56 protein-coding genes (1 of these 56 only partly in view) are annotated in these 54,431 nt (G+C 49.7%); 25 read left to right on the forward strand and 31 right to left on the reverse strand.

Annotation, left to right across the window (positions count from 1 at the left end):
• Nucleotides 1–649: the final stretch of a hypothetical protein gene (locus OCL06_RS15875; protein ID WP_373318507.1), read on the forward strand. The gene continues 908 nt to the left of window position 1, outside the view; the window shows 649 of its 1,557 coding nt (coding positions 909–1,557); its start codon lies off the left edge, out of view; its stop codon occupies nt 647–649.
• A gap of 110 nt (nt 650–759) precedes the next feature.
• Here the strand turns inward: OCL06_RS15875 and OCL06_RS15880 are convergent, their stop codons facing one another.
• Together OCL06_RS15880 and OCL06_RS15885 are read right to left on the reverse strand one after the other, a co-directional pair.
• Complete coding sequence (locus OCL06_RS15880) at nt 760–2,271, reverse strand: Hsp70 family protein (RefSeq protein WP_262996364.1); 1,512 nt, start codon at nt 2,269–2,271, stop codon at nt 760–762.
• Between the two features lie 139 nt (nt 2,272–2,410).
• The gene (locus tag OCL06_RS15885) at nt 2,411–3,406 is read right to left on the reverse strand and encodes an FAD:protein FMN transferase (protein WP_262996366.1); all 996 of its coding nucleotides are present in this window, start codon (nt 3,404–3,406) and stop codon (nt 2,411–2,413) included.
• A 200-nt stretch (nt 3,407–3,606) separates the two neighbouring features.
• On the opposite strand from OCL06_RS15885, the gene OCL06_RS15890 reads away from it, so the two are divergent.
• Both OCL06_RS15890 and OCL06_RS15895 read left to right on the forward strand, forming a co-directional pair.
• On the forward strand, nt 3,607–4,494 hold the full coding sequence (locus OCL06_RS15890; protein WP_262996368.1) for a PhzF family phenazine biosynthesis protein: 888 nt from the start codon (nt 3,607–3,609) through the stop codon (nt 4,492–4,494).
• Between the two features lie 494 nt (nt 4,495–4,988).
• Nucleotides 4,989–5,819 (forward strand): phospholipase D-like domain-containing protein, encoded by an 831-nt coding sequence (locus tag OCL06_RS15895; RefSeq protein WP_262996370.1) that lies wholly within the window; start codon nt 4,989–4,991, stop codon nt 5,817–5,819.
• 413 nt (nt 5,820–6,232) lie between these two features.
• Here the strand turns inward: OCL06_RS15895 and OCL06_RS15900 are convergent, their stop codons facing one another.
• Both OCL06_RS15900 and OCL06_RS15905 read right to left on the reverse strand, forming a co-directional pair.
• Nucleotides 6,233–6,373 (reverse strand): hypothetical protein, encoded by a 141-nt coding sequence (locus OCL06_RS15900; protein WP_262996372.1) that lies wholly within the window; start codon nt 6,371–6,373, stop codon nt 6,233–6,235.
• The gene (locus OCL06_RS15905; protein WP_262996374.1) at nt 6,370–6,510 is read right to left on the reverse strand and encodes a hypothetical protein; all 141 of its coding nucleotides are present in this window, start codon (nt 6,508–6,510) and stop codon (nt 6,370–6,372) included. Before OCL06_RS15905 ends, OCL06_RS15900 begins: the two co-directional genes overlap by 4 nt.
• A 71-nt stretch (nt 6,511–6,581) precedes the next feature.
• Between OCL06_RS15905 and OCL06_RS15910 the strand changes: the two genes are divergently transcribed.
• Nucleotides 6,582–7,706: a hypothetical protein gene (locus tag OCL06_RS15910; protein WP_262996375.1), complete on the forward strand. Its 1,125-nt coding sequence runs from the start codon at nt 6,582–6,584 to the stop codon at nt 7,704–7,706.
• A 382-nt stretch (nt 7,707–8,088) separates the two neighbouring features.
• Here OCL06_RS15910 and OCL06_RS15915 read toward each other — a convergent pair whose 3' ends face one another.
• Both OCL06_RS15915 and OCL06_RS15920 read right to left on the reverse strand, forming a co-directional pair.
• On the reverse strand, nt 8,089–8,781 hold the full coding sequence (locus tag OCL06_RS15915; RefSeq protein ID WP_262996376.1) for a nucleotidyl transferase AbiEii/AbiGii toxin family protein: 693 nt from the start codon (nt 8,779–8,781) through the stop codon (nt 8,089–8,091).
• A gap of 8 nt (nt 8,782–8,789) precedes the next feature.
• Nucleotides 8,790–8,990, reverse strand: coding sequence for a hypothetical protein (locus OCL06_RS15920; RefSeq protein ID WP_262996377.1), 201 nt, complete (start codon nt 8,988–8,990; stop codon nt 8,790–8,792).
• Nucleotides 8,991–9,277: 287 nt separating this feature from the next.
• On the opposite strand from OCL06_RS15920, the gene OCL06_RS15925 reads away from it, so the two are divergent.
• The 3 genes from OCL06_RS15925 to OCL06_RS15935 all read left to right on the forward strand — a co-directional run bounded on the left by OCL06_RS15925 (nt 9,278) and on the right by OCL06_RS15935 (nt 11,776).
• Nucleotides 9,278–9,667, forward strand: a complete 390-nt coding sequence (locus OCL06_RS15925; RefSeq protein ID WP_262996378.1) for an MbcA/ParS/Xre antitoxin family protein — start codon at nt 9,278–9,280, stop codon at nt 9,665–9,667.
• Nucleotides 9,661–10,362 (forward strand): RES family NAD+ phosphorylase, encoded by a 702-nt coding sequence (locus OCL06_RS15930; protein WP_262996379.1) that lies wholly within the window; start codon nt 9,661–9,663, stop codon nt 10,360–10,362. Before OCL06_RS15925 ends, OCL06_RS15930 begins: the two co-directional genes overlap by 7 nt.
• 190 nt (nt 10,363–10,552) lie before the next feature.
• Nucleotides 10,553–11,776 (forward strand): lipid A deacylase LpxR family protein, encoded by a 1,224-nt coding sequence (locus tag OCL06_RS15935; protein WP_262996380.1) that lies wholly within the window; start codon nt 10,553–10,555, stop codon nt 11,774–11,776.
• Between the two features lie 51 nt (nt 11,777–11,827).
• Here the strand turns inward: OCL06_RS15935 and OCL06_RS15940 are convergent, their stop codons facing one another.
• The 3 genes from OCL06_RS15940 to OCL06_RS15950 all read right to left on the reverse strand — a co-directional run bounded on the left by OCL06_RS15940 (nt 11,828) and on the right by OCL06_RS15950 (nt 13,689).
• The gene (locus OCL06_RS15940; protein WP_262996381.1) at nt 11,828–12,115 is read right to left on the reverse strand and encodes a hypothetical protein; all 288 of its coding nucleotides are present in this window, start codon (nt 12,113–12,115) and stop codon (nt 11,828–11,830) included.
• Between the two features lie 100 nt (nt 12,116–12,215).
• Nucleotides 12,216–13,214: a hypothetical protein gene (locus OCL06_RS15945; RefSeq protein WP_262996382.1), complete on the reverse strand. Its 999-nt coding sequence runs from the start codon at nt 13,212–13,214 to the stop codon at nt 12,216–12,218.
• A 67-nt stretch (nt 13,215–13,281) separates the two neighbouring features.
• Complete coding sequence (locus OCL06_RS15950; RefSeq protein WP_262996383.1) at nt 13,282–13,689, reverse strand: hypothetical protein; 408 nt, start codon at nt 13,687–13,689, stop codon at nt 13,282–13,284.
• Nucleotides 13,690–14,351: 662 nt separating this feature from the next.
• On the opposite strand from OCL06_RS15950, the gene OCL06_RS15955 reads away from it, so the two are divergent.
• The gene (locus tag OCL06_RS15955) at nt 14,352–14,681 is read left to right on the forward strand and encodes a hypothetical protein (RefSeq protein WP_262996385.1); all 330 of its coding nucleotides are present in this window, start codon (nt 14,352–14,354) and stop codon (nt 14,679–14,681) included.
• A 150-nt stretch (nt 14,682–14,831) separates the two neighbouring features.
• Here OCL06_RS15955 and OCL06_RS15960 read toward each other — a convergent pair whose 3' ends face one another.
• From OCL06_RS15960 to OCL06_RS15985, 6 genes are all read right to left on the reverse strand, one after another.
• A complete protein-coding gene (locus OCL06_RS15960) occupies nt 14,832–15,599 on the reverse strand; it encodes a hypothetical protein (RefSeq protein WP_262996387.1) in 768 nt (255 codons plus the stop codon).
• Nucleotides 15,600–15,760: 161 nt separating this feature from the next.
• Nucleotides 15,761–15,886, reverse strand: a complete 126-nt coding sequence (locus OCL06_RS15965) for a hypothetical protein (protein ID WP_262996389.1) — start codon at nt 15,884–15,886, stop codon at nt 15,761–15,763.
• A gap of 106 nt (nt 15,887–15,992) precedes the next feature.
• Nucleotides 15,993–17,003: a hypothetical protein gene (locus tag OCL06_RS15970; protein ID WP_262996391.1), complete on the reverse strand. Its 1,011-nt coding sequence runs from the start codon at nt 17,001–17,003 to the stop codon at nt 15,993–15,995.
• Between the two features lie 62 nt (nt 17,004–17,065).
• The gene (locus OCL06_RS15975) at nt 17,066–17,689 is read right to left on the reverse strand and encodes a hypothetical protein (protein WP_262996393.1); all 624 of its coding nucleotides are present in this window, start codon (nt 17,687–17,689) and stop codon (nt 17,066–17,068) included.
• A gap of 64 nt (nt 17,690–17,753) precedes the next feature.
• The gene (locus OCL06_RS15980) at nt 17,754–18,308 is read right to left on the reverse strand and encodes a hypothetical protein (protein ID WP_262996395.1); all 555 of its coding nucleotides are present in this window, start codon (nt 18,306–18,308) and stop codon (nt 17,754–17,756) included.
• A 40-nt stretch (nt 18,309–18,348) separates the two neighbouring features.
• Nucleotides 18,349–19,305: a hypothetical protein gene (locus tag OCL06_RS15985; RefSeq protein WP_262996397.1), complete on the reverse strand. Its 957-nt coding sequence runs from the start codon at nt 19,303–19,305 to the stop codon at nt 18,349–18,351.
• A 343-nt stretch (nt 19,306–19,648) separates the two neighbouring features.
• Between OCL06_RS15985 and OCL06_RS15990 the strand changes: the two genes are divergently transcribed.
• Complete coding sequence (locus OCL06_RS15990; protein ID WP_262996399.1) at nt 19,649–20,617, forward strand: hypothetical protein; 969 nt, start codon at nt 19,649–19,651, stop codon at nt 20,615–20,617.
• A 28-nt stretch (nt 20,618–20,645) separates the two neighbouring features.
• Here OCL06_RS15990 and OCL06_RS15995 read toward each other — a convergent pair whose 3' ends face one another.
• The 3 genes from OCL06_RS15995 to OCL06_RS16235 form a co-directional block, all read right to left on the reverse strand.
• The gene (locus OCL06_RS15995) at nt 20,646–20,843 is read right to left on the reverse strand and encodes a hypothetical protein (protein ID WP_262996401.1); all 198 of its coding nucleotides are present in this window, start codon (nt 20,841–20,843) and stop codon (nt 20,646–20,648) included.
• Nucleotides 20,844–21,140: 297 nt separating this feature from the next.
• Nucleotides 21,141–22,352, reverse strand: a complete 1,212-nt coding sequence (locus OCL06_RS16000) for a type II toxin-antitoxin system HipA family toxin (protein WP_262996403.1) — start codon at nt 22,350–22,352, stop codon at nt 21,141–21,143.
• Nucleotides 22,342–22,590 carry a helix-turn-helix transcriptional regulator gene (locus OCL06_RS16235; protein WP_373318506.1) on the reverse strand — a complete coding sequence of 83 codons (249 nt, stop codon included), beginning with the start codon at nt 22,588–22,590 and terminating at the stop codon, nt 22,342–22,344. Before OCL06_RS16235 ends, OCL06_RS16000 begins: the two co-directional genes overlap by 11 nt.
• A gap of 343 nt (nt 22,591–22,933) precedes the next feature.
• On the opposite strand from OCL06_RS16235, the gene OCL06_RS16005 reads away from it, so the two are divergent.
• Together OCL06_RS16005 and OCL06_RS16010 are read left to right on the forward strand one after the other, a co-directional pair.
• A complete protein-coding gene (locus OCL06_RS16005) occupies nt 22,934–23,383 on the forward strand; it encodes a DUF4262 domain-containing protein (RefSeq protein WP_262996405.1) in 450 nt (149 codons plus the stop codon).
• A gap of 186 nt (nt 23,384–23,569) precedes the next feature.
• On the forward strand, nt 23,570–23,971 hold the full coding sequence (locus tag OCL06_RS16010; RefSeq protein WP_262996407.1) for a hypothetical protein: 402 nt from the start codon (nt 23,570–23,572) through the stop codon (nt 23,969–23,971).
• 45 nt (nt 23,972–24,016) lie between these two features.
• On the opposite strand, the gene OCL06_RS16015 is transcribed toward OCL06_RS16010, so the two are convergent.
• Nucleotides 24,017–24,427: a DNA methyltransferase family protein gene (locus OCL06_RS16015; RefSeq protein ID WP_262996409.1), complete on the reverse strand. Its 411-nt coding sequence runs from the start codon at nt 24,425–24,427 to the stop codon at nt 24,017–24,019.
• A gap of 504 nt (nt 24,428–24,931) precedes the next feature.
• On the opposite strand from OCL06_RS16015, the gene OCL06_RS16020 reads away from it, so the two are divergent.
• The 11 genes from OCL06_RS16020 (at nt 24,932) to OCL06_RS16070 (ending at nt 36,729) form a co-directional block, all read left to right on the forward strand.
• Entirely contained in the window at nt 24,932–25,087 is a 156-nt protein-coding gene (locus OCL06_RS16020; protein WP_262996411.1) for a hypothetical protein, read from the forward strand.
• A 409-nt stretch (nt 25,088–25,496) separates the two neighbouring features.
• Entirely contained in the window at nt 25,497–26,306 is an 810-nt protein-coding gene (locus OCL06_RS16025) for a DUF6884 domain-containing protein (protein WP_262996413.1), read from the forward strand.
• 88 nt (nt 26,307–26,394) lie between these two features.
• The gene (locus OCL06_RS16030; protein ID WP_262996415.1) at nt 26,395–27,021 is read left to right on the forward strand and encodes an NUDIX hydrolase; all 627 of its coding nucleotides are present in this window, start codon (nt 26,395–26,397) and stop codon (nt 27,019–27,021) included.
• Between the two features lie 111 nt (nt 27,022–27,132).
• Entirely contained in the window at nt 27,133–27,405 is a 273-nt protein-coding gene (locus OCL06_RS16035; RefSeq protein ID WP_262996417.1) for a hypothetical protein, read from the forward strand.
• Between the two features lie 33 nt (nt 27,406–27,438).
• Nucleotides 27,439–28,092: an SNIPE associated domain-containing protein gene (locus OCL06_RS16040; protein ID WP_262996419.1), complete on the forward strand. Its 654-nt coding sequence runs from the start codon at nt 27,439–27,441 to the stop codon at nt 28,090–28,092.
• Nucleotides 28,093–28,356: 264 nt separating this feature from the next.
• Nucleotides 28,357–29,517 carry a PIN domain-containing protein gene (locus OCL06_RS16045; protein WP_262996421.1) on the forward strand — a complete coding sequence of 387 codons (1,161 nt, stop codon included), beginning with the start codon at nt 28,357–28,359 and terminating at the stop codon, nt 29,515–29,517.
• 366 nt (nt 29,518–29,883) lie between these two features.
• Nucleotides 29,884–31,164, forward strand: a complete 1,281-nt coding sequence (locus OCL06_RS16050) for a hypothetical protein (RefSeq protein ID WP_262996423.1) — start codon at nt 29,884–29,886, stop codon at nt 31,162–31,164.
• Nucleotides 31,165–31,816: 652 nt separating this feature from the next.
• Nucleotides 31,817–32,452: a PAQR family membrane homeostasis protein TrhA gene (gene trhA, locus OCL06_RS16055; RefSeq protein WP_262996425.1), complete on the forward strand. Its 636-nt coding sequence runs from the start codon at nt 31,817–31,819 to the stop codon at nt 32,450–32,452.
• Nucleotides 32,449–32,958 carry a hypothetical protein gene (locus OCL06_RS16060; protein ID WP_262996427.1) on the forward strand — a complete coding sequence of 170 codons (510 nt, stop codon included), beginning with the start codon at nt 32,449–32,451 and terminating at the stop codon, nt 32,956–32,958. Before trhA ends, OCL06_RS16060 begins: the two co-directional genes overlap by 4 nt.
• Before the next feature lie 249 nt (nt 32,959–33,207).
• Nucleotides 33,208–35,250 (forward strand): right-handed parallel beta-helix repeat-containing protein, encoded by a 2,043-nt coding sequence (locus OCL06_RS16065; RefSeq protein ID WP_262996429.1) that lies wholly within the window; start codon nt 33,208–33,210, stop codon nt 35,248–35,250.
• Between the two features lie 36 nt (nt 35,251–35,286).
• Entirely contained in the window at nt 35,287–36,729 is a 1,443-nt protein-coding gene (locus OCL06_RS16070) for a lipopolysaccharide biosynthesis protein (protein WP_262996431.1), read from the forward strand.
• Between the two features lie 213 nt (nt 36,730–36,942).
• Here OCL06_RS16070 and OCL06_RS16075 read toward each other — a convergent pair whose 3' ends face one another.
• From OCL06_RS16075 to OCL06_RS16085, 3 genes are read right to left on the reverse strand one after another with little or no spacing between them, the layout of a single operon-like run.
• Nucleotides 36,943–37,746 (reverse strand): polysaccharide pyruvyl transferase family protein, encoded by an 804-nt coding sequence (locus tag OCL06_RS16075; protein ID WP_262996433.1) that lies wholly within the window; start codon nt 37,744–37,746, stop codon nt 36,943–36,945.
• Between the two features lie 42 nt (nt 37,747–37,788).
• Nucleotides 37,789–38,586: a Stf0 family sulfotransferase gene (locus tag OCL06_RS16080; RefSeq protein WP_262996435.1), complete on the reverse strand. Its 798-nt coding sequence runs from the start codon at nt 38,584–38,586 to the stop codon at nt 37,789–37,791.
• Nucleotides 38,583–39,479 (reverse strand): glycosyltransferase family 2 protein, encoded by an 897-nt coding sequence (locus OCL06_RS16085; RefSeq protein WP_262996437.1) that lies wholly within the window; start codon nt 39,477–39,479, stop codon nt 38,583–38,585. Before OCL06_RS16085 ends, OCL06_RS16080 begins: the two co-directional genes overlap by 4 nt.
• Nucleotides 39,480–39,583: 104 nt before the next feature.
• On the opposite strand from OCL06_RS16085, the gene OCL06_RS16090 reads away from it, so the two are divergent.
• A complete protein-coding gene (locus OCL06_RS16090; RefSeq protein ID WP_262996439.1) occupies nt 39,584–40,369 on the forward strand; it encodes a sulfotransferase family 2 domain-containing protein in 786 nt (261 codons plus the stop codon).
• A 12-nt stretch (nt 40,370–40,381) separates the two neighbouring features.
• On the opposite strand, the gene OCL06_RS16095 is transcribed toward OCL06_RS16090, so the two are convergent.
• The 8 genes from OCL06_RS16095 to OCL06_RS16130 all read right to left on the reverse strand — a co-directional run bounded on the left by OCL06_RS16095 (nt 40,382) and on the right by OCL06_RS16130 (nt 50,120).
• The gene (locus OCL06_RS16095) at nt 40,382–41,386 is read right to left on the reverse strand and encodes a glycosyltransferase family protein (RefSeq protein WP_262996441.1); all 1,005 of its coding nucleotides are present in this window, start codon (nt 41,384–41,386) and stop codon (nt 40,382–40,384) included.
• Complete coding sequence (locus OCL06_RS16100) at nt 41,383–42,510, reverse strand: glycosyltransferase family 4 protein (RefSeq protein ID WP_262996443.1); 1,128 nt, start codon at nt 42,508–42,510, stop codon at nt 41,383–41,385. The genes OCL06_RS16095 and OCL06_RS16100 overlap by 4 nt, the downstream gene beginning before the upstream one ends.
• Nucleotides 42,507–44,024, reverse strand: a complete 1,518-nt coding sequence (locus tag OCL06_RS16105) for an O-antigen ligase family protein (protein ID WP_262996445.1) — start codon at nt 44,022–44,024, stop codon at nt 42,507–42,509. The genes OCL06_RS16100 and OCL06_RS16105 overlap by 4 nt, the downstream gene beginning before the upstream one ends.
• Complete coding sequence (locus OCL06_RS16110; RefSeq protein ID WP_262996447.1) at nt 44,008–45,174, reverse strand: glycosyltransferase; 1,167 nt, start codon at nt 45,172–45,174, stop codon at nt 44,008–44,010. Before OCL06_RS16110 ends, OCL06_RS16105 begins: the two co-directional genes overlap by 17 nt.
• 161 nt (nt 45,175–45,335) lie before the next feature.
• Complete coding sequence (locus tag OCL06_RS16115) at nt 45,336–46,070, reverse strand: tyrosine-protein phosphatase (RefSeq protein WP_262996449.1); 735 nt, start codon at nt 46,068–46,070, stop codon at nt 45,336–45,338.
• 3 nt (nt 46,071–46,073) lie between these two features.
• Nucleotides 46,074–48,311, reverse strand: coding sequence for a GumC family protein (locus OCL06_RS16120; RefSeq protein WP_262996451.1), 2,238 nt, complete (start codon nt 48,309–48,311; stop codon nt 46,074–46,076).
• 49 nt (nt 48,312–48,360) lie between these two features.
• Nucleotides 48,361–48,918 (reverse strand): polysaccharide biosynthesis/export family protein, encoded by a 558-nt coding sequence (locus OCL06_RS16125; protein ID WP_262996453.1) that lies wholly within the window; start codon nt 48,916–48,918, stop codon nt 48,361–48,363.
• The gene (locus tag OCL06_RS16130; protein ID WP_262996455.1) at nt 48,915–50,120 is read right to left on the reverse strand and encodes an outer membrane beta-barrel protein; all 1,206 of its coding nucleotides are present in this window, start codon (nt 50,118–50,120) and stop codon (nt 48,915–48,917) included. The genes OCL06_RS16125 and OCL06_RS16130 overlap by 4 nt, the downstream gene beginning before the upstream one ends.
• Nucleotides 50,121–50,570: 450 nt before the next feature.
• Between OCL06_RS16130 and OCL06_RS16135 the strand changes: the two genes are divergently transcribed.
• Nucleotides 50,571–52,025: an undecaprenyl-phosphate glucose phosphotransferase gene (locus tag OCL06_RS16135; RefSeq protein ID WP_262996457.1), complete on the forward strand. Its 1,455-nt coding sequence runs from the start codon at nt 50,571–50,573 to the stop codon at nt 52,023–52,025.
• A gap of 153 nt (nt 52,026–52,178) precedes the next feature.
• On the opposite strand, the gene OCL06_RS16140 is transcribed toward OCL06_RS16135, so the two are convergent.
• On the reverse strand, nt 52,179–53,087 hold the full coding sequence (locus OCL06_RS16140) for a hydrogen peroxide-inducible genes activator (RefSeq protein WP_262996460.1): 909 nt from the start codon (nt 53,085–53,087) through the stop codon (nt 52,179–52,181).
• A gap of 245 nt (nt 53,088–53,332) precedes the next feature.
• Between OCL06_RS16140 and OCL06_RS16145 the strand changes: the two genes are divergently transcribed.
• Nucleotides 53,333–54,313, forward strand: a complete 981-nt coding sequence (locus OCL06_RS16145) for a universal stress protein (protein WP_262996462.1) — start codon at nt 53,333–53,335, stop codon at nt 54,311–54,313.
• The last annotated feature ends 118 nt before the right edge of the window (nt 54,314–54,431 follow it).

The raw sequence follows: 54,431 nt of genomic DNA on the forward strand, positions 1-54,431 counted from the left end.
TATTGTCGGCCCGAGTGGAATTTTCACGGAAGAAGAATTTAACGCTGACAGGGAATTCCGCAAAACGGCGGCGGTGATGAAGCTGGTTATCAACGGTTTTGCCGGCGCCGGCTCAATCACCATGGGCGGGTACGACTATCATGATGGCAGCCGCGCCACCGGTGAAGTCCGTGATTTGCGCGCGGGCCGGTGTATGGGCGCGTGTCTGGAGTACGCGGCCAGAACGGGTATGCCGCTGATGCTGTATGTCAGCAGTGATGGTTCGGTGGCCAGTAACGGCATGATAGATGACTCGGTGGACGGGCGCGGCAAAGGCGTCTGGACCGGCGACAATTCATCTACCTCGGCCTCGTTCTTTATGGTGTACAACCCTAACGGCACCCCGCAACTAATGGGAGCCAACGGCGATGAGCAGGCCGCTCACCAGCAAATCGGATTTATGCGCCGGGATGGTTCCGTAGAAACCGCCTCCGCCCCGTCTGCCAACAACGTAAACCTGCTGGTAGAAACCGTGATCCTGAACTATCTGGCGCTGCATGGGGAGCAACACCGCTTCGCCGACTACTTCCCCGCTCATGGCCTCGGCAACGCCGCTTTGATGGACAGGCTGACCGCTTTCCAGCCCATCGTATCCGGGACCCTGGGCTGACCCCGACCGTAAGCCGCTTACCTTCAACTATAGGGGACACCCACCTTTTGGCAGCGCAAGTTTGCTGACCAAAGGTGGGTCTCCTGGCGTGGGGGATGAGCGCGCCAGGGCTACTTGGCTGGTGTTAATCGCGAGGCCTGGATCGCCAGTCCTTCACACACCGAATTAAAGGCATCGCCTTCTATCAGTGGCAAATCCGCAGGCAGCATCGCGCGGATTTCCTGCTGTACGATGGGAGACAAGCTCATGCCGCCGGTCATAAACAGCATTTGCGGGGGGCGGGCACTGTTTTCCAGACAATCGGCGATTAGTTTTTTAACCTTACTCAGCCAGGGTTTCATGGAGGTATTCAGATCCGTCCGGCTGATGGTCACATCGAACTCTGGCTCGATGTAGTTTAGCGGAAGTGTGACGCTGTCTTTGCTCGACAGCATTTCTTTCGCCATCCGTGAAGAGTTAACCAGCCGGGCCGACAACTTGTCGGTCTGCACGGTCAATAGCCGCTCCAGCGCAGCAGGCTCTGCCACCAGCGACATTGTCTGGGCGATATCCAAACCATACTCGTCAGAGAAAAACCGGTTCATGCGCGGGATATCATCCACTGCACACATATCAGTAAAGTATGTAGGTGGCACCGGCAGACTCGCCTGGGTCTTTTTGCCCTGCCCCATGGTGGGGGCAATGGCTTTTACGATGAGATTTTTATCACACTCCATGCCCCCCAGCCTGGCGCCCGTAACCGACTGCACATCGCCCTGGCGCTGCAAACTCAGCAGGTTTTCAGGTGACAGGGTAATGCAGCAAATATCCGTCGTGCCGCCACCGATATCCACCACCAGCACATCGGTGGGCTGAGGCAATGCTCGCTCAACCTGATACGCCGCGGCAATGGGCTCTTCCAAGAACTCAACCCGCGTAAAGCCGGCCTGGGTGGCGGCCTTGGTCATAATTTGAACGGCTTGCTGATTACCCTCTTCACCCCGGTTACCATGGAAACGTACCGGACGGCCAATCACCGCCGTATCCACCGTCTGATTAAGCTGAGACTCGGCGGCCTGACGAAAGTAACCCAGCTGGCGGGCAATCATCATCACAAAAGCTTCCCGCTGGGAGCTGTCCAGGTTGGCCCCTAAAAAGTTTTTTGGCGAGTAAATAAGACGGCCTTTTTGCGGGGTCGCGAGAAAGCGTTTAAACCCTTCTTCACCAAACGCGAACGTCCCGGTTTCTACCAGCTTTTGCAGCGGCAAATCCTCAACGGTCATGTCTTTTAGCAGGTACTGAATCGCCCGGCGTTGCAGGGCAGGAAGATTGTGAAACTCCCCTCTCAGATCATCCACCTTCTGAGAATAGACCTGTTGCTCTCGGGGATCCTTGGCGTCGTAATAGCCCTGTTTGGCTTTCTCTATCTGCTCGGTAATGGCGCGTTTTAATTGCGCCACTTTGGCTTCAACGGCCGAGGCGGGCGGCGTGGGCAGTTCATCCTCATAGTAAATAAACACCGACGAACGGATTTTATTCGAGGTGGCCTGGAGCGGATCCAGACTAATAAACTGAGACTGCTTACCGTCAAACCAGGCGACTTCTGAGTTAGATGTGCCGTAATCAATACCTATCGCTGCCATTGTCCTCTACGACGCTGTGAGCCAAAAGGCCGAGTGTAAAGCAATCCTTTCGCAGAATCATCACATGCTACAGTGGATAAAATTAAGAAACTGTTAAGTAATCAATGAAGCGGCGCTCACAATACCAGCGGAAACGATATTACTGATCGGTGAGCCCGGCAGAGAAGTGCATGCGCCGCTGGTTATCAAGAATGATGGCCTCTACCGTGGGCAGGGAGTTAATGAGCGCCATACCGGCCTCTAACCCTAATACAAACACCGAGGTGGAAAGGGCGTCATTGGTGGTACTGCTGGGGCCGATCACCGACACCGACTGCACCATAGACGCGGATTTACCCGTGGCCGGGGACAGTATGTGATGGTAGCGCTGACCATCTTCTTCGAAGTAACGCTCATAGTCACCCGAGGTTGAGATAGCGGTATTGCTGAGTGGTAATTTTACGGCCTGGCGATCTGCTTTACGGGGATCCCGGATCCCCACCAGCCAGGGCCGCCCCAGTCTGTCGCCGAGCAGCCGGGTATCTCCGCCGGCAGTGACCATGGCATGCTCTACGCCCAGTCGTTTCAGTTTCTCAATGGCTTTGTCTACCGCATGCCCCTTCGCAATACCGCCCAGATCAATTCTGACATCGGGGTGGGCATAAAACACGCTGTGTTGCTCTGTGTTCAACTCAAGATGACGATAATTGACGGCAGCTAACTGACTGGCAATAACCTCATCGCTGGGGCGCTTTTGGGCACGGTAATCGTAATGAAAGCCCACGCTGGCGAAGGTAATATCAAATGCACCGTTTGAGGTCTCACTCATTTGCTGCGCATACCTTAGCAGCGCAAACAGCTCCGCAGACACCACCACTGGCGCAGTAGCCGCTGACGCATTCAGCCGGCTGAGTTCGCTGCTTTCAATATACGGGCTCATTTGCTGATTCACCCGTTCCATCTCAGCAAAAACAGCGTCAATGGCAGCCTGCCCCGCCCGCTCCGTATCAGCCCAAACCTGCACTTCAATATTGGTGCCCATTATCGCGGCATCATCGTAATACCAGTCAGCACGCGCCGCGCCGACTGTAATTACTAAGCCCACTAAAATGCTGCCCAGCCATTTCGCCATGGTAAAAAATTTCTGATTGCTCATGGTGCAGGTATATCACAGCCTGCGCGACATAAAGACAGCCACATTTATACGTCGGTATGGCCATTCAGGTGGCCGCTTATAATTGAGGTATGTGCAGGTTTCGACGCTCCCGCCTCGCATCTGCTTATCCGGTGCAGCCTTTTTTACTCGCCGTTTTGCGTTATAGTGAAAGATAAGTCACACAGCTATCGACTCTGACCATGCCGACTACTCCCTTTAAACAAGTTGATGTTTTTACCCAGCAACCTTTTTGTGGCAACCCGGTTGCGGTGGTTATGGATGCGCAGGGCCTGTCATCTTCGCAGATGCAGCGTATTGCCCATTGGACCAACCTGTCTGAAACAACGTTCGTGCTACCTGCGACAAGTCCGGAAGCGGACTACCGGGTGCGTATATTTACACCCGGGCGGGAATTACCATTTGCAGGTCACCCTACCATCGGGACAGCCCATGCCCTGATGGAAGCCGGACAAATCACCCCCCATCGGCAACAACTGATACAGGAATGCGAAGCCGGGCTTATCGCACTGAAAGTCACCGAGTCTGATCATGGCCCCGCCCATATCGCATTCTCACTGCCAGAGCCGACCATTACACCGTTGCCCGCCGCGCAGGCCCAGCGCCTGAGCACGCTGCTTAACTGCAAGCTTTCCGCCGAGTGCCCGCCTGTGTTGGTCGATGTTGGTCCGCGCTGGATTGTTGCTCAGGGTCATAATGCCAAACGGGTGGCCCAGGCCAGGCCGGATTTTGTAGGGCTGGCCGCGCTGGATCGTGAGCTTGAGGCGACGGGAAGCTGCCTGTTCGGGTATCAGGACGGCGTGTTGCCCTGTGCCATTGAGGTAAGGTCGTTTGCGCCTGCCTGCGGGATCCCGGAAGATCCGGTTTGCGGTAGTGGCAACGGTGCCGTCGCCGCCTTTATCCGGCAATACGCACTACCCGTGCCTGACTCCCGAGAGCTTCGGTCCTACCAGGGCAGCAATGTTGGCCGTAATGGTAAAATTACCCTGACCATCGCAGCATCCGGTATTTCGGTAGCAGGCCAGGCCGTGACTTGTATTGAAGGGGAGCTGACATTACCGGAGAGATGACTGTCGATGACTAGGGTCATCCCGACGTCTGCAAAAGCTACCGTCATCCCGGCGAAGGCCGGGACCTCATCAACGGTCATGGTGCACGCGAAAAGAGTGATTCTTAATATTGCGGTTAGACGAGGGAGGTTGCGGCCTTCGCCGCAATGACGCGTTTCTTCGAGCTAAAAACAGCCCGTCATCCCGGCGAAGGCCGGGACCCCCTCAACTTTCATTGTGCACGCGAAAAGAGTGACTTTTAATATTGCGGTTAGACGATGGAGGTTGCGGCCTTCGTCGCAATGACGCGTTTCTTCCAGCGAATTAGTTTCGTCAATGACAACTATCTCCAGCCCGTCACCCTCGCGAAGGCGGGGGTCTCCTTCGTACGTGTAACAGACGGACAGGCGGGGTTCTCTAGACATATTCTTCATATAAAAAATTGTAATTGCAGGCGCTTGAATGGGGAGCGGGAGTCAAAACTGTATTATAGTAATGAGTAAGCAGATCTGGGAATGTTATTTAAAAGCCAAGCTTTACTGCTACCCACTTTCAATTCGGATTCAAAAGGAAAAAATGCACACATGGAAATTAAGTGTGGAAATTGCGGTTATGAAACCATCGTAAATGCTAGCCTAATAAAAACAGTAATTGGGGGCGGGATGATCGCCGGCGGTGCCGTTGGCTGGGTAACCTATGCTTTTGCTGGCCTTTTAGGATTCTATGGTGGCGCTGCGGCAATTGCCGGTCTACTTTTAGCTGGCGGCTCTTTCGTTCTATTAGGCAAAGATTTTAACATGGCTGTTTCAGTAGCTGAAAAGATCACAGATATTTTCAATAAAAAAGAATATGAATGCGCTAGCTGTGGGGAGACGGACTGGGAGTTTTCAGGTTTTGAAGATGCAGATGTTATTTCCGGTGATGCACATAAAAATGAGCTAAGATTAGCGATTTCTGAAGTCAAAAAAGAACTTTACATTGCATCTGGATTTTTATCTTCCAACGTGGTTAATGAAAATTTCATTCAGGCTTTAAGATTCACTCTGCTTCGTAATGTTCAAATTTACCTGATAGTTTCCGACTATAGGTCTCATGCTAGTTTCTGGATGAAACCGGGTTATGACGAAGCTTTATTCGAGCTAAATAAACTTTCTAGAGAATTTTCTAATCTACAGGTAATCCAGTCACACACTCATCAGAAAGGTATCGTAGTGGACGATAAATACGCTATTACGGGCAGTTTTAATTTTTTGAGTAATCAAAATGTTGTTCGAAAGGAAACTAGTTTGAAAGTTTTTGATATTAAAGCGATTAATAAAGTTAAAAGAGAGATGCTACCTAGCTAGTAAAATATGCACGATATAAGAATTTTAACATAATTTTTCTAACAAATACGTTCCCACTGGGTGCAGGTTCGCCAGCTTTTGCAAGTTCTTACGGAGCCTACGAATCGACATCGGGAGCAGCTAAAGTCGGTGGTGTTATTTTTGGGGGAGAGGTCAACTTCACCGTCCGCTCCTTGTCTTAAGCAGACCACCACCTTCGCGGTGGTGACGGACTGGAAATCGCCCGGTGCTTCCTGTCCGGCTAGGTCAAGACTTTGCAGAGCGTTTGTCAGATCATATGTGAGTCACTACATCTAAGTAGTTGCGCAACCTTCAGGTTGGCTCAGCAAAGCTCAGTATTCAAAGCATACCAAAGTCTGCTCACCAGCTTTTTGCTCTATAGGGGAGCACGTCAGTGCTCCCCTACTTATCATCTAGTCTTCTTCATCGTCTTCACCACAATATTCATCATGATTTGGATTGAGCTGATTAGCATGATTATCCAAACTATCCCAGTAGGCGTCGTTATTAGGATTCATGCTGTCACTTCTGTCATCGTTAGGTGAACGGCTCATTTGCTCTTCCCTCGTGTTTGTTGAACCTGTTTACCCCGGTTACCCATTGCCTGGTCATACTGCTTATTCGTGCCGGGGGTGCCTTTGTTAGGGTTCTGCTGATTTGCAGAGTTATCAGTAGGTTTGATGGTTAACATCTAAGCATCTCCTTATTTGCTGCTCGACTGGTAGTCTGCTTTAATCTGGCTTCAAAAAAAGGGACTTTTCAGTGAAACTCTTCAATCCGAAATTTAACGAAGGCATATTGTTCAATGGGTTTATGGACATCATGGTTCGCGCATTGAATGTGACCGACCCAGGCTCGGAATCAGATTTTTTCGTGAAAATCGCTCGTATGATAAAGCGTGATGACACGATCACTCACGATGAACAAATCTTCCGAGATTACCGGGCAAATGAGGTCGATGCCGAAAGGTTACTGGCGTATTTAGGCGTAGAGGTGCCCGATGTTCACGCCAACCACCATAGTTTCGATAAAAACAGCTATGGCGCATGGATACAGATTTACTATGCGCTAGACGGGTATATTCCCGCCAGTGAAGCTTCAGAGCCCTTGCATAGCTTTCGGAAGTTTATAGAGGGCCACTGTAAGTTGGAGTCCACGCAGTTAGCATTGGCACGTTCATCTCAAGATTGCTCATCTACCAATAAATTTATCAAAGAATGGCTATGGTTGACTGAGGTGGATCTAACATCTGAAAATCCGACACTGATGTTTCCCTACGTAATCCACATGATTATGTACTGGGCAGCGTGTTTTGAACTGTTTCTGGAGCTTTCTGATAAGTCGGACAGCGATTTCATCCTAAGTAAAATCCTTCCCACCTGTTATGAGAAAAACGGCGGCGTTTGCTTAAGCCACAGCAATGAAAAGCTAGTGACCCAGGTTAAGCATTTATGGGCAACTACGCATCACGGGAAGAATAAAATAACGAATACCCAGCTGTTCAGAGATATTCTTGTTAAGCAGTATAAAGACAAGGATATCGACACATCCTGCCTGTTTAGCTGTGAGGAAGATACCATTGACCCAAATACAGACGCTATAAAGAAGCGATTTCAGAGAATACGTGAAGGTAAGCTTTTTACGTTAAACCAGTTTCGTAAGGATATCGTCATTCTGAGAAGACCCTTTTGTGAATCTGAAGACGACCTGGCCGTCATCATTCCTTATTTACTTGTTAACCTCTTCACGGGGTGCCAAATGTCTTTAAAAGACACAGGGTGTGATATTGAGTTGATAGTGAACAGCTTTGAGAAATACCCCGAGCTTAAGGCGAAAGTACAGGAACGTTACAACCACTTCCGTGTTACGGGCGAGTTGCACCCCTGAATCGTAGTGCGTTATATCAGTGGCAAGGTGCCAGATTGCCCGAGTAACAGTTAGTATTGGACAGTCAATCACCCGCCCTACTATTACTTATCCTTGAACCTCTGGTTGGACTTGCCTACCGGAGTTTAAACGAGAAGTCATTGTACTGTCCCAGCAGCCTGGAGAAATTAGCTTACCCGGATCATGACCTTTGGGCTCCGGTAATCTTCGGTATCTAAAGTGATGTGGTTCATTGCGTTATCCAACCCCTGCAGACCGAGGTGCGCCTTAATGTAATTGTTATATGCACATCATCAGACAATGCAATAGATTGTGCGCACTATTTTAAAAGTATGGTTTAACTGCGCACCCGGGGCCAGCGAATCTAAGGCGTGGGGCGATATTAAGGCTGGGAGTGCAGCGTGTGTAGCCAGTGTTCGGCTGTTTCTTCAATTTGCTGAGCGGACGCTGGATCCATCTCACAAACAGCAATGGTCTTTTGTAGATAGGTAGGTTCACAGGTAATGCCCTGAAGGGCATAGATTAAATTTTCTTCTGCGATGGGCCCATAATGTGCATCGACTTCATCCCAGACTGCTTCACTTGGCTCTCCCCAATGGCGATACATCATCACTAAATCGACAATGTCTTTCCTTGGCTCTGTTCGATACCGATCAGCGTTGGCTAATATTTTGGTAACAAAGCAACTGTCACGATTTATGATGGGGACGCCCCACATTAAGTCGCAGGCAGCCTTTAACTGATAGTCGTCAAAAGAAACAAACTCAAGCTTAATGGTTATGTCATCGACATTTATAAAAGCCCGGACAGCATCACGGTCAGCGCGGATCTCCCGGGGTAAAGTAAACGGCTTATCCACCAGGTTACCAAAGGAATTATTCGTCACCTGTGTTCTGACTGCACGGTAACTTGCTTTGTCCGGACATAAAAAGTCGATATCAATGGATTTTCTGTATTCGTCTAGCTCTAACGCAATGCGAGTACCATCACCAAATAAAATTTGATTTTCAGAGAGGTAGTGAGAGTTGAATTGAGATAGTGCTTTTTTTATTGCAGCGTGATGAAGAGATTTCATAGATGATATTAAGCAACCAGCAACAGATCGTGCCCGTAGTCTTTGGCAAGCTTGTTGATTAGCTCTTTTTCATTATGGGTCAGGTTTTCTGGGTCAATATAAGGCCAACGCTTTTCGATAATTTCGAAAGCGGTTTTTTCATCAACTTCTTTGTCGTTCCAGTCCCAAAATACAGATTTAAGTTCTGGGTAATCGTCGATAATCAGCATTAGTACCCGTGACCTTGTCTTTAAATAGCATATAAATTGTACCACAGGGAGTCTGAGCACGCTATCTTCTACATTTAAGAACGCCTGTAATATCCACCTCTTACTACGTACACCTGTTGTCCCTGTATCAAAATGTTAAGTAGTTTGTGGTAAATCACTTTCACAACTTACGACTAAATTTGACGGTCCGGATTTATCTAGTGACCGATATATTTGATTTTCTTATCTCAAGATACTATATTTAATCCATAGACTGATTTATACAAAAAGCTTATCTGGAGAGAATTATGGCGGTTGCTGAGCAGTCCCAACAATTAGAAGCGGTCTCAAAAGCGCTACCGGTCGCGGTTAATATACTCAGTAAGTGGAAAGCTACTGCCGACCAGATGGCCGCCATCCTTGGCGTCTCATCAGCCACCATCGCTCGGGCGAAGCGCAAAAGCCATGTGACACTCACGCGTGACCAGGCTGACCGGGTGAGCTATGTACTGAACATTCATCAAGCGCTGCGAATTGTTTTCGACAATCCGGAGAACGTCTATGGGTTTGTTCATAAGAAGAACCATAACCCCTATTTCAACGGGGCGACCCCTTTTGAATTAATGGTAAAAGGGTCAATGGCAAACCTTTACGAAGTGTTTAAGCGGATAGATGCGTTGAGGGGGGCTCAATGGTAAACGCCAGCGAGCTCCCTGATTTACCCGTTACTGATTCGACCGGCTATCGGTTAGTTAATTCTAAGTTCCCGCCGATAGCATTATTTGATGATGTGGCTGACGCCGATGAGTTTGAGGCGGTGTATGCGTGCCAGACACTGACCAATCCCCGCCTTCAAAACGAGGTGGGTAACCTGAACCTGCTGCCAGCTGAAGAAATACCCTTTGGGATTGATGGTGTGTCTTATGCCGTCGCACCCTTCACCCATGTGAACCCAGATGGCTCCCGCTTTTCGGCAGGGGACTTTGGTGTACTTTATATCGCTGATACGGCTGAAACCGCCATTGAAGAGGTTAGACACCACCAGCAGGAATATTGGAATAATGTTGAAGGGTTGGCTTATGACCGGTTTGTCTTTCGGGAGTTGTGCTGCCAATTCCAGACATCAGTGTATAAAGATCTTCCGCGAACTGACACGAATGCGATTTATCTCGATCCAGATGACTATTCGCACTCACAACGACTCGGGTTGCAGTTAAAACAAAATAACACTGGGGGCCTTCGTTATCCCTCGGTGAGAAATGAAGGAAGAGAGTGCTTCGCGCTTTTTTCTCCCCGCACAGTCACCAGAGTCTTTCAGTCCAAGCATTATGAAATGGTGTACCGGGAAGGCCAGCTGACAGTAAACCAGTTGGTCGCATCGCCGGGGCGTTAACTCATAGCCAAATCAAGATACCTACTCGAAAAGAGTAGGTATCTTGTCATAGAACTCAATTTGTATCTTTATTAGGAAAGACATGAGCGTTTTTTGTTACCTACCCAATTGTTTACAGTTCCCCCCCGATAATTAGCGAGATTGATAAAAGCGTCTATTATATAAGCAGTTAACCTGACAAAGGATTGTTATGCGACGCATTCTCCCCTGCCTGCTTATGACCTCGTTACCCGTTTTGGCCGAGCCCGACCTCATCGACATATACCAGACCACTACCCAGGGTAAACATGACGCCTATTCTATTGACGTAGAAAATGATTTTTTTACCTGGGTCAGTGACCGTTACTATACCAATGGCCTTCGTTATTCCCGGATCTGGACGGGGGATTACTTCCTGAAGCACGCTGACGGCGACATAACTGCGTATAAGGAGGATAAGAAACTGACAGACTACAACTTAAGCTATAAGCCTGACCTCCGTGACGAGTGTGATTTCCAGCCCACCACACTCTACCAGCTGCATTACCAGGTGAATGTCTTAGGCTGTGATAAAAACACCGATGGCATTGATATATATCAGTACCACGCCGGTTGGTACGCAGCGAACCTCATATATACGCCTTTTGATATCACCGCCACCCGCGATGAGTTTCAGCCCTTTGACCGGCCTTTTGCAGGTTACACCTACGTGGGCGGCTTCGTACAAACCCGTTATGCTGACGATGCATCCACCCGCTATGATTTACAGGTTGGGATCCTCGGGCGCGCATCGCTCTCTGAGGACATCCAGCAAAAATGGCATTGCATATGGGAATTAGACCATCCTACCTGGGATACGCAGATAGCAACCGAACCGGCCGTGCAGTTGAATGTCCGTCATGATTTTGCGATCCCGTCCTGGATGAAGGTGGATGATGATCCGCTAGCGAACACCCGGTACCTAGATATTCAGCCGTATATTATGGGTGAGCTGGGCAATGTCTTTGTACGCGCCAGAGCAGGACTCAACCTGCGTGTCGGGTATAACGTGCGAGGCTATTTTAGTGGCGCCCCCTTTCAATCATCCATACTGAAAGAGAATGACAGAGGCCACCTACCTAATCTACCTAACCTACCTGAGCCGAAAAAGACAGAGCCGGAACGGTTTAATTTCGTCAGCGTATATTTGTTTCTCAATTATGAAGAGACCGCCGTCTGGCACAATGCCACCATTGAGGGCGGTGTACTTAGAGACTCTGAGTACACCCAGGATGCTGCCAGTCGGTTCAAGACCATTGGCTATGGGGTGAGAGTGGAATGGTCTGGGGCGTTTTTATCGTTTGGCTTTAAGGAGCGCAGTCCCGAGATAGAAGGGATCCCGTTTAATGACCGGCATCACCGGTGGGGCGAAGTCCAGTGGGGCATGCTCTTGTAGTGCAACACCGGTGACCGGCAGTGCACGATGACCTGTTCGCTGGTGGGCAGGTTACCGTTTGGGTATGGAGGTAATACGGCCATCTTCATCGAATTCGGTGTTTTTCACGTCATACCCCTGCGCCTGAAAATACCGGAGCAGTTCAGAGGCCAGACATTCCGCCTGATTGACACCTTTGGTACCTGACTCCTTTAACGCCACGTTGCTCTGCCCTTTTTGGCCATGTTTGGCGCCTTTACCGGGAGTCAGGGTAAACAGCCGTGCCCAGTCATTTTGTGAACAACCTGTCGCCTGCCGGGCTTCCTGGTAGAGTTGCTTGTTACGTGCTTTGGTATCCACGCTTTGCTCCTAATAAATTGCCTTAAGGTGGCTGTGTACTTACCTTACGAAAAACCACTGGCTGACGCAGCGACTGCGTCAGCCAGGCCATCAACCGGTGTTACAGTCTGCCGAGGTATTTTTCCATGATCCCATATTCCATATAGGAGATCTCGCGCATGGTAGGATTTTTTGCGACAGTACCACATTCATAGGTAACCGTGTCCTCCCCATCCAACTCCCCTTCGTCGCCCCGGTAATGCACAAAGATGTCTGTTAACCGCTCGTTCGGACACGCATCAGGCGCCACGGTCATTAAAAACTCTGAGGTGTACTCATAAAAACCGTTCACCTCAGTAATCGCACAGACAAAGTAGCGCATGCCCGGCGCTTCTACGGGCGTGGCCGTAGCGTCATCTTCAGCTTGCTTGCTCTCGCGTTGCAGCTGCACCAGCGTCTCAGTCATATAGCCGTGTGATAATAGCCACTCTGCCTGTGCTTCCTTCCCCTGGTTGCAGATATCAGAGACCATGGATTCGGTCTGAGACAGCAGTGTCTCCTGCTCTTGCTCATCATCCGTTGCATTGCGTGCATCGGTTGATGCGCCAAAGGCGAAGTCTGTCACCAGCTCATCCAGCGCTTCCTGTGACATCGCCACCAGCTGCGCAGCGGCGTCTTTACGCGCCTCAAGGATATTCAGCTGCACGTCCCACGGCATGATGTGAAACTCGCGGCGCTTGGCCTGCAGTACCGCTTCCAAGTCATTGGCTCGGATGGCCGCATCGATATCGGCCAGCGATACCCGCCCGGCTTCATCATCATAGATACGCTTTGTGACGATCTGCCCATTGGGCAGAACACGTGCAGTTTCCATCCCCGACGTGAATTCGTCACCGGCGCCCCAGCATTTATCATAGGGGATGCCGCGTGCCTGAAGCGCGGCTTCGATGCCAATTTCACCGCCATTACAGCGGGAATAGGAAACCTCGACCAGGTAGGAATGCGCCCCGGCCATTGTATGGTCGCCCACCAGCACGGTGCAGTTGTCATCAAATAAATCCTGATGGGTGTGGAAATCCGTGACACGCAGTGTCAGCTCTACTGAAGTGTTATCGCTCATGGTGTTACCTCGCGTTTTGTATCGGTTAAAGCGACCCGGTAGGAGGCAGGCCGCAGGATAAAATAATTTACAGACTAATGATGGCCGTGCTGGTATCCAGCTCAGCAATGTCAATGTGTCGGGTACTTAAAGAAAAATTGTCACCGCAGTGCTTGGGGACGCTGATGAACTTGAATTTATCTTGGGTCACGCACAGCATAGGCACCTCTACCCGGCATTCGGCACCCTCAAGGCCACTCACCTCATCGGTGATAAACTGGTCAGGATCGTCCTTAATGGCAGGTAAAGCGCAACACGCGTTATACCACGAACCGGAGTAATCAAACTCTTTAATCTCATAGGCATCCACTTGCTTTACAGCTGCAGCCAGAGTTTTGATCCGCGCTATGTCGGCGTCGGTGAGCTCGGCATAAAACGTACAGGGCACATCGTCAGCCATGTCATTGGCGCAGGAGACATCAAGTAGCAGTTTCATCAGTATTTACCTCGCGTAAACAGTTGTCGTTTTAAGTTCAGGGCAGTAGGAGTTACCCGATTCACTACTTATTATACATATCTATTAGATATACACAAGAAAGGCGGCAATCTTTTTTAATAATTTTTCAGACACTGTGATGCGCCGGTATGCCGGTGAGTTGAATTGCAGGATGGATTATGGACTTTGGCAGCTTGAAGAAGATTTATATCTTGAACTGCATAACCCTTAATTTGCTGACGCCTCCAGATTAAGTTTGGCTTCCACCACTCCCTGGTGGAACATCTTTGGTTTCTAAAAAACCAAAACGCTTATTCCCAAGATTGAATTAGTAGCCGACCGCATTGCGATCACATCCACCCGCTCTTCCCCTGAGCTTCGCTACCAAAGTATTAGAATAACCACCCCCCCCCCGGGGCATATGGAGGGGTATACATGGCCAGTCCTTCGCTACCGACTCACATAGCTTTGACCGGCGCGACTCGTCACGGCTCCTCAGCGCCATTTAAGCTGGTGAGAACCTATCTGTCTTTTTTGAGAAAGCGACACAGAAAGAAAACTTCCTAGACAACTAGGAAATCCTTGGCACCTATGAACGTATCATTGCCACCACGCCGGTGCTAAAGCATCTTGCTACCCAACGCGCCCAGGCTGAAGCTGCCGTGAGAAAGAGCAAGAAAGACTACGATAACCGCTACAACACTATATGGGCGGGCTATAAACATACTGAACTGTTTAAAACCTTGATAGCGGTTGTGTTGTTGTCTCTGGGCGTGTGGTTTACCTACAATGCTCTGAAAGTAGCACTCAAAGGCTTGCGACGGTTTGCCGCTAATTTAAGTAACAGCGTTCGCAATACGAAAAAGAGACTGGGTAGTGATAAAAGCCACGCTAAACGGGCAACTGAGCTTGTGCACTGGACTGAGTTACGGGATAAAGAGGTGATCAGTGAAGAAATCTTTCAAGAGCATCGCACCAGACTACTTAAGTGAGGAGAAGCTAAACTGAGTGCTTATTAATACATATACGCTTTCACACCTACTCCAACAAACTAATCATATTTGCTCTTTGAGAGAACTCTATTTTTACCGAAAATTAAAAAGGCCGCGATGTGCGACCTTAACTTAGCTACAAACGCTGATCTATTGTCCCAAAAACCGCCTGACGCTAATACAAATCAGACCCAATATAAACAAACTCAATATACTAGGAGTCGCGACTTCGGTGGCGGTAATAGCTATGCTAGTGACCCTATAGTTAAGTTTATTTACAGAGTTTGATCCGAATCTATCACTAGTATAACGGCTTTGTGATCTAATTTCGCCAGCTGCACCGGCAACGCCCAGCCCAAGTTCAGACTCGCTTAATAAAAAGGATAGCGGTTTTCCTGCTGCCAGACCTCCATCCAGGCTTGAGTCAGAAAAATCCCAAGCATACAGGATATGTTCCAAATCATAAAATTGACCAGATGCATTAAAAAAGTCTCTGTTAGAAAAATAAACTCTCCTATACTGATGCGTACCTCGCGGAGCGGCATCACCAAAATTTTGTAAATGAATCGCGTCTTGAATTTCATAGTTGGGATCACCTTTATCCCCCAAAAATACAGGCATATTCACTGAAGCCGTTGAGGTTACAAAATTAGTTCTGCGGTGGAAGTCTTCGTATCTGTACCAATACTCAGCGCTGGCTTTCTGACCTGAAGTAGCGTTGTCGCTGGGCATTGTGGCCAAGTCAATTTGAAACGACCCGGTGATGAGGTCGTTAACTTCTGCCCCGAAATCAAACGGGTCGATTCCCTGTCGTTCTATTTTCGTGACTATCCCTGTGTATGTCACAGTCAGTAAACCTGCAGACGAAAAACCTGAAAACACCAGGCAAGTAAGTGTGAAAATCAATTTCTTAAACATATTCCCTCTCCTTTTCTGGAGCAACAAGCAATTACCAGGCCATTTTAAAATGACTATTTAAATCATAACTTTAATCATTCGCAAATTTTAAGGTGTAAAAAAAGGTGACAAAAAACTCGGGGTTCTACCTGAGTGAAATCAGCCTTCCATGGCTGGTGGCGTTAGGATAGTCCGTCGATAAACCATTGCTGGATCAGGGAACGAGCATCTTCCCAGTCTGCAAAATAGATGACCAGGCATACCGCAATGGCCAAGAGAATGCGTACCGCATGTGAAAGTTTGAACATCATTTACCTTTTTGATTAGCTGAGCAATATTCTCAAACGCAATTTAGCGAAATGATGTTTCCAAACAAAACGAAGATTATGCCTTGTTGTCAGCGGATAGTGGCTGTCAGTTAGCTGAAATGCCCAGCATCGAAGAAAGCCGCCCCACCCCTTCTTTTATACTCGCCCAGGCGTGAGGATGCTGGTCAATCACTGTAATAACCGGATCATCAGTAGTGCTTTCCCGCAATGTGTCCATCGAGCGTTCTAGTTGCTCATCCAGCGGAAGACCATCATGATAAATTTGGTGATACCCATTGAAGCCATCGCCCAAATTGGTGCCGATGACCAGGTACATCTGACTGTGCTGCCAATTGAAAGTCAGATGCACATTGAGTGAGTGATACCTATCATCCTGCGCTTCACCGAAACTCGCTTCCAGCTCAAAATCGCTATAGTCACCGCTGTCTTGCCATTCTATCCACCCCAGCTTATGAAGTTGTGCGCGCTGAACGTCGGACACTTCCCCTGCATGAAATATGGCGCTTAATACCGACTGACCCGCCAATATGTCTTTCGCCGCCTCTTCTTGCAGAGGCATCAGCGCATAGCCCCCATCAGCTTCGCCGAACGTCACCACCCGGCCGCCCGGTGTCTGGTAAAAGTCTGCCTGAGCCTGTTCCAATTGGTTGTAGTGCTGCTTTGAAATCGACAGGTAGGGACGCGTCAGCTCCCTAACCTGATCTGAAAAAGGCTTACATTCACCTTTGAGGGGCGTGAGGGCGTCTAATGATACCGGATGCGCCTTGAACCAGTCGGCGACAGCCTGGTCAACCGAGCTCTCATGCTGGTACGCCTGTTCAATGAAGCTAGGACATACGTCAGCCGAGGGGTCGTAACTTTCGATAGCGACATGAACCTTGTCAGCAAAGGACTCATGAAAATCACCGTCAGTAAATGCTAACGAGCCCAGACACCCGTCGTTATCGGATTTGTCATACACATCCACTATGACCCCTTCACAGGTGCGATTGATATGTACCATCCCCAGTCCTTTGACCTCGACGCATAAATGGTGACTGGCGGCTTTGTTTCCCCATACGTTAAAAACAGATTGTTTCAGTAGTGCAGTAGACATTGCGTAAACCTCGCGTAAGAATGTTTTAAGCGCCCCGGTAGGAGTCGGGGCGACCAGCTTTATTATTGAAAGCAGATAAATGAGACATCCAGTTCACCTACCGTCCAGAGCTTTTTGACCGGGCAGTAAGTTGCGTTCTGAGCTTCAGATAACGAGATGTCATAGTCATATTTATTTAAGTCATCATCCACCATGGACGCCTCAATATATATAGAATGATCGTCCTCAAGCTCATCGGCAGAGACAACATGGAAATGCCTGATGAAATTGCCATCCACTTCAATAGCATCTGCTGAAGTCGCTAATTCAATGAACGACGTGGTAGGCAACTCTTCAATCTTAAAATCAAAGTACATCTCATCATCATTTGCCACATCGCGGAACCAGGCGGTGAGTACCGAGAAGTTTAGTTTTTCCTTTTCACACATCAGCATGTGAAACGCTTCATCAGACGTCATAGGCTCATCGTTATTATCGGTATACTGCATAATATTGACGCCATACGATGCTGCCTCTTCGGCTAATAAATCGGTGTAAGCTTCTGCCAAGCGGTTTCTGATATAAGCCAGCAATGCCGCTTGCGCCTCACGTTCTGACTGATAAAGAGATGGGCCGTTGGTGACATTTAATAGGTTTGAAGCTTTCTTGCTCGCTTCGAAGTAAACCAAAGAAAAAACGGTATTCATGATATGACCTCGCGTAAGAATGTTTTAAGCGCCCCGGTAGGAGTCGGGGCGCATTATTGGTTAATCAGGCTGCCGGGCTGAGGCCGGAGCGTTTTGCTTGCTGGTACACCCATTGATGAGTGGATGTCCATTTCACTTCTTTTTTGGTTATGAAGGCAGCATGGCCACCAAAGGCATCAAGACGTCGCTTGTTGCAGGTGTGCGCTGCCTGGATGTCGATATACCCGTCTATATCGAAGTGCTTCATAATAAGATGTGTGAAAGTCGCAGCGTGATAGGTGTTTATGGTTTCATCATGTGAAATCCATAGTCCTTTGGGTTCTTGCTCGCATCTAAAGTCTAAGCAGACCTCTTCAAGACTCTCATCCATGACCGCCTTGGCCAGTTTTTTCGCCAGCCGGAAAACGGCCGGTTCGTACTGCTTTGCCGCAGCCGTCTTGTGTTTCTTGGTAAAGTCGATGGAGTCGTCTGTAGCACACTGTAGCACCTTTAGCGCAAACTCAGTCTGCTCGGGTGTCAGGGGAACGATAAAAGAAGCATCGGTGTAATAATTAGCCATAAAGACCTCGCGTGTGTTGTGGGCTATGGCGGCGGTAGGAGTCGCCGACTTAGTAAACATTATACATATCCATTAGATATACACAAGGCGTTTTTTTAATTTATTCAGCACCATCAAATAACTTGGCTGCTTTACCTTCGCTTCTAAATCCCCAGCTTTCCAAATTGCGGTGTAACTCAATCGTAGCCACAAAGTTCTCACACGCATCTTCCAGCAGAAACTCAAACGAGTGCGCCCATTGCTCGCGCTTTTTCATATCTTCATGACTGGATAAATCATAAAGCGGTGAGCTGTAAGTATCTTTTAAGCTGGACTTTATCTGTGCCTGAGAAGTCAGGTACCGGGTCACGACGTTGGAGCGTTCTTTGTCCATCAGCCAGATGGGATGATCGTGATCCATCTTGCGGTCGTCATTCACCACAAAAGTAAAATACGGAATGTACGGTGAGCAGTCAGCCATACCCTCCCGATACTTTTGCAGCGCGCTATGTAAGTCCACCAGCATAGACGGTACCGGATAGCCTTTATCAGAGAGATTCTTATACCAGGTGTGGTGATTGGCAGAGAGGTTATTCAGCTTATTGAGAACGCTGTCATCCACTGGCTCACCATACCGGGATAGTGATGAATCCACCCCGGCACGTAACCAGCGCATATAGTTAGTACGCTGAATGTGGCGTGACCAGTAGTAACGCCAGGTGGGTACCAGTACATGCCCGAGCGCAAAGATGATCAGCCCGTAGAAAAGGCGATCTTTCCAGATAGATTCGCGGGTACTGGGCGACTTTTTCGATACGGTTTGCTTCGTTGGCGCTGGTGGCCTGCTGACGCGACCGTCAGTACGTGGGTTACCCTGCACGTTCTGAGACTGACGCGCACTTAATTCTTCAGCTAATGTGCTGTGAAGAAGTTGCTGGCTGGTTTGTTCAGGTGTTATATGCGGTGATGATGCTGCGGGTGCAGCAGAGGTGGTAACAACGCTCCCGGCGATTAGGAGTGCTGCAGAGAGCGGTGTTATACCAGTCGTGGACCTACCATAATGTTGTCTCCTGCTCATTTGATGCCTTCCAAGTATAAGTATTAGCCTACGCAATTACAAGCCGATTTGTGGGCGGGTAATGTCTGCTCCCGCAGTAACCCGTGCGCCAGCTCGGCCTACCCTCTCTCTTTCATTACATAAAAGAGGATGTGTATGAACATGTAATTATAATAGTTACATAAAGGCAAAATGTCCAGTGATTTCATAGGGATAATTGCGAGTGTTTAAAACTTTATAAGGTGAGCACGGCACCAGGGCGGTTGACAATTTATCCGCTGGTGGCAATTTATAGAGGCATACTGATAAGGTGAGCAATGCTGCAAACAAGCAATTCAGGAATAGCGGAAATAAAGGGACGAACATGGAAAATACTCAGTGTGAGCAATGTCACTCACCCGACGTAAGCACAACCAAGACCTTGCTGGGTTTTAACGTGCAACGCTGCCAGCAATGCGGGTACCGCAAGACCGCCCGGCTATCCAGAAAGCGTGAAGGGTTTTATGCTTTTGTATTCCTGTTTTTATCGCTGGCCATATTCAATCACTTCTCAGAACGATTCGACGCGGGGTTGATCACCGTCGAGGATGTCATCTCACCGTTCGTGATTTACTTATTCTTGCTCGCAACTGGCGTGGCCATCATCAAAAACCGGTTCTTTGTGCGCGCCACCAGCTCAGCGCCAGCCAAACCAAACACGGCACCGGCACCAGCACAAACCGCGTCGGAACAGCCTGAGGGAGTGTATCAGCCCCGGCGAGAAACCTCGCAGAGCAGACCGAAAAAAGCTTTTTCCGGCCGCCTCACTTTAATACTAGGGGTGGTGGGCCTATCCGTTTTAATGGTTGTGCTGTTGCCAAACTTTATTACGCCAGCCGAGAACGCCCTGGTAGTAAAAGATGCCAGCATAGACTGGAATTTGAATGATAATTATAGCTTGCCCGTCGAAGTGACTATCTATGTGCAAAATACATCTGATGATTCGATAGCCGGGGAGGCGGTATTCGCATTGCTGATAGATAATAATAAGATCGGCGGACACACATTCAACTACTTTAAAAACAGTAACTTTAGCTTTGACACACTCATCAAAGAAATGGGAGAGTCAGCATATGGTCAGGCACTTAAAAATTATGTTGAACGAAGGATGCGGTTACCAGAGGGTCTGCCTTATGAACCGATAGAACGGGGAACCGCCTCGCCTGAGGAGATCTATTTTAGAGCGCCCATTGAACTAAAAGAGCTAGGCATTAAGAAAATAATCAGGAATGTGGAAATACCGGTCAAATCAAGATTTGGGTATGGCACGATCAAGTTTGTGCGCCTTGAGTAGTTCGGACCTCGCTAACCTGGCAGGAATTTTATTCTTCCTGCTGGTCAATCACCTTTAAAAATTCGGTAAATAAAAGCTGAGCAACGCCAATGCGCTGTGTCTGACGAAACTGACGTATTTGCTGGCGGCTTACCCCTAACTTAATGGCTAGCTGATTATCATTTTCTACTGATAAGATCTTTTTCGCCTTTTCAACGATTTTCTCGTTCGTTAACCCTTCGCTCATACATAGCTAGCCTCAATAAATTTGTAGCTATTATATTTACACTGTGGCTACTTATCAAGACTGACTATTGCACCACATAGTTTCAGCAATTTAGATCCAGCGTACCAGGCTCTTACTTCCTAGTGACTAATCTTAAATTTCGGGGCACATCGGCCTAGCCCATCCAGCTTCGTTATAGCAGCAACTTCATCCTGCAGTTGCGTTACCGTTTGTTATCGCCAAATCACCCCGTATTAACGGCGCAGCCACTACTGAAAAGCAGCAGGAACCTAACTATAATTTCTCCACTCCTGCCGGCTAATCAAATTTTTTCTTTTTGTCATGCCGGTATGCACTCTTTAAAGGTTGCTTTACCATCACTTTGCTAAGATGTTTTTCTATCGATTCGCGAAGACCGCCCATAGCTTTCACTTCATCCAGAGAGGCAAGGCATTCCATAATACCCTGTGCCATGCTGTCGACCATATCGGCAGCTGAAGAACGCGTCACTCCCGCACTATAAGCAAACTCGATTAAATCCCGGCGCGTTGGGAATGCTTTACTTTTTCGCATTTTCAGCGCCATAGCATTGTCGATGGTTGGGTAAATGAGCGTATGGGTAACATCGTAAACTGGACTGAGTCGTATTCCAGTGTGATCACTTTCATATTGCAGTGAGAAGTTCTTGAGATGCGCGTCACCGTTCCCTATCAGGCAGTTAAAGGCCACCAACTCGAACACCTTGTCTACCTCTTCCGGCGACTTAGTGTTAATTAGGACAGCTTTTAGTACATTCTCATAGGAGCCTCTGTACTTCTGTTCGCCAGGGCGTCCCATCAGTGTGGCAAAGTCTTCAATACCGAGTTTATAACCCATTTCATCGATGTCGAAGCGTTCTACAAGGTAATGTTGTAAATCGTCCGATAGCCACACTTGAGGCGTATCCAGGCCACAGTATTCAGCGCATTTCATACATACGAACTCGTTTACAGTAAGCAGGGGAAACTCGTCCTCAAACGTTTTAACGATAACGTCTTTCTGTAAGATAGTAGAGCGCGACACTACCACTTTAGGCTGCACGCCGGATGCCATACCATTGAGATAATACCGTTCAAGCAATTGGGGGAATAGACTCTCTTTACCAGACCAGTGCAATATGTCATTAAGGGCGATGGGATCGGGCTCTGGCAACGAAATACCCGCATCATAGGATAGATGGCCGATCCCCTTATCACCCATCAACGCCAGCAAATACATATCATCTACGTTGGCATACCGGATGAGCTTTTCTGAAATATACCGACGCAGGTAGCCCTCAGGCAGGTTCTGCGTAAATATCGGGTGTAGCACACCGTGGGTATATGGCTCGGGCCTATATGGCATGGTCAACGACACATCCCGACCTTCCTGGGTGTAATTAAATACAAATCGTGCCCTCCGGTCCAATACACCGGCCGGTGCTCCGCCAATGTGAACCTGTAACCGGCGAACCTCCTCGGGCAGTCCTGCGAGTACGGATTTAATCGTCATCGTATACTGAGCCAAGTTCGTCTAACGTAGGCCGACTATTAGTGGGCGTCGCCGTTAGCTCTAACCCCATGAGAATTAAATAGCGCTCCAATAGCTGCAATGACCCCTGATATCTTCCGTTCTCGATTTGTGAGATCCTGGGTCGAGCTGTCTTGAGTGTAATGGCAACCTCGTTCTGGCTCATACCTCGACGTTTGCGTTCAGACTTTAGCTGATTTCCTATTGATTCCCTGCTCACAAATTGACCTCAAATTGTAACTATATGAGTACATATACCATTCAAACTTATTTTTGTACACATATAGGTACGTTTTAACGCTGAATATGTGTTCTCATTCAACGTGTAGAAACAATTATTTATCCTTTGAGCGACTGTTTTTATCACGACTGCTTGCTCACATTAATGAATCAGTGCTTATGGCCGTGCTGACACACACTGGCATAGTGCCCCGTTATAATTAAAAAACATGTTCGGCGGCCCTCATCTTCAATGACCACCAATGTAATTAAAATATTTACAATGGTCGCATCATGTATATAATACAATTACACCAAACGAGACGTATGGAGCATCACATAAAATGAGCAAACAAAAAATTATGGATCGTATCAAAGTCGATATCGACAAACGCGGCCGGTCGGTCATTACAGTGATGGGTGGTCAAACTTACTCAGTGGGTGAGGCGCTGGCAGGACGCGAAGACATCATCCTGACCACGCCGCTACAACCTGAGCTGTGCACTACCCTGATTAACGATGCCTGTCAGGGTTTGCGTGATGGCACCATCTCAGGCCAGAAAACCGATAAGGTTATTAAGGGCTTCGACGTGTGGCTGTTGCCTTGCTCAGATGAACTTACCGCGGAGTATATCAGTGCCGGCGCTGAATTTTACCTCACGCAAACTGATACGCCCATTGAAGTGCGCTACCTGCAATTGGTACTGCCTGACAGTAATGGGAAGTACCCCTGGGAACAGGGGTACGATACGAAATTCACGCAGCCCCTGTTGTGTCGTCCACCTGCTCACTAATAACACTTCCGAGGCACCGTGCACCAGTGCGGTGTCTCCCCCCATCTTTCAAAGTTAGCAAGCCCTTTACGCACCGACCCGTATTCCCTATGACCCCCTCCGGGAGATTTGACAAATAACGAACACGATCTATATTTGTACAAAAATCAACCAAACGGAAGTAACTCTAACTGTTAAGGAGAACGTATGAAGACGCCCTTCACTCAAATCTGCTCCACCATTATATCTGCCTCTGCCATATTGCTTACCGCCACTGCGCATGCTCAGACTATGTCCATTGATGAATGTGCAGTTCATCAGCGTACGGAAATGCGGGACAGGTGTTTGGGGACGAACACGTATGGAGACCCTGCCCGGGATCCTACTGTGGTTTTTTACAATCGATGCGATGTGAAAATTGGTGTGAAAGTGTGTTTCAGCTATCCGGACGGGACGAAGAAAGCGGCGACAGAATACATCGAGTCGGGTGAGACTGAAGAGGTGTATGCGTGTACGAAGCCAGGGAGTAACCGGCGCCAGCAGCCCTCCCCCAGCAATTATTTTGTCTGGAATTCGGAAGAGACAAGTGGTTATAAATATAAATGCTGAGTACGCTGCAGGGACAAAAAAGGCCGGATAACCGGCCTTTCTCATTTAGGCAGCTTGCCGATAGGTGGAAAGGAACGACAACCAGCTCACGCGAATGTTTGCCTTATCGATCACAATCCGGGCCGTGGCTATGTTGGTGCCGGACTCAGCAAATGTGCCTGCAGGTATATCCTTCACAGATGCGCCGACCAAATTTAACCATTCACGGAACGCCTGACATTTCGCGGTGTTTGCGTGCTGCCAGTGTGTAGAGGTGATACAACACACCCGTCCCGCTTCGCTCAGTAGCGACGTCATGTGGCCCAGGTGGTCGATGTCCTGATTTTTGGTAAACGGCGGATTGGCGATAATTTTATCAAAGGTGCCCCCCAGTGCCTCGGCATCCAGGGTAAGGAAGTCCCCTTCTATGACTGGCGCGATTGCTTTTTCTCGCAGTCTGCTGGCGTTTTGTGGCATATATTCCACCAGCACACCCTTCGTGCTGATAGCCTGCAATGAAGAGAGTAAGAGCAATCATGGAGAAAACGCTGTTAGCGTTAATCAAATAGGAGGGCTGATCGATAAAGGATTGATGGTGTGTGCATTAGATGGCCGAATTGGAGTCCCGTTGGGCGTAGGTAAAGCACTTGCTGAGACTGCTTATGTCCCCCTTCGAGCAGCAATTCCATATGAGATTGCTAAAACAGCGTTACAGGGCGAGAAATATAAGAGATGTAGCGACTATATCAAGCCGTTGATAGTAACATGTCCTAGTTTATTGAAACCGTATTTTGAAAGGGTTCAGTTTATCGAACCAGTATCAGATTTCGACAATAACAATAGGTAGTAAACACGATCGCGAATTTTGATACTCGGGAATCACTAGATAAAAGTGCAGTCACCAATCTCAAGCGCGAAATACTTTCTGTTTAAATAGAGTTACAAAGCTATGAAAGTAAAGTTGTCAAAGTAGGAAGGAATATGTCTGATGTTTTAATAGTTATTCTTTTAATAGCCGCGCCGATTATTCTGTTTATGTGGTTCTTAGGAATTTTCGCTCGCAAAAAGAAGAAAGATAAATCGGGATGGGATAACCCTAATAAGTCATCTTTATCAAAATCAATTGATGATAGGTAGGAAACAACAACAATGAATTTGTCTGACTACGAGATACTAGGGTTTAACTTAGGTGGCTTATTCATGGCTCTACCTTTCGTTGTTCTCCTAGTTGTACTCCTTTGGCACGTTTCAGGTCACAAAACGGCAGAGAAACAAGTCAAAAGCACTGAAAGTAAAAGATAGACATCAGCAATAATCCCATATCAGTTTGCTATTTTATTACTAAGAATAAGCTCCACTTCGGAGCTTATTTCATTTCAGTATGACACTTTCTTACTGACCTACACGACAACAATCCACTCTAATCTGCTAATTTTTATCTCTCGCACAGTTGACAATGTAATTAATATAATTACACTACATTAAACACCTAATAGATGTATATTTAATTGTGGCAACTCCTACTGCCCTAATCACGCGAGGTAACATGAACGCCCACATTCCGCTTATCATCATCCCGTGCACAGCGGCGAAGCAGTCTTCGCCATGCAAAGCCATCGACCTCTATCAGGGGACCGGATACCGCTCTGTAGTGCTGGCCTCTTCAACACGCCGCGGCATCGACTATAACCTTGCTTTTCTGTCAGCCAAATACGGGCTGGTCATGGCCGATACTGTCATCGCGCCTTATGAGCAGAAGTTAACACGCAAAGCGTTAGAGTCGTATGCGCCGTCCCACCAGCAAGCGTTTAACCAACTGCTGGCAAGCACTCAGCCTACCGAAATCATTGCCTGTTTGCCCAAGTTATACCGTCAAGCCCTGACCAACCTGCTTAGCGAAGCCAAATATGCACCGCCCGTACATCTGCCAGATGAAGGGAGCGGAATTGGCGCACAGCGTGGCTTCCTCAAGTCTCACCTTGACCGGCTGAAAGAGAATGCCCTGCCAGTTTGGTGCTTCTTCGATCAAACCGACTCTAAAGAGCCGCTACAAGCCAGAGTAAAGGTGCAGGTTGGCGACAGGTTTCGTCCGTGGGTAAGCGGCAATCCCAAGGACGATGACGCAGTGTACGCCAGCGTCAGGCGTGTGGTGCGCGTTGAGCACTTGAGAAGCGGCGGTAAAGTCTTTGATCAGTACGGTGAGGCCTGGTCCTCCAGTGCCATATGGTTTGGATTGGATGAAGCGGAGAAAGCGATAATCAGACAGGTCGCCAAGACGGTACGTTTTACCGAGTCTAACAGCGAAATTGAATGTTATTTGTCAGATATCCGCCAGATGATGGCAGAAGCGGCTTGAAGTGAGGAATGTGCGCCAGCCCGGTGGCGCATGTTCAAAGGTTGAACATACGGGCATCTCCTACTGCCCATAGATACGCGAGGAAATTATGAATCTGGATAAACCCCATAGCTGGGTCCTTCCTGCAGATGAGAACAACGCCACAATTTCTGTGGCAGGTTTCGGCGAGGTCACCATTGAACGTGGTGGTAATGGCTTACACGTTCGTGTGTTTGATTTGATAGATGATCAGCCACTGGGCGCCGTGGAAGTGCGGTACGAAGCCGCTTACCCGGCATATGAGCGTGCCGTGAGCACCGCGATCATTGGGCTACAGCCGCAGGAAGTAGATAGTGCATTTATCATGCAGCAGTATGAAAAGCAGCACACGCCGGCAGAGGCCATGTGTCACTGGTACCAACAACGTCCACTGAATATCACACGGCTTATCCCGTTAGCCGGCACATTTGTAGATTACCTGACTGGCGATAACGATTTTACCCCCCCCTTTATCCCATTACAGGAAGAGCACAGAAAAGCATTAATGCTGACGCAGGCTGATTTTTTTCTGGCCCCGGGGGGCCGGGTGGTCAGTTACGGATACCAGGACAACAGACCGGTGCTGATGCCGGCCAGGACCTCACTGCATAACCGCCTCGTGGCAGATAACAGCAGAAAGCTAGACAAATTGGACAAGGCTGGTCAGCGAAGTGATAATCGAGAGGAAAAAGAATAAGAAAGGTGCGCAGCGGCTCCTACACACGCTGCGCTGCCAACCAGCCGCGAGGCAAATTGGTTGACGCCGCAATAATAACAAAATACACCCCAATGTGGAGAGATTTATAAAATGGACGCCAAGAAAAGGAATTTCGAACTGTATTGCCAGGCACGTAAAAAGGCCGGGGCCACCCAAACACAATGGGCAACGCTGTTCAGTTTAGGGGGACGACCTGTCCAACAGGCTGTCAGCGACAAAGAACGGCAAATTAAAGGGGTCAACAACGCAGAAGCCCTCGCCTGTTCACTCCTCAATCACCTCATAGACCAAGGATTCGATGTCAGCCGTATCGAGTTTGACGCAGCCGGGAATGTAGTTTCACTCCCAAAGCAGCACAGCTAACCTACACCATCACTTTGCTAAGGACTCAGCATTATGAATAACACCGAAGCCTATATTGGTATCGCCATTGTGTTTATCACCATCGGCCTGCTGGCATATGGCATTTACATACGGCGCGAATATATCCTCCTCAAGAAATACATCACAGAGCGGAACGCCATGCTGGAAAACGCTACCGTCGAGAGCCTGGAGGAAAGTCTGAAAATGCAGTTTGCTCAGGTCACTGAGAAAATTAAGGCTGGCCGGATAATGATGGAAAAGGTTAAGGCTCGCTCAAATGAGTACGCTAAACAAGTGCGGCGAATCGAAGTGGGGCTGACACCGCCGACGTTCCGTTTCGATCACAGCGAAACGCTGAAAGAAAACGTCATTGCGTGTCGAGAAAAACAATACGAGTGCATTAAAGCCGATAGGACGACAGAATCTGATGCAGTGTTCGAGTGGTTTGGCAGCCGGGCAGATGGCCAGAAGCTGGTAGACGATTACCGGCTATTACTGTTGAAAGCCTTTAACGCCGAATTTGAAGTCATTCGCCAACAAATGCGGGGCGGCCAGTCAGCTTGCGACGATTATAAGGATTGGGCGAGAAGTTTTTTTCCTCGTTACAGCAGAACTCCAAGTTCATTTAAAACGAGTGCGATCAAAGCCAAGCTTAGGTATTTACAGGACTTGGATGACGCTGATTAGTTACAATGATGTGACTTAATCTGGATTAGCCACAACTCTATCTGACACTTTTCATTGTAGAGCTTAACCAAATCTGACAGCCCGCTATGTGCCATCACCAGCCCGTTACCCTCACGAAGGCGGGGGTCGCCTTCGTACGTAAAGCAGACATCAAAGAAAACGTACACTAAACAGATTTACTCAATATCAGTATAGGGTGTGATATCGTACACCTCCTCCCTGTGATTATTAGGGCAGAATAAAAAGTGTTTATTAGGAATTATTATGGAAGATAACGCTGATTTAAAAATGTTGTTCAAAGGCTATTATCGAGCCAACGATGACGCCGTTAAAGATATATGGCGGGACGGCAAGATTATTCCCGACGCAAATGTTCTGCTCGACCTTTATCGATATTCCGACGATGCGCGTGATGCTTTTCTTAATCTACTAAATAATCATAATTTACGTGTCTGGTTACCCCACCAAGCTGCTCAGGAATACTTTCAGAACCGCCCCTCAGTAATTAACGAACAATCTAAAAACTACGATGCGACATTGAATGATATCAATGATTTATATAATTCATTCAACCAGAAAAACCGTCATCCTTTCTTACCTCCGAATTTATTGGGTGAGGTTGAAGGTTTATTTGAAAAGCTGAACGCGCATCTCGAAAATTCCAAAAAATCACATTTACAACGACTGAATGATGACGAGATACAAAGTAAAATAACTGAGATATTTGGCCAAAGAGTCGGTCACCCCTTTCCTAGTGGAGAATTGAATAAGCTTTTTGACGAAGGTAAAGCTCGGTATCAAAGTAAAATTCCACCCGGATATGAAGATGCCCAAAAGAACGATAATGAGAAAAACTTGGTTGGTCAGCAGCGTCGGTACGGTGATCTAATTATGTGGAAGCAAATCATTGCTTATGCAAAAGAACATAAAACTTCTGTCATTCTGATAACCGAAGATACTAAAGACGATTGGTGGTTAAAATCAGCAGGAAGAACACTATCCGCACGACCCGAATTGTTCAAAGAGTTTCATGATGAAACGGGTCAAGAAATACAAATTTATCGTACTGAAAGCTTTCTTCATAACGCGACCAATTATTTATCTGAAAATGTCAGTGAAGACGTGATTGAAGAAATAAAGCTTATACAGAGCGAACCTGTCTTTTATGAAGCTGTACAGCGCTCGCCTTCCTTTTATGATTTGTCAGAATATATTTCCACAAACTTTAAGAAAGGAGATCAGCTGCCGGGTGAAAGAATAATAGCTGACGCTATTAATTGGAACAGGTCTGGTGTCAGAGAAAATCTTGTGAGATTAGATACAATGGGCTATGTGGAAATAGAGCACGGTAAGAAAACCAAACTAATTGAAAATTTGCCCTCTGTATCTTTAGATATGCGCGGCAAGCACAAAAAAAATGAGTAGGCAATCGTATATCTTAATAATTTCAAGACCTTACGGAAAATTTCTACTACTAGTCTATTGGTGCCTGTCACTAATAACTGTAGGACGGCAACGTACGTGAAGCAGTCGTAGAAATGTGTAATGCTAAACGACAGAAATGAGCGATATACAGTCCTGAGAAACCAAATGAATCAGCCATTATTCTATAGGTTCTAAATAATACTTATCCAATAGCGTTAATTGTATGATGTACTCATCGAGTCGTATCACGCTATAACCAGTTAAAAGGTGGTGGGCATAATTGATGATTATTCTCAGAGAGAGAAACGGACGTTTCCACTAGTGATATTTATCGGGACAATATTCCCACAATGAATAGGTAAGCGCATGAGTCATAGGACTATTAACAATGTTGGTTATAAAAAAATCTATCCTATGTCGGAAGGCAAGGATGATACTTTCTGTCATTATTGTGGCCGAGAAGCGAGAGTCGGACTGGGCTTACAGTGGGATCATGTACCTGCACTAAATTGCGCCATACCAGAAGAGCATAAACACATTTGTAGAACGTTGGTAAGGGCTTGCTCTGAATGCAATTTGATGGCATCAGATACTCCCCATCTTGATTATTTAGAACGTCATTATTGGCTTAAATCAAAGTATCTGGAGCGTTATAAAAAACTCTTACTGGATGATGCTGCCATTGAAAATATCAGGAATGCTGGTGACTCATTTTTGGATGGGTATTTAAATAATCAAAGTTTTCTGTATTTCGAGTTGCTAAAAGCAATAGGATTTGGTGTTGTGCATATTAGTCAGATTGATTCGCCTGTATTATCTTTAAAGTGTCGATCGGGGCGCACGATTGAGGAAGTCTTGATTGATTACCTTTTTGGTGCGCCAAATGTCATCAAGGACGAAGAGAATGATGACGAAGATGGGAGTGTGAATATTATCTATGCGGACTATATTGCTTACTTGTCAGACACCATCAAAGAAGAAGCAGTGATCACTGAAGATCGAGTAAAAGAAATTTCCAGAGCGAATACGGTAAATATTCCAGAAAATCCGACCCGCTATTATGGGGTATCATGGGCGACCATCGCTCGTGATGTTATGGCTAAAACTAACAATCCCAATCTCTTGCGCTCAAAGGGCGAAGAATCGATCCGAAAAAAGCCCGCTGAAGTGCAGGAGATACTTATTTCAGATGAGATTGAAATAAGTATTAATCGTTTTACGTCTGTGATGGTTGAAATTCTACTTACCCAAGGCAAGAGAATTCAGTTTGATGAAGAAGTCTATGCAAGCATATTAAAGAAACAAAAAAAGATGGGGGGCAAAGTGCCTCTTAATCCAACCAAATATTTTGGTACAGACTGGGAGACATTGAATGATTATATTCAAGGTAAGTTTAATCAAAGGATGCTAGCAGATAGAAATAAGGCTTATGTTGAACGCGTAATTAAGGGTGAGGTAGGTTCTGCCAACAATATGGATAGCTATCATTCTGGGCAGGCCTTGGAGTCAGAAAAAACTTTCTCATCAAAAATGAAAGGAGAAAAAACACCGCGAGATGTGCCGATCAATCGAAGGAAAAATAATGATAGTGTCGAGGATGTGTTAAACCACTTTAATGCTCTGCGTGAACAATATTACAAAAATTGAGCAGTTCAGTCTCATATTTACACTGGCAACATAGAATAATGAATCGAAGCACATTTAAATGTACAACAATAGGCCGGCCAATAGCTGTTACGAGCGATTTTCAGCCATACTGAATACCATTGCTGGCGACCCAAAAGGAGCTTCGTCGATGACCGATAAAGACTAAAGTCAGAAGGAGAAAATTACATCGTTGAACGTCTGCTGTTTGTCTTAAGCAGACCACCGCCGTCGCGGTGGTGACGGTAAGTGATAGTTGACTTTGACAAAATTAACTCGCTCGAAGAAGCGCGTCATTGCGGCGAAGGCCGCAACCGCCATCGTTTAACCGCAATATCAAAAATTACTCTTTTCGCGTGAACAATGACAGTTGATGAGGTCCCGGCCTTCGCCGGGATGACGGTAGTTATTGCTGGCGCCGGGGTGGCGGATGCAATTAACGGGCTTCGTCTGGTACGAAGGAGGCCCTCGCCTTCGCGAGGGTGACGGGTTGGTGGTGGTGACGGGTTGGTGGTGGTGACGGTTTGGGTGAAACCTCAGTGAACCTAAACCTAACAACCCAGCAAACAAAAAATGATCCCCCCAACCCGGTTTCAGTGTACATCTGTAAGCTGAAAATCTACACTTAAGGCTGAACGGAAAGCGGATAAATAGCATGAGCGAAACCACACACCATGTGTACGATGTAGTAGAAGAGTGGCTGAACAGCATCAGCCACGGGCTGGGATTGCTGGCCGCTATTGCCGGGCTGGTACTGCTGTTGTTACGCGCAGAGCAACCCATAGCGATAGCCGCCGCGGCGGTATATGGTTCAACGCTGATCCTGATGTTTCTGAGTTCTACACTTTATCATTCCATCTCCCACCAGCATTTGAAGGGCTGGTTAAAACTCTTTGATCACAGTGCCATTTATCTTCTTATTGCCGGTACTTACACGCCGTTACTGCTGGTCGCCATAGGCGGCTGGCTGGGAATTACCATGACCGCCGTTATTTGGTTGCTGGCTATTGGTGGGGTGGCTTTCAAATTAATTGCCCAGCACCGGTTTCCCCGTATTTCGGTTATGACTTATCTCTTGATGGGCTGGATTGCGCTGGGGGTTATCTACCCGCTGTATCTGGCGCTTCCCGGTGCAGGGTTGTGGTTGCTGGTGGCTGGCGGTGTGTTTTTCAGTGTGGGTGTCTTTTTTTACGTGGCCAAGAAAAAGAAATATACTCACGCCATCTGGCATTTATTTGTTCTCGGCGGCTGTAGCTGTCATTACTTTTCTATCTATTACTACGTGGTATGACCGAAACAGACACTGATATCTCAACTATACACGACAACACGCTTTCACTGCTGTCCGGCCGCATAGCACTTGGCTTGCCGCTGGACCGTCACTTAATAGCTACACTTCCTGAGCTGGGTGTTTCCCATGTCGTTATGCTGCGGGAACGCGAGGAAGACGCCCTAAAATATCGTGATGCCACAGAAGCCGCAGACATAACCTGGGCCTGGATGCCCCTCGGCGAAGGTCAGGGCCCCGCCTCTGGCGAGCTGGATAGCAGCTATCTGGAACAATATCTGGCCGAGCTCAAGCAGTTGCTGGTTGAAGGGCATTCTCTGTATTTTCAGTGTGATGCATCGTTAGAACGCTGCACCGTGCTGCTGTATGCGCTATGCCATTACTGCCGGATGCCTTCTTCCAGTGCCTACCCGCTGTTACACAGCCTGCCGGCGCTGTCTATCCACACAGTCCCGCGCGCCACACTGCACTGGGCGGCAAAGATAGGCGCTGGAGCACCCCAAGCCTAACCTGAGTGCTGCGTAAGTAGCACAACGCAACAGGTTACTCCTCGCGTTCATTACTTATTTCCGCCACGCAGCCAGCGGCGCCTTATTGTTAACTGTCTCTTCTGCCCCTACTACGCGTTGGCTGCTAATCCGAGCTCCGCCTGCTACCCGGGCTGGCAGCATTGTTGCATAGCACCTTGCTTTGATCGGGCCACGGCTTACCGCCAGGTGCCGACTGACCAATTGCAAAAATTTTTGAAGCGGGGGTCAATGATGCGAAAGATTATCTGGCAAGCATTACTTGTGACAGCGTTAGTCTGCGGTACACCAGCACTTGCGCAAAAGGCAAATGCAGGGCAAAAGCAGTTTGCCCAACAGCCGGGCATGCAGGTGCTTGACGGCCTTGAAAAACAGCGTACTCCGAACCACCAACAAATATTGGCTCACATACAAAAGCTGGCCAGGTCGCATACCTTTAAGCATTTATTTGCGCCCTTGCCTGACAACCGGCGGGATACCGCTGCCACGGTGTTGCTGAACATGCATAACGGGCAGTCGCTGGTCCGTGCAGTCGGTTCAGTAGCGAAGCAGGATAGTAAACAAACAAAATGGGCGGTGCTGGCCGCCTTTGCACTCTTTCCTTTAGACCGTTATGCCTTATTGCGAGAGTTGCAAGGAGACGACCGTTACGACCAGGCCGCCCTGCGTCGCTATGCCAATGTTGCGGGCATGACCGTGAGTGAGGCCTCTGATGTGCCCGATATCGTGTCGAGTACCCCACTCATTGAATCGGTGGCATTAACTGTTCATGGGCAAGCCCCCGACACCGTTGCGAATGTAAAATACCGTGCGCAGGATGAGCAGGAGTGGCGTCAGGCCAGAGCGCTGGAATGGGAACCTGTACAACAGGTTCTGACCGGCCCCATCGTACATTTACAGCCGAATACCCGCTACCACATTCAAATTGAGCTGCAAAACAGCGGCGCAGAAACCGCTGAACTCAGCCATACCGTCACTACCCGGCCAGATACGCCCCCTGTCGATCCTGACAATATTCATCGCCTCAGCGATTTTTACCAGGGCGGCACGCTGGATATAGAAGCGCTAGGTATTCAGGGTAAGCCTGGCGCGTGGGCAAAAATTGTCGGCGACCCAGACACCCCAATCACCGTTTCTCAGGAAGACCGCTACGCGATCAATATTGGCGATAACAGTTATATCTATTTTGAGAATGTGACTACCCGGGGCGCCCGCGTTCATGGTGTTTATGCTGAGAATGCGCACCACATCTGGTTCAACGGCTGCGATATTGCTGACTGGGGCCGCCAGCCAAACATTATGAAGAATGGTAGGGCGTATGAACTTGAAGATGCGCAACCGATTAATTACGACTCAGCATTGTATTTTAAGCAGTCCGGCGTGATCACCGTAGAAAACTGCTATGTCCACCAGCCCACGCCATCCGCGAATACCTGGGAGCATGGCCACCCGAAAGGGGCCAATGCGTTTCTGGCGTATGGGAATCATCCTGACCCGGAATATAAGGGGCAGATTATTTTGCGGAATAACCGCTTTGTCGGCGAACCGGGTCACCGCTTCAACGACATTATTGAAGGACGCAAAAATGGCGCTGCCCTGGGCGGGTTCGTCCGCCACTCTGCTATTTACAATAACACCCTTGCCTACGCCAACGACGATGCGCTGGAAATAGACGGCGGTCAGCACAACGTGCTGGTATATAACAATGATATTTCCCATACCTACACCGGGATCAGTGCCATCCCGGCCAGAGTAGGTCCCAGCTTTATCTTTAACAATTATATTCATGACCTGGGCGATGAGAATGGCAAACAATGGGCGGCGATTAAACTTGGCGGGCTGGTCGCCGGGCCGATGGGCAAGGTGAACCTGTTCCATAACTTTATTACCGTGGCCAGAAACGGCATTACCGCCTCCCGGTTCAAAGACGATGATACCTTCTGGGTTAACGCCCAAAATAATATTGTGATCACCGAAAAAGACAGCAATATGGTAGGTTACAATGTTTACGATCCGCAGGCGTATCCTGGCTCTGAGTTCAGCCATAATCTGTTCTATAACCTTGCACTGGGTGAGGCTAAAGTTACCGACAATATCTCGCAGGATAAAGGCGGTAGCATTACCGTAGATCAGCAACGGGCAATGCAGCTGGCCGAACAATCAGAGCGCGCCTGGTTGCCGGCCAACGCGTTACACTATATTCAAGGTTTCACACAGGTGTCAGCCGACGGAGAAACCTTATTATACGGACTTAAGCCGGCGCAGCCACGCTAGTTAGCATCTGCGAAATATCACCAACAGGGAAACAGTATGTCACTAAAAAAGAAGTCAATTACAGGTGCATTTTTTAACCTGTCAGCGAATGGCTTCGCCCAGCTAATCAACTTCGTGGTCTACGCCATTATGGCGCGCATCCTTGGCGTAGAGGAGTTCGGGTTGGTGGCAATCTGCCTGATGGTGGTAGAGTTCTGCAATCTGTTTGTCACGGTTGGCATCAGTCAAAACCTGATACAGCGGCAGACCTGGGATGATAAGTTTGCCAGTTTATCCTTCTGGGTACTGATGGGGGTCTCCCTCGCCATTGCGGTATTCATTTTTACCGTTGCGGTGCCCATTGCCTGGTTTAGTTATTCTGAGCTGGCCGCACAACTTATTGCCGCACTGGCCGTGATCCCCATCGCCAACGGCTTCCGGCTGGTTCATAAGGCGCGGCTTGAGCGCGACTTTCATAATAAAGCTCTCGCCGCCTACGATATGGCCGGTGTGTTAGCCGGCGGTGCGGTATCTATTATCACGGCGCTGCAGGGGTTCGGCGCCTGGGCGATCATCTATGGCAAAATTGTCCAGGCGGTGGTGTCCACTCTGCTGACCTGGGTACGGTCTTCGTTCCGGCCGGTCTGGGTACGCGACCGGGAAGGGCTGTCAGAAATCATTGTGTTTGCGAAGCCTCTGATTGCCACCGCATTTATTAACTTTTTTTCCAGCAAAGCCACCAACATGGTGATCGCATTTTTCCTGGGTGCTGCCACCTTCGCATATGCCTCGGTGGCCCGGCAGGGGTTTTCGGTAATTAACAATCTGACATTCCAGCCGCTTAACCGCATTGCACTGGCCGGGTTGTCCAGGGTAGACAAACAGCGCCTGAGCCTGGCTTTTTCACGCATTACCAGCCTGACGGCGTTATTCGTGATCCCGGTGTACTTTGGTGTGGGCGCTGTCGCCCCCCCCTTTATTACGCTGGTATTTGGTGAGAAATGGGCGCAGTCGGCAGATCTGCTCACCCTGCTTTCACTCATTGCGCCTACACAGGTAATGGCGTATTACCTGCCGAATCTGCTGATCTCACAGGGCAAACCTGAAAAGGCGTTCACTCTGAATGTGATTAATTTAATTGTGAATTTTGCGTTTCCGCTGGCGCTGGTTTACTGGGGGCTGACCGCCACCATCCTGGGGCTGGTGATTGCGAACTATGTCACACTTATTCTGAAGTTTAAGGTAGTAGAACATCATATTGGCATTTCTCTGCGTCAGGCCGTCCGCAATACCTGGATGTTTTCTGTAGCCGGGCTGACCATGTTTGCGGTGGTGCTCTATTGCGAGCGCGCCGATGTATTTGGCTTACAGAACCTGTTCGCAGAACTTGTGGCGTTAGTGGCATCAGGTGCACTCATTTACAGTGTGTTATTACTGACGTTTTTCCGTACCAAGACGTTTGCGGTGCTCAATGACTTACGTTATAAACCGGCTAAATAACCCCGGTTAGACATTAACGCCCCCTATCACCCGTCCAAACAGGGGCAACGCTTTCATCGGCGTGAATGGGGCTTATCAGGTAAATAAAACAACGCGCGGTGCAGTCAGTGTCAGTGAAAACACGCTGCGCCGAGTTTTTGTGCAAACCGGGGGGATTACTCTGATCAACCGTCCAGCGTGTAACTCACTTGAATGAAGTGAGGGTCAGGGACGCTACACGCCCCATAAATCTGTGGGAAAAGCACGGTAAAGCTGCTCGGCCTGTGCAGAGAGGTCCGGTGGTGTATCCCGGGCCACGCTCAGCCCTTCTTCAATAGAAGTCACTCGGGGCACCCGGTTACGGTGGGTACCGGCAAAGTAATCTTCGTACTTAAACATCGACTCGCCGCTGTTAGAATCCAGAAACACCGCGGGAACGCCATACGCTTCTGCAATTATCACCCCGTGCAGGCTACTGGATATTACAAACTCGCTGTTTACGATTGCCGCGATAAACGAACCGGGGTATTGCATGGGGGTGACAAGCTGCGCCTGATGGTCGCGGTACTGAGCCATGTCATCATTCATGTGATTGATCACAATGTACGGCTTGCGGGGCTCATCGTTGATGAGCAGCTGGCTGGGGTAGAAAAACGGTAACAGGATGGCAGGGTCGCCGAATACGTCGGGCACTTCAATACCTCGCGCCTGCAGATACGCCTGAGTTTTAGGCCCGCGCACCGCCCTCACATCCAGCGCCGAAAAGCGGTGTTTACTGTCATCCACTTTTTTATTTACGCCGGTTCCCCAGATGGTATCGCCGGTATTCGCAAAATGCAGGACCGAGCCCACACTCACCAGCTTGTTACTGGCACACAGCTTGTCGCCAATCTCTTTACCATGCTGGGCGAGTACCCGGCTGACAATATCAAACGCCACATGATCGCCTACATTGGGTTTATCCTGTTTCGGCTCCCACCAGTAAATACGGCGTTTATGTTCCCGTTTAAGTTGGCGCTTTGCCCATTCGTATAGCACTGCTGTTTTCCTCTTACTTGTGGTCCTGCATTCACTTAATGATCAGGTTAGTTTGCGCAGTAACCGGCGAGTTAATTGCTCACGGTGGTACTCTAATAACTCTTCGTCAGGCTGACTCTCTTCAATGAATCGTTCTATCCAGGTCTGATTCACCGAATTTTTCTGCGCCTGGGTGACGGGCGTCGTGGGGACGGTCTGAGGGTCTATTTCGACGTTCATAAAGTCTGCAATGCGTGTAATGGCATGGCGGGTGTTGCTCTGCACTTCACTGAACTGCATGGCTAACGACTTCACGCCGTTCGCGGCCAGCAAGTACTGCCAGGAGGCGTTATCCAGGATGACCCGGCGCATGCTGTCCGCGATATCATTGTAGGAATAGGTGACGGGTTTATTGTTGTCCGCCTGCCCGGAGATCCAGTTGCCTGTTTGTCTGGCTATCGACAGCGATACCGCCTGCGCAACAAGATCATCCCGGGTGAGTAACACAAAGTGCGGATCAGGAAAGCGGCTTAACAGCCCCTTTAAGCCGCCAAGAGTGTTCAGGTGGCGGTAATGGATTTTTATCCCGAATACCCCGTTTTCAGAGGTGCGGGTTTTCAGCAACTGTTCGAACGCCGCTTCGGAGTTAGTCACGCCAAAACGCTTTTGCCACTCGGCCAGATTTTTCGGATGGGCATATTCCAGCGGAAAGCCGAAGGCGCCGGTGGCATGCAGTGCGTGTCCTAACATGTGACTGCCGGAGCGCACGGTAGAGGCAATTACCAGTGTTTTGTCAGCCGGTGTATCATGGGTGTAGTCATGCCGGCTATCGAACTGGTCTTCATACAGCGTAAAGCTCATGCAAGCTTTCTCCTAGCTGCGCCGGCGCGCTGAAGCCGCGCAGCCCGCCACTTTTTTTTGGTCACCGCCAGTAAGTGCTGACAGGTAATGAACAGGCCAGCCCGTTGCACAGAGGCCATTAACCACTTATATTTCTGACGTTTCAGCGGCAGGTAAACCAGTAATTGTGCGGCCACTCTGCGACGATAAAACTCATCGCCTAAGAATTCCCGGTGTTTATCGGCGGAACGCAACCTTACGATCGCCTGTTCAGGCGTCATCTTGGCTACTTTGGCACCAATACCGTCCATATTCTGAAAACGGTAGTAAAAAACAGCCTTGGGTATGTTTACCAGATTGTAGCCATTTTGCAGCAGTCGCACGTACATGTCCCAGTCCTGACCGTTAGGCAGCGACTCATCAAAACGCTCTTTCAGCGCCAGTTCCCGTTTCATACTGAAGCCGCTCATCCCACAATACTGGTTGCCCGTGCGTAACACACTGGCCTCAACCCGCGGGCTATCCTGGACGTACACTTCGTCTTCTTTACCCAGGTTCTGATACCCGCTGACTACAGCGTCTGCACCTTGCTCATACGCGGAAATATGCTCCAGCAGATAGTCTGGCATCCACACATCGTCGTCATCCAGAAACGCAATAATGTCGCCGGTAGCCCGCTCCACGCCAAGATTCCGGGCCTTGTTTGCGCCGGAAGACGTTTCCAGCAGGTAGTACTGAAAATTCTCGTAGCGGGAAAATTTTGCTTTTATGTCGTCATATGGCAAAGATGATGCATCATTAACGACAATCACCTCTTTGGGTTTGGAAATTTGCGCATAGACACCGTCCAGCGCCTCTTCAAGCTCCTGAGGACGGTTAAATGTCGTAATCACAACACTTACGGTAAAGCTCATAATGTCCCTCTTTGTCGAGGCAGCAACCGGGCAACTGAACACCGGCATGGTATGCAGTGTTCCCTGGTGCTGACTGAGTGTATATCGAAAACGGAGCAAGAATCATGCAAGAACTGCTAAAGCGTCAATCAGAAAAATATCTGGCTAAATTCCCCCGGGTCTTTTTCTGCCATGTTCCCAAGTGTGCTGGCGTGTCGTTATCTAAGGCCATTTTCAGCGCCCTCTACCCTGCGCTCTTTAAAGCCTCTCGCTTTAGCGGCCACATTGATCTTACTGCCAGCCGTCATAGTGAGGCTTTGCTTGATGTTGACATGATGACTGCCCGTGAGGTTCAGCTTATCACCCACCTGAGCGACAAGTACCGGGTTTATACCAATGGCCACTGCATTGCCCGCCCCGACGTTGTCAGTAAGTTTTACAAACAGTGGCATTTTGTCACCGTGCTCCGCGACCCCGTTGAACGCTTCGTCTCAGAGTATGTCTATAACCGCTTCAAAACATCAACCTGGCAGAAGCTGGATACCGGTATCGACAGCTATCTGGCGTCGCCGTCTGCACAAACGTCGGCAACCACCTATGCCCGCTATTTTTCCGGTATTGCCCAGCCTGAAGCCATCCAGAATGACCCTGAAACCGCCGCGCGGCTGGCCATTGATAATCTGCAGCGCTTTTCGGTGTGCGGAACCCTCAGTAACATGCCACGCTGGCAGGAGTCGTTTAATCAGACCTTCCACACCCGTATCCACATCGGCAACCGCAACAGCTCGCCCAATAAGCAGGCCTACACCGAAATTACCGGCGATGCGGCGCTGCTGGCGCAAATTAAAGAACTTTGTCACACCGACCAGCGCATTTACGATGCCGTGGTTGATGCGCAGGCCAGCGCTTAATACACGCCCGGGTCAGCGATTATCCTCTGCCGTGGCAAGGGCTGCACACCAGGCACTTTGCACGGCCCGGTCGCTGTAGTGGGTCATGGCCTGAGCGATGACCTTATCTGATGGTACGTGCTCCAGGTTATCCAGTTGTTCAGGCAGCCGGGTGGTACTGATCACTTTCACAAAATCAAACACCTCCGCTTTGTACCGGGCGAACACGGAATCCAGACACAGTACGTTAGCCCCCAGACTCAGCGCCATGTAGAACGTACCGGACGAAATCATCGCGTTATCGTCGTGAGGCAGAATGACATATTCGGTGCTGGCGACTGCCGTCTCTAACTCATCATCGCTTAAAAAGCGATTTTCCCAGTTCACCTGCAACTCGCGCTCAGCAATAATGTTGTTGAGCGTGGCGGTATAGCGTGGGTCGGAGCAATACCCTTTAATTGTCAGTGGCTTATCTTTCGGCCAGCGGTGGAGCAGCATGTCCAGCCGCTTATACGGTTTAATGCTGCCAAAATACAAAAAGCGGTACTGCTTGCTGGCCGCCGACAGGCGTTGCTGTAACGCAATCAGTTCTTCGTCTTCTTTGTAAAGAGGATGCTTAGCCACCACGGTACCAAGAATGTCGGTGGGCTCCAGCGTGATCACCCGATCAGACAGATAACGCATCAGGCGCACAATGTAACGGTAAAAATCATTATCTGAGCGCGTATTGTGGGGCTTAAAATTATGTCTTACCCAGATTATGTGGGCACTGAATAAGCGTAGTGTCCACAGACTCACAATAAAGCCCAGTATAAATGCCACCCGCTTTAGTCCGGACATCCCCTGCCGGAACGGCTGATCTTCATACCAGTTAAGCACGACCCAGTTGCTTTGCCGGCGGGCAATATTGCCGAAACGAAAAATGGATTTGAACGGATGAATCGCAAAACCCAGCGCAGAAAATACGCTCTTAGTACGGTCAATAAAGCCGTTTGCGTGTTCAAATGGGTACAGGTACAACTGCTTCTGATTACTCATAAATGTGAAGCCTGACTGGCTTGCGCCCCCTGATGAAGATTGTTGGCTACTGCGAATGTTTCAGTGGCAATCGTATCCCAGTTAAATTTTGCCAGAAACGCACTGGTATCCAGTGTTAATGCCAGCGTATCCAATGTTTCAATTTTGCGGGTCAGCGTCGCTGTGTCGCCTACCGGGAAGTAGCAGTCATCGGGCAGGCCGATATCTGCATTCGGTGTAATATCACTGACCAGCACTTCGGTGCCGGCGCTTATTGCTTCCAGTGCCACGATTGGCAACCCTTCATGGTAAGAGGGCAACACAAACACCCGGGCATACTGATAAAGTGCGTGCAATGCCTGACGCTGCCTGCGACCGGCAAAAATAATGTTGTCAGAGGCCTGAGCAAGCAAATTGCGAGAATAATCATCTTCATGATCGGCATTGCCCACCACTACCAGTTTAAGGGACGTGTCTGCTTCTCTGAACGCATGCACCAGATCGTGAAACCCTTTTTCCGGTACCAACCGACCCACAGTAAGCACATACTGATCCGCGGTTATCGGAAGATCCTCCGGCAGCGCGTCGGGGGAGAGGTCGCGACCAAAATCAGTGAGTGTCCCGTTGGGAATAAAACTGATTTTGCGGGCGTGATCGGGAAACTTATGCTGCAGTCGTTTCGTCAGCGTGCGGCCTACCACTACCATACGGTCGGCAAACCGCGCCGCCAGTGACTCCCCGGTGCGCAGTAAGCGTTTGGCGAAGCGGTTCCATTTTTGACGGTCGTAGTCAGCACCATGGTGGGTAACCATCACTTTCATACCCAGTAATTTGGCTAACGGTGCAAACAGCGCGGGCCCTATGGCATGAATGTGTAACACATCCGGCTTCACCACAAAGCGCGCATACAGTACCGCCAGAAAGGTATGCAAAAAGGTTTCAACGAACTTGTGCTTGATGGTCCATACCGGAACAACCTGCACCCCCTCAAACGTATATTCGCTGCTTTTCACGTAGGGCGCCCGTGCCAGCACAGTGACGGACGCTCCGGCTTTAACCATACGCGGATAGAGCTGCTGACAGTGCGACTCAATGCCGCCCATTACCTCTGGTAAACCCCGCAGTCCAATGGCACAAATTTTCATGTTACGTCCCCAGCTGTGTTCGATTGACCCATTCCGGCTCTTACCCGTATTCTCTTACGCTCTGGCTCACCCGTTCGTGACACCCCTGCGTTCTGCGTGCCGCTTTGACCTGAAGCACCAGACTTTGACACCTCTGCGCCCTGCGTGCTGCTTTGCCCTGAAACACCAGACTGTGACACCTCTGCGCCCTGCGTGCCGCCTTGCCCTGGAGAAGAACCAGGCCGTGACACTCCTGCGCTCTGCGTGCCACTTTGCCCTGAAGCAAGCGCACTCCCTACTAAAATGGCGTACACAATTAGCCCCTCAATATTCCATAATGGCATGGTCGCCAGGTTCATAATTAAAAAACCAATCATGGATGCACACAGCATCCAGGCGTAATGTCTCTCCGGTGCCCGGATAGCCTGAATTAAAAAGTGTCCCACTGCATACAAGAACAATACCAGTCCTATTGCCCCATACTCATAAAGGTAGGACACATAGGTATTATGCGCGTACTTTCTGAATACACCGTTCCAGGATTCGGGCCCCATTCCGACCAGATGATGCAGCCAGTCGGCATTGACGTAGGCGTAAATATATTGCGCCCAGATGAACACCCGGGCTGAAAAAATGTCTTTCTCCTTTTCGGTGTAGTACACCGGCGCTTTTACTAGGTCCTGCCAGCTGCTCAGAAAGACGAAGATGTCGGCAAACCGCGCCTGCATCGAGTAAAAGATGAGTAAGAAACCGATCCCCAGTCCGCCCAGTGCCAGCACAAAGAAGGCCGGTTTCTGCCGCGCCGGTACCCGCGCCTCTATAGCGGTCAGTAAAAAGATAGCGGCCATGGGCAATATAGCCAGAATGGACGTGCGGTAATTAGCCAGTACCAGCAGTGCGCACCCCAGTAAAAATAACCATGCCCGCCCACGTAGAACGGCAGATGACAAAAGCCCCACGGTCAGCGTAAACGCCGCAATGATCATCGAAAATGCGGCTTCATGATTGTAACCGCCGATATAACTGGCTGAACCATCGGCTTCAGTGGCTTTCACCTCGCCCAGCAGGACCGACATAATTTGTAGCGAGACTGGCAGGAAAAACGCCACCAGCAGCGTTTTAAGTACGCGGTCTTTGCCACTGCGGCGCATGGCGACAAATATGGCACCGGCGATGACCAGGAAAAACAGCCACTTTACCATGACATTTATGAGCCCGATGACAGACGTATTGATGACCCCACTTACCACAATGGCGGCGAAAAAAGCATAGATGGGCGCCAGGCGTTTAAGCCGGTAATAGGCGGTGGGAAGCACCAGCAGACCGGTCATCGCGATACCAATGGAGGCCAGCGCATTGATGGAAAAGCCGGCCACCAGTGGCTCATAAGTAATGGTATGGAACGCAGATAAAAAGAAGCGTAACCACACGGCCACCACCACAAAAGCAAGCACCGCATGACAGCGGCGCCGTATGGTCAGATAAACCAGCACTGCGCTAAGCAGCGCAAACAGTAGTTTAACCAGTAGAAACACGAGTGTTATCCTCGTGAGGCTGCGACCTGTTCAGCGCGCGAAGAATTTTGTCTTTGAATACGCGGTAACTGAAATCCCGGGCACGCGCTATACTGCGATACCCGTACAACTGGTTATTGGTGTCGTCACTCATATATTGCATACCCGTGGCAACACCTTCCACACTGCCCAGTTCACACAAGCCTCCATGGGCGGCCGCATTAAACCCAGAGACGGTAACCGGATAGTCGCCACATAAAATTTCTGCAGGGCCTGATTCACAATTGGTGGCCAGTACGGGTTTACCGAGACACATTGCCTCGACGATAGCATTCGGGAAGCCTTCCGCATTCGAGGTGGATACAAAATACGAGGCGCCGCGCAGATAAGGATAAGGGTTTGCTTTGAACCCCAGAAAATGGACCCGTTCGGCAATACCAAGCTGATTGGTCAGGGTCTGTAATTGCGCGTGAAGTTCGCCTTGTCCAAGGATCACCAGGTGTTCCTCTATATCCGCCCTGGCATAGGCTTTAAGCATAAGGGAAAAATTTTTGTTTTCCACCAGCCGGCCACTGCCAATGATGTACGGCACGGTGGGCAGATCCTGCACCGGTTGGGCAGCCAGGTCTTCAATTTCGGCAATGTCATAGGGGTTGTAGACAATGTGGATATTGCCGCTGGCGAGGCCAAAATTGCGCACCAGATCGGCTTTCACACCGGCTGATACGGCTATTACCCGGTCCGCCAGTGGATAGGTAGTTTTTACCAGCTGCTTACTGATCTTGTCCCGCCAGCCTCCGGAGAGGTGGCTGCTGGTATTTACCCGTTCGCTGAGGATACTGCGATAGCTCAGGGTTTTCCCAAGCACCGCATTGAGAATATTGGCGCGGGTAAGAAAACTCACACAGTACTCAGGCTGTAGTTTTTTCAAACGCTGATGCAAAAGGGTATAACCGCGGATAAGGCTGCCGCCGCTGGCCAGGGTTTCTTTGATAACGTAGCCGGGACAGTGATGGGCTTCTTCCGTGTCGTCTAACAGCAACAGGTATACCTTTTGCTGCTGCTCTGCGTACCAGGATTCCAGTATTGTCAGTAGCTTACACATCACCCTTTCGGCACCGCCGCCTTCCAGAGAGTTAATGATAAACACGGCGGGTTTTACCTGAGTCATTCCCTTTCCTTTGTTTTAGATGTGATTCTGGAGCGCCCGCGGGCGCCAGGAATTGTCATTAGCGGGTTACCATTCAACTTTTACGCCAAAAAGTCAGGGCGCTGCGAGTGGCGAAACACGCCCGGTCAGGGTATACCGCCGTTGTCGCTTGTGCTACCTGCTCAGGGCTGAATAGTGGGCTGTTCAGCGATGATGTCAGCCGGGGTATTCACAAACAACTTTTGTGCATAGTCTTCTCCCAAGTGTGTACTTACCTGATCATAGGCCTCCCGCATGTCGGTGGGCCGCCGGGTATCATCATGCATGTCAGAGGCCACCACATCCACCTGCTCCTGCGCCAGCATCTCGGTGACCAGCGCCTGGACGTTTTCGCCAAACCGACCGGTGATTGCACCTGCGGTTACCTGCAACCAGCAACCGAGGTTACGCAGCCAGGGAATTTTCTCCGGCATCTTGAGAATATCGCGGTTGCGTTCCGGGTGAGGCAGCAACGGCTGTACTCCCTGCGCACGCAAGTACCTGACGAGAGGTTCCACCCCCGCCGGTACATGGCTGTGGGGCATTTCCAGCAGCAACACCGGGCGGCCGTTATGCCGGCCAATAAACGGCAAGCGGTCTTCACGCAACCATTGCGGAATATATTCTTTCAGCCTTACTTCCGCGGCCCACGACAACGCCAGTGGGATCTGGGCGTCTGCCACAGCGTCCGTTAACTGTTGGAAACCGGCTTCAATCGTCTCCTGAGTATTGTCGAAGACCCCCCAGTGCATATGCGGTGTGCACACAACATGGGTTACTCCGGCTGCCACCGACTGCCGGGCCATCGTCAGCGACATCTCCATACTGCGGGAGCCATCGTCAATATTAGGGATAATGTGACTGTGTAGATCAATCATAGCTTATCCGGTCGCCTGCGAACGGTAATCATACTGATCATAAAAGCCGCCGTAGCGTTCTGCTACGTCTGATTTTCGCAGGTCCACCTGATTCAGCACCACGCCATCTACCCGGTGCCCCACCTGCAGGAACCGGCCAAGGCCACTGACAATCATTTTTTCACTGGTGCTGTCTGCGCGCACCACATAAATGACTGAATCACAGGACTTCGACACCACCATGGCATCAGACACGGCCTGGGTAGGGGCGGTATCCACCACCACATGCCGGTAGCGTTGTTTGAGTGTGGCCACCAGCGCCTGAAAACCATCTCCGGCCAGTAACTCCTGCGGGTTTGACGGGATGGTACCTGCGGAGATCAAATCCAGACCTGATTTTTCATCATGCACCAGACATTCGTCCAGAGTGTGAGTATGCATAATCAAGTTCGACAGCCCCGGCTGATAATTGGGCACGCCGAAGTGCTTACCCACAGAAGGACGACGGAGATCGGCATCAATCAGGATGGTACTGTCCAGTTGCCCAAGGGCAAACGCCAGGTTGATGGAGACGGTGGTTTTCCCCTCTTTAGGGACACTGGACGTTACCAGGATCGCCTGTGGCGGTTTGTCGATGTTCATTAATGACAAACTGGTACGCAGCGTGCGCACGGCTTCACTGAACTGATGAGACGTATTGGCGAAATAGGCTCGCAGAGGAATGGACTGCCGCCGTTTGCGGGGCATAGTCGGAATAAGGCCCAGCATGCGCTGACCCAGCTTTTTCTCTACATCATCCACCGATCTCACGCCACTGTTCATTGCTTCCAGAACAAACGCCAGTACCACACCAAAGCCGAAACTGACAATAAACGCCGCGGCCACCAACAGCGACTTGTTCGGTTTGGCAGGGTTGCCCGGCACAACCGCGGCATCCAGCAGGCGAGCGTTGGCCGACTTAAAGCCGCCCAGTTCGCTGGTTTCTTTCAGCCGCGTAAACATAGAGCTGTAGAGCTGCTGGTTAATGTCCACTTCCCGTTGCAGCGCCCGACGGCGGTTTTCCAGATTCGACAGTTTGCGGTATTCCGCTTTCGCCTCCGATACTTTGTCCTGCAGGTCTGCCACCTTATCCTGTGACGCCCGGTACTGGGTGGCAATGCTGGAGATCAAATCGCGGATTTGGGTTTGCAGAGTGTCACGGGCGGAATTCAGTTCCGAATTGGCCGCGATCATCTTGGGGTGCTTGGGTCCGTACACCTTGCTGAGTTCGGATACCCGGCTAAGTGCGGCGGCCTCCTGCTGACGCACCGACTGAATGGTGCTGTGATTAAGTACCTCAGGAAGCCTGGCCAGCGCACTGTAATCCGCGCCACTGGTTTGGGTCTGCTGATAGATTATGCGGTTTTGATCGAGGGTTTTCTGTGCGCTGCGCAGCTGGTCCGACAGTTCTTCCAGCTCTTCGGCCGCGAGACTTATCACCCCGTTGTCCAAATTAACGAGCTGATTCTTTTCATAAAACTGCGCCAGCTCACGTTCAGCGGCCGCCAGCTTCGCCCGTAACCCTTCCATACTCTCGCTCAGAAACGAGGTGGCTTTGGTTGTCATATCCACTTTCGCTTGCAGATAATTTTCGACATAGACCTCCCCAACCGTATTGGCAATGGCTGCTGCCAGCTCAGGCGACGTACTGGTCGCGGTAATCTCCATCACCTGAGTATTGCTCACCAGCGCTATTTGCAGGGCATTCATCAGCCGGTTGGTGGCGGCGCGCAAGCGGCGCTCTTCCTGGGTCTCGGCGTCAGGCGAAGCGGCCTGTTCGTCCTGCTCTACCGGCATGTAGGCAGCCAGTTGTTGTTTGACCCAGCTTTTGGCTTTGGCCAGCAACGGATCCTCCTGGGGCGCCGGTGGCATGAACACCGGGTTATGCGCCAGCTCCAGTTCTTCTACCACACGCCGGGCAATATGCCGGGAAGTAATAATCTGATACTGAGTTTGCATATAGTCTTTGCGACTGGTATCCGCATTGTAGACTTCCTCAATAGACGTCACTTTGGCCGGCTGTGACTCAATCAGTAAACTGGCTTTCGCCCGGTACTGCGGGGTCATCCGGTTGGTTATAATCGCCATCAGGATAGTACACAGCACAGCCAGTACGATGATCCTGCCGGCGTAGCGCTTAAATACCTGCCAGTAATGGGCAAAATCAATGGTTTCGTCGTCCAGTAAAGCAGACTGGATCGGCTCCCGCATGTTGCTCGCCATATCGTGTCCTTTGGTTGAAACGCGGTTCGGCCCGGATGTTACCGGCCGGCTAGAAAAACCGCTGAGGAATGGTGATCACATCACCTGGTTGGATTTGTGCACTGACGTTAACCTCTAACGATATCGTCCGGTCGTCACGCTCACGTACAATCTCAATGTCATCCCGCTCTGCCCGCTCGGTGTAACCACCGGCCAGCGCCACCGCCTTATTCACCGATAGCCCGGGCTGATAGGGGTAACCGCCCGGCTGTTTCACTTCACCGTCAATGAAAAAAGGCCGGTACTCCAAAATGGTCACCGCCACTGAGGGGTTCACCAGATAATCACCTTTTAAGCCATCGTAAATTAATTGCTCTACCTCCGATAAGGTCATCCCCACCAGTTCTAACTCGCCCAGAAACGGATAATTAATTACCCCGATGTCCGGCAGGCGGGACTCAACTGAGAGCGACTTTTCGCCAAATACGGTGATTTGTATTTTGTCACCCACACCTAACTGATAACTCCGCATGCCGGTGGGCTCTGATTCAGCCAACCCCTGCAAACTAAACAGGCTGCCGACGATCAGGCCACACCACACAAGCCACCACAGACGTCCCCGCCTCATAACGTGACCTTGGTTGTGATGCCGACTACGTTGCGGTCAAAGCTCACCAGCTCCCGGGTACTGTCCCGTTGGCTGAACTCATAAAATACGCCCACCTGAAGCCAGCGCCGGAACTGGTAGTCAGCTGCCAGTTGTGCGCGGGTCACATCGTCATTCCGGGCAGTGGTTATCTCAGCACCCTCGTAATCGTTTTGCTCATGGGCTAGTGCCATCGTCGTAGAAAAGCGGGTTAGCCAGGCGTGTCGCCAGCTAATGCGGTAATCCTGGCTACGGATATAATCGCCTTCACCATTGGTTTCCCGGGTATCGGCTCCGGTGGCCAGCTCAATCTCAGAATACGTCCGCGGTTGCCAGGTTAGTCCGGCTTCCCAGTCGATGCCCTCGAATGATTCGCGACCCGGCGCGTCGAATGATTTCTGCTTATAGCCTACCTTGGCAAACCCGGTGGTCGCGGCAGTGGACTCCCAGGTGAAGCCCGCCAGCACGCGATCTTCCTGATTATCCAGCGGGCTTTGAGGGTCCGCTGCCACGTCATAATCTATCTGTTGATGGGACGCATCCAGTACCAGATGGGTGCGTCCGGCAAGGCGATAGAAAAACTGTCCGCCTACTTTTGTATAACTTCTGTCGCGAATAAGATACGCCTGCGAATCGTTGTCGTAATCCAGTTCTTCATACCCTGCGCGCAACTCAACACGGCCTGGTGAAGACACCGAGCCGAATTCGTACGTGGCTGATACGCCGGGCTTTTTATAAGTATCTACCTGGTTTAGCTGATTGCCGAAACCGCTGGAAAACTGACGACCACGCTGGTCATGGCCATCTTCGAAACCCAGCTTGGTGGTAAACCGGTTACGCCGATCCATTTCAAAGTTGCCAGCGACGTGGACAAAATGATCGGTATAATTGTCAGCAGGGCTGGAGAAGTATTCGCCCCGTTCACCCCGGTACACAAATTCAAGCTCATTGGTGCCGAACCCGCTGACCGCTTTAATTTGCGGTGAAATGATCCCCACCCAGCTGGTGATATGCGCACTCTCTTCGCTGGCGTAGGTGACGTTGTCGATATACAACATGTCGGTAGACAGCGACGGGATCAGGTCAAAACCCTGCATATCAATGCGACCCGCTTCCTGTGCCACTACCGGCGAACTTGTTCCCAGAAAACAAAAGGCTGCGAGACCAGAAATCCTATAAAACATATTGAATCCACACTAAAAGTAAAAATTGCAGCTTACCGTGTCTGTACCGCCAGCGCAGCTATTAACATGCTCTCGCGCCGTATCAGACCCTGTCTTTCACTCCCCTCAACGGGAATTAATGTAAATCCTTCATGCTAATTGCGTGCCACCGGCCTGACATATTCCACCGTGTAAATGGAATACGACACTGTTCAGCCATGCCCACGTCAAGTCTGCGCATTATTTAATCAACCCAACTAACTACCTGTGAAATATAAAAAAAGCCGAACTGGCCATAACGCTGTCACGCTGGCTTGCACAGCCACGTTGATTGAAAATATCACTGCAGACAGAGCAAGTTGGAATGTAAGTTGCTGTAATCCTGGTGAGCAACAGATCCCATTTCGTGTGTTGTTGTGAATGGTCACAACCCCGATGGACTTCTGGTTTTTTACTCGGAGCGAAACCAACATGAAATTTAACTTACTGCAAAGCCAGCTACTTACCGGCAATGCGTCATCAAGGGACGAGCGTGCAGGCGTAACCGGCCATTATCAAAGCAGTTTTTCTACTATCTACCGGTTGATAGATGTGGCGTTTATTACGCTGTGTTTTTACGGCGCGGCCTATATTTACGGGTTAGAGGTTACCGCTACCGGTCTTATTCTGCTGTTTACCCATGTTGTATGTTTCCAGTTGGGTGCCGAAGCACTGGACTTATACCGCTCATGGCGTAGCAATAATACGACATCATTATTGCGGTGCGCTGCCATCTGCTGGTTAACGAGCTGTCTGGTCACGCTGACGGTCGGCTACTTTTTTGCCCACAGTCTGACCTTATCGCCAGCCATGGTGATGGTGTGGTTTGGTACATCCTTTATTTTCCTGCTCAGCTGGCGCATGGCGATGCGGCTGGTCATGTTCAAAGTACGTAAAAGCGGCATGAATACCCGTTCAGCTATTGTGATCGGTGCTACCCAGGTTGGCCATAATATGGCTACGCAAATGATGGAAAATGATCATCTGGGTATCAAATTCATGGGGATGTATGACGACCGCCCCCACGACCGCTTAGCCCACGAGTTCCAGGACCAGGTGAATGGCAGCATTGACGAGGCCGTGGAACTGGCGAAGCAGCGCCAGATTGATTATATCTACATTGCCTTGCCCACGTCGGCAGAAGCTCGCATTAAGCAAATACTGGAGAAGTGCAGCGATACCACGGCGAACGTGTATCTTATCCCTAACTTCTTTATGTATACGCTGCTCAACTCTCGCTGGCAGAGCATTGGTAACCTGCAGGCGCTGAGCGTCTATGATACGCCTTTCCAGGGTGCCAATGATGTGCTTAAGCGCATTGAAGATATTATTCTGAGCGCCGTTATCCTGTGCATGCTGGCTATTCCGATGCTGGCGATTGCCGCCGCAGTCCGCTACACGTCTCCCGGGCCGGCGATCTTTAAACAGAAACGGTACGGTCTGGATGGCAAAGAAATCACTGTGTATAAGTTCCGCTCAATGTCCACTCAGGATAATGGCAGTACGGTGAAGCAAGCCACCAAAAACGACCCCCGGGTTACGCCGCTTGGTGCTTTTTTGCGTCGCACCTCGCTGGACGAACTGCCGCAGTTTATTAACGTGCTGCAGGGTCGTATGTCGATTGTGGGCCCCCGCCCCCATGCCGTGGCGCACAACGAGGAATACCGTAAGCTGATTACCGGTTATATGCTGCGTCATAAAATTCGGCCGGGTATTACCGGCTGGGCGCAGGTTAACGGCCTGCGTGGCGAAACGGAAACAGTCAACAAGATGATGCAACGGGTAGAATACGATTTGGACTATATGCACCGTTGGTCAGTCTGGTTTGATTTAAAAATCATCCTGCTTACTGTGGTGGGTGGTTTTTCAGGTAAGAACGCTTACTAACAGAGGCTTGCCCCGCGCCGTGCTTTCCGCGGCGGGGCCCTCTCCCTTCCTTTCACTACGCATCCACCAGGATGTGAAGCCTGACCGCGCTTGCTCGGATACTGCGCCGTTACTTCGTGCAACCTCGCAGCACCCTCCCGGTGAGGACGGGATTTAGTTGAGAGTAGGAATAGGTAGCAGCGGCGATAAAATCTCCCCCACCCGCCTGAATAACTGCATGCGGGTGGTGCCACCTCGCCACACCAGGCCAATTTCCCGATAGGCATTATCTTCCGCACTAAAGGCTTTCAATGCAGTATTCGACAAAATTTGCTGATTCAGCGCCAGCTCTGGCAGGAAGGTGTAGCCGAGCTTACTGTTAGCCAGTTGCACCAGGGTATATAAGCTGCTGGCTGCCAGACTGCTCACCTGTTCGCTATGGCGCAGATTACAGGCACTCACGGCGTGTTCTGTCATGCAGTGTTCCTGCTGCAACAGAAAAATACTGTTTTTAGGCAGCGTGGTGATGTCGAGCGGATCCGGCAAGGTGTCCGCCAGCTCACGGTGTGCAATCAGGTGGAAGGGATCATGGCCCAATACCATTTGCTTGCACCCTGGTGTCTCCATGGGCAATGCCAGAATAAGCAAATCCAGTTTGCCGTCATTTAATTCCTGTAACAGATGCTCGGTGGTGTCTTCCTGTAACTCAAGGGCAATATCCGGCAGAAACGTATTAAATGCGCCTATCATGCCTTCAAACAGGAACGGGGCGATGGTCGGTATGACCCCCAGCTTAAGTTTTCCGCGCTGCCAGTTGCCTGCGTTTTGCGCAAATTCCACCAGCTCGCCGGCTTCCTGCAGCAGAATTTTGCTGCGGTTGACCACCTCCAGCCCCAGTGAAGTAAATACAAAGGTTTTATGTTCACGTTCCAGCAGCTGGCTGCCAAAGTGCTCTTCCAGGTTCTGAATTGCCGTACTTAATGTCGACTGACTGACATTACAGCGCTGCGCAGCCCGGTGAAAATGCTGCTCCTGATGGAGGGTGACCAGATAATGTAAATGTTTGAGATTAGGCCACTTCATAAAACGCCCTTTTAGATTAAGAATGCCACTCTTAATCTATCATGAGTATTACGCGACGAACAAGCGTTCAGCCCTTACTGTGACGTATTTGCGCCCAGACCCACCGTTGCCGTCTTTGCGCCCAGACCCACCGTTGCCGTCTTTTTCACCCATCGCAACGGTGGCGCTTGTGTATCTTGCGGGCTTTGCGCTAGTGTTAATGAATGAGGTGCTATCCAACCCGATAAGCTGACAGGATCATGTAAATGAAAGGCCATTACCAGAATATACTTTGTGTGCTGTACGACACGCACAAGCAGGATGAAGTTGTTGCTCAGGCTATCCACGTAGCCAAGAGCCATCAGGCCAAACTGACGATCATGCTGGCATTGGAAACTCTGCCTCCCAATGCCAATATTGTGATGGAAAGCTTCTCCTACATTGACTCAGAACAGTCCATGGACTCGGCGGCAGAGTCCTGGCTGCAATCCCAGAGTGAAACCTGGAGCACAGATTACCCTGTGACTTGCGAAGCGCGCTTTGGGCATCCCTTCATGGAGGTGATGAAGAAAATCATTAACGATAAGCACGATCTGGTTATCAAGCTGTCAGAGACCACCATTATTGACCGCTTGTTCGGTAGTGATGACTTACAATTGCTGCGCAAATGCCCGTGCCCGGTGTGGGTTGTGCATCGTGGCAATGCTAAACAGTATGCCAGTGTGGTGGCAGCCCTCGATTTAAACTACCACTACCCTGAACACGAGATTTCGGTACGCAAACAACTTAATCTCGACATCTTGCGCCATGCCACTGAAATTGCGCTGCTGGAGTTTGCGCAACTGCACATTGTGCATGTGTTTGACTCCGTCCCTGAACACATTCTGCGGGGCGAGTTTATCAGTGTGGATGAAGACGCCATGCAACACGACCTGGCCAGTATCCATAAGGAGCGGGATGAGGAACTAGATCGGCTGCTGGAGGAGTTAGATAAGGAACGGGAAGCCGGTGTGCTTGATTATCTGCAGCCGCAGCGTCATTTGGTGCACGGTTATCCGCGTAAGGAAATTGCCGCTACGGCTACGTCTCTGGCCGCGGATGTGGTGGTGATGGGCACAGTAGCCCGCCTTGGCGTCCCCGGTTACATCATGGGCGGCACCGCCGAAGAAACCATCCACCAGTTACCCTGCGCTGTAGTGGGCCTGAAACCCGACGGTTTTGTTTCTCCCATTAGCTTTGACGACTAACCTTACGGCGGACTGACAGACATAAAAAAACCGGGTTTTCACCCTAATGCCGATCAGTTAAGAATTTAATGATCGGTTGACCGATCTTTTGAAGGGTTCAAAATCCGATATCAGTTTC

The organism is Alteromonas salexigens, from assembly GCF_025628895.1.
In the GTDB taxonomy this organism is placed as follows: domain Bacteria; phylum Pseudomonadota; class Gammaproteobacteria; order Enterobacterales; family Alteromonadaceae; genus Alteromonas; species Alteromonas salexigens.

Bases quoted from the DNA above. Each gene is read 5' to 3' on its own strand.
- OCL06_RS15880 (WP_262996364.1), bottom strand. From the start codon at position 2,271: ATGGCAGCGATAGGTATTGATTACGGCACATCTAACTCAGAAGTCGCC.
- OCL06_RS15885 (WP_262996366.1), bottom strand. From the start codon at position 3,406: ATGAGCAATCAGAAATTTTTTACCATGGCGAAATGGCTGGGCAGCATT.
- OCL06_RS15890 (WP_262996368.1), top strand. From the start codon at position 3,607: ATGCCGACTACTCCCTTTAAACAAGTTGATGTTTTTACCCAGCAACCT.
- OCL06_RS15895 (WP_262996370.1), top strand. From the start codon at position 4,989: ATGTTATTTAAAAGCCAAGCTTTACTGCTACCCACTTTCAATTCGGAT.
- OCL06_RS15900 (WP_262996372.1), bottom strand. From the start codon at position 6,373: ATGAGCCGTTCACCTAACGATGACAGAAGTGACAGCATGAATCCTAAT.
- OCL06_RS15905 (WP_262996374.1), bottom strand. From the start codon at position 6,510: ATGTTAACCATCAAACCTACTGATAACTCTGCAAATCAGCAGAACCCT.
- OCL06_RS15915 (WP_262996376.1), bottom strand. From the start codon at position 8,781: ATGAAATCTCTTCATCACGCTGCAATAAAAAAAGCACTATCTCAATTC.
- OCL06_RS15920 (WP_262996377.1), bottom strand. From the start codon at position 8,990: ATGCTGATTATCGACGATTACCCAGAACTTAAATCTGTATTTTGGGAC.
- OCL06_RS15925 (WP_262996378.1), top strand. From the start codon at position 9,278: ATGGCGGTTGCTGAGCAGTCCCAACAATTAGAAGCGGTCTCAAAAGCG.
- OCL06_RS15930 (WP_262996379.1), top strand. From the start codon at position 9,661: ATGGTAAACGCCAGCGAGCTCCCTGATTTACCCGTTACTGATTCGACC.
- OCL06_RS15935 (WP_262996380.1), top strand. From the start codon at position 10,553: ATGCGACGCATTCTCCCCTGCCTGCTTATGACCTCGTTACCCGTTTTG.
- OCL06_RS15945 (WP_262996382.1), bottom strand. From the start codon at position 13,214: ATGAGCGATAACACTTCAGTAGAGCTGACACTGCGTGTCACGGATTTC.
- OCL06_RS15950 (WP_262996383.1), bottom strand. From the start codon at position 13,689: ATGAAACTGCTACTTGATGTCTCCTGCGCCAATGACATGGCTGACGAT.
- OCL06_RS15960 (WP_262996387.1), bottom strand. From the start codon at position 15,599: ATGTTTAAGAAATTGATTTTCACACTTACTTGCCTGGTGTTTTCAGGT.
- OCL06_RS15965 (WP_262996389.1), bottom strand. From the start codon at position 15,886: ATGTTCAAACTTTCACATGCGGTACGCATTCTCTTGGCCATTGCGGTA.
- OCL06_RS15970 (WP_262996391.1), bottom strand. From the start codon at position 17,003: ATGTCTACTGCACTACTGAAACAATCTGTTTTTAACGTATGGGGAAAC.
- OCL06_RS15975 (WP_262996393.1), bottom strand. From the start codon at position 17,689: ATGAATACCGTTTTTTCTTTGGTTTACTTCGAAGCGAGCAAGAAAGCT.
- OCL06_RS15980 (WP_262996395.1), bottom strand. From the start codon at position 18,308: ATGTTTACTAAGTCGGCGACTCCTACCGCCGCCATAGCCCACAACACA.
- OCL06_RS15985 (WP_262996397.1), bottom strand. From the start codon at position 19,305: ATGAGCAGGAGACAACATTATGGTAGGTCCACGACTGGTATAACACCG.
- OCL06_RS15990 (WP_262996399.1), top strand. From the start codon at position 19,649: ATGGAAAATACTCAGTGTGAGCAATGTCACTCACCCGACGTAAGCACA.
- OCL06_RS15995 (WP_262996401.1), bottom strand. From the start codon at position 20,843: ATGAGCGAAGGGTTAACGAACGAGAAAATCGTTGAAAAGGCGAAAAAG.
- OCL06_RS16000 (WP_262996403.1), bottom strand. From the start codon at position 22,352: ATGACGATTAAATCCGTACTCGCAGGACTGCCCGAGGAGGTTCGCCGG.
- OCL06_RS16005 (WP_262996405.1), top strand. From the start codon at position 22,934: ATGAGCAAACAAAAAATTATGGATCGTATCAAAGTCGATATCGACAAA.
- OCL06_RS16010 (WP_262996407.1), top strand. From the start codon at position 23,570: ATGAAGACGCCCTTCACTCAAATCTGCTCCACCATTATATCTGCCTCT.
- OCL06_RS16015 (WP_262996409.1), bottom strand. From the start codon at position 24,427: ATGCCACAAAACGCCAGCAGACTGCGAGAAAAAGCAATCGCGCCAGTC.
- OCL06_RS16020 (WP_262996411.1), top strand. From the start codon at position 24,932: ATGTCTGATGTTTTAATAGTTATTCTTTTAATAGCCGCGCCGATTATT.
- OCL06_RS16025 (WP_262996413.1), top strand. From the start codon at position 25,497: ATGAACGCCCACATTCCGCTTATCATCATCCCGTGCACAGCGGCGAAG.
- OCL06_RS16030 (WP_262996415.1), top strand. From the start codon at position 26,395: ATGAATCTGGATAAACCCCATAGCTGGGTCCTTCCTGCAGATGAGAAC.
- OCL06_RS16035 (WP_262996417.1), top strand. From the start codon at position 27,133: ATGGACGCCAAGAAAAGGAATTTCGAACTGTATTGCCAGGCACGTAAA.
- OCL06_RS16040 (WP_262996419.1), top strand. From the start codon at position 27,439: ATGAATAACACCGAAGCCTATATTGGTATCGCCATTGTGTTTATCACC.
- OCL06_RS16045 (WP_262996421.1), top strand. From the start codon at position 28,357: ATGGAAGATAACGCTGATTTAAAAATGTTGTTCAAAGGCTATTATCGA.
- OCL06_RS16050 (WP_262996423.1), top strand. From the start codon at position 29,884: ATGAGTCATAGGACTATTAACAATGTTGGTTATAAAAAAATCTATCCT.
- trhA (WP_262996425.1), top strand. From the start codon at position 31,817: ATGAGCGAAACCACACACCATGTGTACGATGTAGTAGAAGAGTGGCTG.
- OCL06_RS16060 (WP_262996427.1), top strand. From the start codon at position 32,449: ATGACCGAAACAGACACTGATATCTCAACTATACACGACAACACGCTT.
- OCL06_RS16065 (WP_262996429.1), top strand. From the start codon at position 33,208: ATGATGCGAAAGATTATCTGGCAAGCATTACTTGTGACAGCGTTAGTC.
- OCL06_RS16070 (WP_262996431.1), top strand. From the start codon at position 35,287: ATGTCACTAAAAAAGAAGTCAATTACAGGTGCATTTTTTAACCTGTCA.
- OCL06_RS16080 (WP_262996435.1), bottom strand. From the start codon at position 38,586: ATGAGCTTTACGCTGTATGAAGACCAGTTCGATAGCCGGCATGACTAC.
- OCL06_RS16085 (WP_262996437.1), bottom strand. From the start codon at position 39,479: ATGAGCTTTACCGTAAGTGTTGTGATTACGACATTTAACCGTCCTCAG.
- OCL06_RS16090 (WP_262996439.1), top strand. From the start codon at position 39,584: ATGCAAGAACTGCTAAAGCGTCAATCAGAAAAATATCTGGCTAAATTC.
- OCL06_RS16095 (WP_262996441.1), bottom strand. From the start codon at position 41,386: ATGAGTAATCAGAAGCAGTTGTACCTGTACCCATTTGAACACGCAAAC.
- OCL06_RS16100 (WP_262996443.1), bottom strand. From the start codon at position 42,510: ATGAAAATTTGTGCCATTGGACTGCGGGGTTTACCAGAGGTAATGGGC.
- OCL06_RS16110 (WP_262996447.1), bottom strand. From the start codon at position 45,174: ATGACTCAGGTAAAACCCGCCGTGTTTATCATTAACTCTCTGGAAGGC.
- OCL06_RS16115 (WP_262996449.1), bottom strand. From the start codon at position 46,070: ATGATTGATCTACACAGTCACATTATCCCTAATATTGACGATGGCTCC.
- OCL06_RS16120 (WP_262996451.1), bottom strand. From the start codon at position 48,311: ATGGCGAGCAACATGCGGGAGCCGATCCAGTCTGCTTTACTGGACGAC.
- OCL06_RS16125 (WP_262996453.1), bottom strand. From the start codon at position 48,918: ATGAGGCGGGGACGTCTGTGGTGGCTTGTGTGGTGTGGCCTGATCGTC.
- OCL06_RS16130 (WP_262996455.1), bottom strand. From the start codon at position 50,120: ATGTTTTATAGGATTTCTGGTCTCGCAGCCTTTTGTTTTCTGGGAACA.
- OCL06_RS16135 (WP_262996457.1), top strand. From the start codon at position 50,571: ATGAAATTTAACTTACTGCAAAGCCAGCTACTTACCGGCAATGCGTCA.
- OCL06_RS16140 (WP_262996460.1), bottom strand. From the start codon at position 53,087: ATGAAGTGGCCTAATCTCAAACATTTACATTATCTGGTCACCCTCCAT.
- OCL06_RS16145 (WP_262996462.1), top strand. From the start codon at position 53,333: ATGAAAGGCCATTACCAGAATATACTTTGTGTGCTGTACGACACGCAC.